The 54,954-nt window shown below is 34.7% G+C and carries 54 protein-coding genes; 29 read left to right on the top strand and 25 right to left on the bottom strand.

What is annotated here, in order from left to right:
• Positions 1-21: 21 nt before the first annotated feature.
• The 10 genes from ESZ50_RS02395 (at position 22) to ESZ50_RS02440 (ending at position 13,822) form a co-directional block, all read left to right on the top strand.
• Entirely contained in the window at positions 22-696 is a 675-nt protein-coding gene (locus ESZ50_RS02395; RefSeq protein WP_148622009.1) for a CPBP family intramembrane glutamic endopeptidase, read from the top strand.
• 3 nt (positions 697-699) lie between these two features.
• On the top strand, positions 700-1,461 hold the full coding sequence (locus ESZ50_RS02400; RefSeq protein ID WP_148622010.1) for a CPBP family intramembrane glutamic endopeptidase: 762 nt from the start codon (positions 700-702) through the stop codon (positions 1,459-1,461).
• A 177-nt stretch (positions 1,462-1,638) separates the two neighbouring features.
• On the top strand, positions 1,639-1,809 hold the full coding sequence (locus tag ESZ50_RS02405) for a type II toxin-antitoxin system RelB/DinJ family antitoxin (RefSeq protein WP_148622011.1): 171 nt from the start codon (positions 1,639-1,641) through the stop codon (positions 1,807-1,809).
• A 916-nt stretch (positions 1,810-2,725) separates the two neighbouring features.
• Positions 2,726-2,875: an LPXTG cell wall anchor domain-containing protein gene (locus tag ESZ50_RS02410; protein WP_148622012.1), complete on the top strand. Its 150-nt coding sequence runs from the start codon at positions 2,726-2,728 to the stop codon at positions 2,873-2,875.
• Between the two features lie 359 nt (positions 2,876-3,234).
• Positions 3,235-4,605, top strand: a complete 1,371-nt coding sequence (locus ESZ50_RS02415; protein ID WP_148622013.1) for a hypothetical protein — start codon at positions 3,235-3,237, stop codon at positions 4,603-4,605.
• A gap of 71 nt (positions 4,606-4,676) precedes the next feature.
• The gene (locus tag ESZ50_RS02420) at positions 4,677-5,711 is read left to right on the top strand and encodes a Cna B-type domain-containing protein (RefSeq protein WP_148622014.1); all 1,035 of its coding nucleotides are present in this window, start codon (positions 4,677-4,679) and stop codon (positions 5,709-5,711) included.
• Positions 5,712-6,012: 301 nt separating this feature from the next.
• The gene (locus ESZ50_RS02425; protein WP_148622015.1) at positions 6,013-8,118 is read left to right on the top strand and encodes a hypothetical protein; all 2,106 of its coding nucleotides are present in this window, start codon (positions 6,013-6,015) and stop codon (positions 8,116-8,118) included.
• 378 nt (positions 8,119-8,496) lie between these two features.
• On the top strand, positions 8,497-10,800 hold the full coding sequence (locus ESZ50_RS02430; RefSeq protein ID WP_148622016.1) for a YobI family P-loop NTPase: 2,304 nt from the start codon (positions 8,497-8,499) through the stop codon (positions 10,798-10,800).
• Between the two features lie 1,347 nt (positions 10,801-12,147).
• The gene (locus ESZ50_RS02435; RefSeq protein WP_148622017.1) at positions 12,148-12,888 is read left to right on the top strand and encodes a hypothetical protein; all 741 of its coding nucleotides are present in this window, start codon (positions 12,148-12,150) and stop codon (positions 12,886-12,888) included.
• 190 nt (positions 12,889-13,078) lie between these two features.
• A complete protein-coding gene (locus ESZ50_RS02440) occupies positions 13,079-13,822 on the top strand; it encodes a helix-turn-helix domain-containing protein (RefSeq protein WP_148622018.1) in 744 nt (247 codons plus the stop codon).
• Between the two features lie 32 nt (positions 13,823-13,854).
• Here the strand turns inward: ESZ50_RS02440 and ESZ50_RS02445 are convergent, their stop codons facing one another.
• The 12 genes from ESZ50_RS02445 to ESZ50_RS02500 all read right to left on the bottom strand — a co-directional run bounded on the left by ESZ50_RS02445 (position 13,855) and on the right by ESZ50_RS02500 (position 23,288).
• Positions 13,855-14,265: a thioredoxin family protein gene (locus ESZ50_RS02445; RefSeq protein ID WP_148622019.1), complete on the bottom strand. Its 411-nt coding sequence runs from the start codon at positions 14,263-14,265 to the stop codon at positions 13,855-13,857.
• Between the two features lie 153 nt (positions 14,266-14,418).
• Entirely contained in the window at positions 14,419-14,745 is a 327-nt protein-coding gene (locus ESZ50_RS02450) for a hypothetical protein (protein WP_148622020.1), read from the bottom strand.
• A gap of 117 nt (positions 14,746-14,862) precedes the next feature.
• Positions 14,863-15,486: a hypothetical protein gene (locus tag ESZ50_RS02455; RefSeq protein WP_148622021.1), complete on the bottom strand. Its 624-nt coding sequence runs from the start codon at positions 15,484-15,486 to the stop codon at positions 14,863-14,865.
• Entirely contained in the window at positions 15,483-15,995 is a 513-nt protein-coding gene (locus ESZ50_RS02460; RefSeq protein ID WP_148622022.1) for a hypothetical protein, read from the bottom strand. The genes ESZ50_RS02455 and ESZ50_RS02460 overlap by 4 nt, the downstream gene beginning before the upstream one ends.
• A gap of 18 nt (positions 15,996-16,013) precedes the next feature.
• Entirely contained in the window at positions 16,014-17,381 is a 1,368-nt protein-coding gene (locus ESZ50_RS02465) for a phage tail tip lysozyme (RefSeq protein ID WP_148622023.1), read from the bottom strand.
• A gap of 108 nt (positions 17,382-17,489) precedes the next feature.
• Positions 17,490-17,927: a hypothetical protein gene (locus ESZ50_RS02470; protein ID WP_148622024.1), complete on the bottom strand. Its 438-nt coding sequence runs from the start codon at positions 17,925-17,927 to the stop codon at positions 17,490-17,492.
• 37 nt (positions 17,928-17,964) lie between these two features.
• The gene (locus ESZ50_RS02475) at positions 17,965-18,330 is read right to left on the bottom strand and encodes a hypothetical protein (RefSeq protein WP_148622025.1); all 366 of its coding nucleotides are present in this window, start codon (positions 18,328-18,330) and stop codon (positions 17,965-17,967) included.
• A 22-nt stretch (positions 18,331-18,352) separates the two neighbouring features.
• Positions 18,353-18,970: a hypothetical protein gene (locus ESZ50_RS02480; RefSeq protein WP_148622026.1), complete on the bottom strand. Its 618-nt coding sequence runs from the start codon at positions 18,968-18,970 to the stop codon at positions 18,353-18,355.
• 132 nt (positions 18,971-19,102) lie between these two features.
• Positions 19,103-20,338: a hypothetical protein gene (locus ESZ50_RS02485; RefSeq protein WP_148622027.1), complete on the bottom strand. Its 1,236-nt coding sequence runs from the start codon at positions 20,336-20,338 to the stop codon at positions 19,103-19,105.
• Positions 20,339-20,350: 12 nt separating this feature from the next.
• Positions 20,351-21,607, bottom strand: a complete 1,257-nt coding sequence (locus ESZ50_RS02490) for a hypothetical protein (protein ID WP_148622028.1) — start codon at positions 21,605-21,607, stop codon at positions 20,351-20,353.
• Positions 21,608-21,619: 12 nt separating this feature from the next.
• The gene (locus ESZ50_RS02495) at positions 21,620-22,435 is read right to left on the bottom strand and encodes a hypothetical protein (protein ID WP_148622029.1); all 816 of its coding nucleotides are present in this window, start codon (positions 22,433-22,435) and stop codon (positions 21,620-21,622) included.
• 130 nt (positions 22,436-22,565) lie between these two features.
• Complete coding sequence (locus ESZ50_RS02500) at positions 22,566-23,288, bottom strand: hypothetical protein (RefSeq protein ID WP_148622030.1); 723 nt, start codon at positions 23,286-23,288, stop codon at positions 22,566-22,568.
• Between the two features lie 330 nt (positions 23,289-23,618).
• Here ESZ50_RS02500 and ESZ50_RS11810 point away from each other — a divergent pair, with 330 nt between their 5' ends.
• The 3 genes from ESZ50_RS11810 to ESZ50_RS02515 all read left to right on the top strand — a co-directional run bounded on the left by ESZ50_RS11810 (position 23,619) and on the right by ESZ50_RS02515 (position 25,965).
• Positions 23,619-24,212, top strand: a complete 594-nt coding sequence (locus ESZ50_RS11810) for a hypothetical protein (RefSeq protein ID WP_222860786.1) — start codon at positions 23,619-23,621, stop codon at positions 24,210-24,212.
• Between the two features lies 1 nt (position 24,213).
• Positions 24,214-25,116: a hypothetical protein gene (locus ESZ50_RS02510; protein WP_148622032.1), complete on the top strand. Its 903-nt coding sequence runs from the start codon at positions 24,214-24,216 to the stop codon at positions 25,114-25,116.
• A gap of 432 nt (positions 25,117-25,548) precedes the next feature.
• Positions 25,549-25,965: a hypothetical protein gene (locus ESZ50_RS02515; RefSeq protein WP_148622033.1), complete on the top strand. Its 417-nt coding sequence runs from the start codon at positions 25,549-25,551 to the stop codon at positions 25,963-25,965.
• A 75-nt stretch (positions 25,966-26,040) separates the two neighbouring features.
• On the opposite strand, the gene ESZ50_RS11615 is transcribed toward ESZ50_RS02515, so the two are convergent.
• The 13 genes from ESZ50_RS11615 to ESZ50_RS02575 all read right to left on the bottom strand — a co-directional run bounded on the left by ESZ50_RS11615 (position 26,041) and on the right by ESZ50_RS02575 (position 42,246).
• Positions 26,041-26,238 carry a hypothetical protein gene (locus ESZ50_RS11615; protein ID WP_187387526.1) on the bottom strand — a complete coding sequence of 66 codons (198 nt, stop codon included), beginning with the start codon at positions 26,236-26,238 and terminating at the stop codon, positions 26,041-26,043.
• Between the two features lie 499 nt (positions 26,239-26,737).
• Positions 26,738-28,111, bottom strand: a complete 1,374-nt coding sequence (locus ESZ50_RS02525; RefSeq protein ID WP_148622035.1) for a bacteriocin secretion accessory protein — start codon at positions 28,109-28,111, stop codon at positions 26,738-26,740.
• A 12-nt stretch (positions 28,112-28,123) separates the two neighbouring features.
• Positions 28,124-30,274 (bottom strand): peptide cleavage/export ABC transporter, encoded by a 2,151-nt coding sequence (locus ESZ50_RS02530; RefSeq protein ID WP_148622036.1) that lies wholly within the window; start codon positions 30,272-30,274, stop codon positions 28,124-28,126.
• 34 nt (positions 30,275-30,308) lie between these two features.
• A complete protein-coding gene (locus tag ESZ50_RS02535) occupies positions 30,309-30,962 on the bottom strand; it encodes a CPBP family intramembrane glutamic endopeptidase (RefSeq protein ID WP_148622037.1) in 654 nt (217 codons plus the stop codon).
• A gap of 74 nt (positions 30,963-31,036) precedes the next feature.
• Positions 31,037-31,198, bottom strand: a complete 162-nt coding sequence (locus ESZ50_RS11620) for a ComC/BlpC family leader-containing pheromone/bacteriocin (RefSeq protein ID WP_187387527.1) — start codon at positions 31,196-31,198, stop codon at positions 31,037-31,039.
• 40 nt (positions 31,199-31,238) lie between these two features.
• The gene (locus tag ESZ50_RS02540; RefSeq protein WP_148622038.1) at positions 31,239-31,403 is read right to left on the bottom strand and encodes a bacteriocin; all 165 of its coding nucleotides are present in this window, start codon (positions 31,401-31,403) and stop codon (positions 31,239-31,241) included.
• 242 nt (positions 31,404-31,645) lie between these two features.
• Entirely contained in the window at positions 31,646-33,175 is a 1,530-nt protein-coding gene (locus ESZ50_RS02545) for a glycosyltransferase (protein WP_148622039.1), read from the bottom strand.
• Positions 33,176-34,702, bottom strand: coding sequence for a glycosyltransferase (locus ESZ50_RS02550; protein ID WP_148622040.1), 1,527 nt, complete (start codon positions 34,700-34,702; stop codon positions 33,176-33,178). It lies immediately after the preceding gene.
• Between the two features lie 18 nt (positions 34,703-34,720).
• A complete protein-coding gene (locus ESZ50_RS02555) occupies positions 34,721-35,020 on the bottom strand; it encodes a hypothetical protein (protein WP_148622041.1) in 300 nt (99 codons plus the stop codon).
• 379 nt (positions 35,021-35,399) lie between these two features.
• Positions 35,400-38,066 (bottom strand): DNA topoisomerase, encoded by a 2,667-nt coding sequence (locus ESZ50_RS02560; protein WP_148622042.1) that lies wholly within the window; start codon positions 38,064-38,066, stop codon positions 35,400-35,402.
• Positions 38,067-38,226: 160 nt separating this feature from the next.
• Complete coding sequence (locus tag ESZ50_RS02565) at positions 38,227-38,640, bottom strand: type II toxin-antitoxin system RelB/DinJ family antitoxin (protein WP_148622043.1); 414 nt, start codon at positions 38,638-38,640, stop codon at positions 38,227-38,229.
• A gap of 226 nt (positions 38,641-38,866) precedes the next feature.
• On the bottom strand, positions 38,867-41,623 hold the full coding sequence (locus tag ESZ50_RS02570; RefSeq protein WP_148622044.1) for a TraM recognition domain-containing protein: 2,757 nt from the start codon (positions 41,621-41,623) through the stop codon (positions 38,867-38,869).
• A gap of 32 nt (positions 41,624-41,655) precedes the next feature.
• Complete coding sequence (locus ESZ50_RS02575) at positions 41,656-42,246, bottom strand: hypothetical protein (RefSeq protein ID WP_148622045.1); 591 nt, start codon at positions 42,244-42,246, stop codon at positions 41,656-41,658.
• A gap of 214 nt (positions 42,247-42,460) precedes the next feature.
• On the opposite strand from ESZ50_RS02575, the gene ESZ50_RS02580 reads away from it, so the two are divergent.
• The 16 genes from ESZ50_RS02580 to ESZ50_RS02655 all read left to right on the top strand — a co-directional run.
• Positions 42,461-43,378 (top strand): DNA/RNA non-specific endonuclease, encoded by a 918-nt coding sequence (locus ESZ50_RS02580; protein ID WP_148622046.1) that lies wholly within the window; start codon positions 42,461-42,463, stop codon positions 43,376-43,378.
• A gap of 667 nt (positions 43,379-44,045) precedes the next feature.
• A complete protein-coding gene (locus tag ESZ50_RS02585) occupies positions 44,046-44,837 on the top strand; it encodes a ParA family protein (RefSeq protein ID WP_187387528.1) in 792 nt (263 codons plus the stop codon).
• Between the two features lie 4 nt (positions 44,838-44,841).
• Positions 44,842-45,165, top strand: coding sequence for a hypothetical protein (locus ESZ50_RS02590; RefSeq protein WP_148622048.1), 324 nt, complete (start codon positions 44,842-44,844; stop codon positions 45,163-45,165).
• Between the two features lie 838 nt (positions 45,166-46,003).
• Positions 46,004-47,392 (top strand): replication initiation protein, encoded by a 1,389-nt coding sequence (locus ESZ50_RS02595; protein WP_187387529.1) that lies wholly within the window; start codon positions 46,004-46,006, stop codon positions 47,390-47,392.
• A 132-nt stretch (positions 47,393-47,524) separates the two neighbouring features.
• Complete coding sequence (locus ESZ50_RS02600) at positions 47,525-47,719, top strand: hypothetical protein (protein WP_148622050.1); 195 nt, start codon at positions 47,525-47,527, stop codon at positions 47,717-47,719.
• Positions 47,703-48,200, top strand: coding sequence for a hypothetical protein (locus ESZ50_RS02605; protein WP_148622051.1), 498 nt, complete (start codon positions 47,703-47,705; stop codon positions 48,198-48,200). Before ESZ50_RS02600 ends, ESZ50_RS02605 begins: the two co-directional genes overlap by 17 nt.
• Before the next feature lie 9 nt (positions 48,201-48,209).
• Positions 48,210-49,331 (top strand): hypothetical protein, encoded by a 1,122-nt coding sequence (locus ESZ50_RS02610; protein ID WP_148622052.1) that lies wholly within the window; start codon positions 48,210-48,212, stop codon positions 49,329-49,331.
• Positions 49,324-50,043 (top strand): hypothetical protein, encoded by a 720-nt coding sequence (locus ESZ50_RS02615; RefSeq protein ID WP_148622053.1) that lies wholly within the window; start codon positions 49,324-49,326, stop codon positions 50,041-50,043. The genes ESZ50_RS02610 and ESZ50_RS02615 overlap by 8 nt, the downstream gene beginning before the upstream one ends.
• A gap of 113 nt (positions 50,044-50,156) precedes the next feature.
• Positions 50,157-50,657: a hypothetical protein gene (locus ESZ50_RS02620; protein WP_148622054.1), complete on the top strand. Its 501-nt coding sequence runs from the start codon at positions 50,157-50,159 to the stop codon at positions 50,655-50,657.
• A gap of 70 nt (positions 50,658-50,727) precedes the next feature.
• Positions 50,728-51,078: a hypothetical protein gene (locus tag ESZ50_RS02625; RefSeq protein WP_148622055.1), complete on the top strand. Its 351-nt coding sequence runs from the start codon at positions 50,728-50,730 to the stop codon at positions 51,076-51,078.
• Positions 51,079-51,091: 13 nt separating this feature from the next.
• The gene (locus tag ESZ50_RS02630; RefSeq protein WP_148622056.1) at positions 51,092-51,364 is read left to right on the top strand and encodes a hypothetical protein; all 273 of its coding nucleotides are present in this window, start codon (positions 51,092-51,094) and stop codon (positions 51,362-51,364) included.
• Between the two features lie 16 nt (positions 51,365-51,380).
• Positions 51,381-52,460, top strand: coding sequence for a hypothetical protein (locus ESZ50_RS02635; protein ID WP_148622057.1), 1,080 nt, complete (start codon positions 51,381-51,383; stop codon positions 52,458-52,460).
• 119 nt (positions 52,461-52,579) lie between these two features.
• Positions 52,580-53,608 (top strand): hypothetical protein, encoded by a 1,029-nt coding sequence (locus ESZ50_RS02640; protein WP_148622058.1) that lies wholly within the window; start codon positions 52,580-52,582, stop codon positions 53,606-53,608.
• 10 nt (positions 53,609-53,618) lie between these two features.
• On the top strand, positions 53,619-53,954 hold the full coding sequence (locus tag ESZ50_RS02645) for a hypothetical protein (RefSeq protein WP_148622059.1): 336 nt from the start codon (positions 53,619-53,621) through the stop codon (positions 53,952-53,954).
• 14 nt (positions 53,955-53,968) lie between these two features.
• Positions 53,969-54,238 (top strand): type II toxin-antitoxin system RelE/ParE family toxin, encoded by a 270-nt coding sequence (locus tag ESZ50_RS02650; protein WP_148622060.1) that lies wholly within the window; start codon positions 53,969-53,971, stop codon positions 54,236-54,238.
• Positions 54,239-54,252: 14 nt separating this feature from the next.
• Positions 54,253-54,954, top strand: a 702-nt coding sequence (locus ESZ50_RS02655) for a LysM peptidoglycan-binding domain-containing protein (RefSeq protein WP_148622061.1), incomplete at its 3' end; no start/stop codon positions are given.

Below are 54,954 nucleotides of genomic sequence, written 5' to 3' on the forward strand. Positions count from 1 at the left end.
TAAAAGAATGAGGATCAGATTATGAATGAAAAAGGTTGGAGTAGAGAAGATTACTTATTAGTAGTGTTATTTCCGATATTTATTTTTGCAGGAATTGTTGCGAAAAAATTTATTACAAATAGCCCATTATTATTGAGTTCAGTTGGCTTTATTTTGAGTAGCTTAATATTTGGACTAGTAATATATTTTCGGAGAAATTTGTTAAGAGAAGATTGGGGAAAATTTAAAGAACATAGGCTTAGAAATTGGGGGTATATCGTCTTAGCTGTTATTGTATTCGAAATCATGCAGACAATAACAAGTAAGGTACCCAATGTCGCATCAATTCAAGTACTACCGATTACTTCGTCAAATACTTTAGGCATCTTAATGGGGGCGGTTGGTTCTATAATGGCGCCTTTCTCTGAGGAAGTTATATTCCGTCATGAATTGGTTTACAAATTTAGGAATAGTAATATTTTGACTTTGATTGGTATGATTGTATTTTCGGCTTTATTTTTCGGACTGGGCCACTTTATTTCCGGTGATAGGTTGAATTCGCTTCTAGCCTTATCACTAACTGGTTTAGTACTTTCTTTAATTTACCTGCACGTTAAAAATATTTGGGTAACAATTTTTGCCCATTTTATCTGGAACTTCTTTCTCTCAGCTACAGTATTAGCTGTGTATATCTTGCAAGTGCCAGCGGGTAGATAGATTATGGAAAGTGTCAAAAAAGGATCATGGAGTAGATTATTAATATTTTTTATTTTTTATCTAATGCTCTATTTAATTGTAGGCTCAGTAATTGCTCAATTATTTGGTGTTCCTCATAATCTATTAACGATAACTACCCAAACGTTAGTGATTGGTTATGGTTTAATCTTTGGACATGTAATTATTAACAGAAAAATTTCATTCATACCGAATAAATCTCAGGTTTTACGGAGTTTTCCTCTGTTTTTATTTACCTTGGTACCTATGGTAACGGATCTTTTGTTCAGCAGTCAAAACAGAATGAATTTTCCAGAATTCTCGAAAGCATTACCAAGTGCAATTTTTGCAGGTGTTTCTGAAGAATTAATTTTAAGAGGCATTATATTAGTTGCTCTAATCAACTTATTCAGAGATCGTCGTTATTCTAATCTGATTAGCATAAATTTAAGTAGTATGGTATTTGCACTCTTGCATTTACTAAATCTCTTTTCTTCATCATCTAGTTTTACAATGACTGTAGGGCAGGTTATTTATGCGTATATGTTGGGAGTATTTTTAAGTGTATTGTTCATTTCTAGTGGATCTCTATTAATGCCTATAATTAGTCATATTTTGATTGATTCTACAGCGTTTTTAGAACATGATTTGCCCATGAGCAATTTAGTCCTCTTTATACTTATGTATGGTCTTATCCCGATGGTAGCCGCATTAATTTTAAAAAAAGAAGAACTTTTACAGAACTTTAACCAGAAAAATCAACCTTAGTAATTTTAAATGGCAATATCGAAAGCCTACACAATGTTCTGAGAAAGCTTTTAACACATAGATTAATATGAAAATATCTAAAAAAAATTTTGTGCAATTCACGGAGCTTAAATATTGCATTTATATAAAAATTAGAATATAATAGTATATGTAATAAAATTAAAGGGAGTTAACAAAATGGCAGAAAAATTGATTCAATTACGTATTGATGAGGATATTAAAAACAAATCAGATGAAATATTCGCAAAACAAGGTTTAACTACACAAGGAGCAATTAAAGTGTTCTTAACACAGGTAGGAAACACTGGTTATTCGCCATTTGATAATCTATTCCGCCCAAAAAATTAATATACACTGTAATTGGGTTCACGGAATAGTATTATTCATAATCTTACTAGGTTGATATACACTTAAAGACAGCTTCATGTCGAAATTTATGGTTGATATTGAAAAAAATTTCATCAAAAAGCATCTTAGTTAGATTGGAAATTCGAATATAGTCAAATAGGGTAATATAAAAACACTAACAAGGCCAGGTGAAATAGATCACCTGGCCTTTTGTTTAGTAAGTGTGGACGTCCCAAGTGAAATTAGTTAGTCGTTTTGTGAATCACAAAATATAATACTGGAAATTTGTGATCCAAGTATTATACCTTAAAAACTCTGAAATTCTGCCATATTAACAAAACGTATTTATAATACCGCAAGCTAAACGTTAAAATATAAATATTTAAGATATTTGATGAAGATAATCAAGCAATAAAGCCCGATCAAAAGATGAATTCTTGGTTGTTGCTACAGGGAAATAAATTTATAGGCAACGTTCTAGCTAAGAGTTATACATTAGGTTCTATGCAAAATAACTTTACAGTTCCTGACAAGAAGTTTTCTACTAATTTATAACTTCAAGAGTGAGTGGTAACATTGCGGAGCAAGTACTTGGATTAACGATCGCTATGTAGATGCGTTTGCCCAAATGCAATTAATGTTAATTTATTTGTCAATGGTATTCCGCAGACACCTTTGGGCGTAAATCTAGTAATACCCGGGCATATTTTTTCGTCGAATTACCAAAGTATGACAGTAAGGGAACAGCCATCAAAGATAACGTTAGCGAGGATATCGTGAACAGGTTATAAAAAGCACTAAGAATGGCTATAATTTCACTAATACGCTAATTCCAAGTAGTCTTACACCAAATACCCCGAGTGAACCAAAGAAGCCTGATGTACCGTCTGTATTTGAAAATAAACCAAAGCAAAATATGGCAAAAAATCCATTTACATACAATACGCAATGGCATACTACTCATGGTAATGAACTACCTAAGACCGGCATGAATGGTGAATTATGGTTGTCATTAATTGGTGTAATATTAACGACTGGGATAATAATATATAGTCGCCGTTATTAAAGTATTTATAACATAAATTTAAAAAGGGTCGCACAATAGTGCGGCTTTTTTTATTATCCATTTAACACAATGATAAGAATAGATTCATACTCGTGTGTTGATATTTAGATAGATGTATCTAGTTACTTATTGATAATGTATTACAATTACTCAAAGAAAAACTTAATTAACTAAGTTTTGATTCAGATTTTTACCTATATTTATGATATACAAACGGTTATAATCAATATAGATCTTTAGCTTACTGAAAATTTAAAGACTTATTCTAAGAATTTATTAGAATAAATAATAGAACAATAATTAAATATTTGTGTGAGTATTAGCTTTGACGTAAATGCAACTATTGAAGGAGGGTTAAAATGAAATTGTTTAAATTAGGCATCATTGGAATTCTTTTTTGTACCGCTATGTTTGGAAACTCAAAAGTAAGTGCTGCTGAGTCTACATCTGAACAGACTCAGCAGGCACAAGATGTAGTTGCTCAAGATAGAAGATTAGTTAGTGAAAATTTTGGAGGAATGACCGTTTATCGTTCAAAACTAGAATCATCTGATCCAACGGATACTTCTTTCGATATACAACAAGCCACAGATGACTACCAAATTAAACCGAAATATTTACGCTCCATCCCAGCAGACAAATATCCGAATGCGCTGATATTTGGGTCAGTAGTGAAGCTGGACATGACTGGCTTCTATGAATTTTTTTCTACGGGCAGCGATGTTAAAACACTTAAAGCCTACACAGCAGAGTTTGATGCAAAGGGAAATTTATTGAAAGTAACTCCTAATGAAGAAGGTAAAACAGTCTTATTGTCGGGCTTACGCAGTTCTGATTCTGTCGCGAGAGCAAAAAATGTCATTGAAAAGTATTGTACCCTCCATAATCTTTCTTTAGCTGAATACTATGACAAAAATAAAGAAACAAACCCAATGATCCAAGAAATCGTTGAATCTGGTGCATCTGAAGTCACTGTGCGGGCCAATGAAGATACGAATAATTATACTTTTAAATTGAATTATGTTGATGTTGCAAAAGGAGGGGATCTTTCGTTTGATCTCCATTCTGCTCAAATGAATCAGTATACTAATTCTTTGAATAGAAAATACGCGAAAGTATCCGTCAATGAGAAATATCTATCAGACGGGAGGATCCATTCAAATGAGTATGTTATCATCTCAGGACGAACAGTGAATGATCTAGTCAATTTATTTAGTGATGTATGGGTTGATTACTTACAGGCTAATCAGAATGCAACACTCACTGGTACTAATATACCAGTTGAAACGAGTCAAACAACAGAAATATTGCCCCAAGAGCTTCAGCCAGGAACACTTCTTTCAAACGGAACAAATGGCACCTTTCTAAACGAATTAGGAGCCGCAAAAAAATATATTAGCGGAAATACAAAAGCTGCACAGTTTGGATTAGCGGACGGGACTGATTGGGATACCCTTGGCAAAGCTGGTACCACCTTTCAAAAAATTACCAATTCAACTGGAACGACAGATTCTGCTGGAATAGCCGTATCGCCTACCCAAAAAGGGTACGCAGGATTAACAACTTACAATGCACTAATCTTCGATCCAGCAATGGGAGCAAAGCGAGCTTCTGAAAAGACTTACTTCAGCGGCATACCGAAATTATCAGTAGATGCTTATCATTACGATTTTAGTGTAGAGTATCCAGCGGGCAATATTGTTGACCCTAGGCCGCCGGCTAACCAGTGAATAATAAGCGAAATTAGACTGTAAGCAATCTTTAACTAAGTCTATAATTCATAAAGAAAGTTGGAGATAGAATGAAAAGAAAAATAGCTTCTGGTGTATTCCTGATGTTTTTCGCCTTCATCGGGTTGATATTCAGCACGCAAAGAGCTTTTGCAAGTACAGACTTAGATCAAGCAGTCGCGGCTTACAATAAAGGCGAAGGAACCTATCAAGAGCGTCTAGATACCTATGATAAAATTGCAGGTATGCTGAAATTTGAAATACAAGTTGATAGAGACAGGTTGCAACAGGGTATCAGTAACTTGACTGTTTCAGGCGATTTAACAGAAGATGATCCTGTAATTAATACATTGAACGGTGATCTGGACAAAGACCTGAACAAGCTCTATGGCTCCTATAAAGGGAGCTCACTAGAAGTAATCGATGGATTATCTAGTCAAAAGAAAATCGATTTTTATAATGATTTTGTGAACCTATATAACCAATTTTTGCAAAATAGTTTGACCAGTAAGTATGACCAACTAGTGGATTATGCAAAGGCAGTAAAAAGATTAAATACTGCCACTTATCCATTTCAAGATAACAAATCACAACAATATCTCAATCAATGGGACACACCGCTTTTTGCTACGAAAGATATTCCTGATTTACCCTCAACTATTACACCGATAGCACTAACACCACCAGAGCAAGACAATAAAGTGACCATTAATGTTCTAAAAAAATGGCAGGATAACAATGATAATAATCGGCCGAAGGAAATTGTGGTTGTACTAACTTTGCCAGGTAAAGAAAAGCCAATTGCATCAATAACGCTATCTAAAAAAAATGAGTGGAAAGGTAATTTTAAGGACATACCAGTCAATGATAAGTACCAAGTAAAAGAAGAAAAAGTTTCGGGTTATAATGTTTCTTATTCGGATCTAAAAAAAGTCGATGATCAGAATTATGAGGTAACCATTACGAATACTGCTGTAACACCGCCTAGTCCTGATAGAGATGATAGCTTACCTAAAACTGGTTATAGGCTAACTTTGTTGCTTTCAATTGTTGGAATAATTTCAATTATCACTGCAATAAGTCTTAAAAGGAATAAAGGAAATTAACAATTATTCAAAATAGTAACGGTTATACTTCCTAAGAGCTTGAAGAGCTACCACAAAAAAGGTGGAGACTATTCGATAGTTATCTAAATAATAAATTTATCAAAGTCAGCGTTTTGTAGATTCACTATATCAGACCACACAGCCGTGTGGTCTTTTTATTTAGTTCAATTTTTTATAGTGCGTAAAGTTTCACAATGATTATGTGAATCACTTTAGTTAGGTTAATATATGAATATACAGTTATCAAAAATTTTGGGTGAATTTCCGATAACAATAAATTGGGAGTAAGGGAAATTAAATAATGAGTAGAGTATGGCGTATTTTAGGGGCAGTGGGATTATTCTCTATTTTTACTTTGGGGATGCTTTGGTTTTTTAATGGCCGTCAAGTACACACAAGTGATAGTAATACAAAAACAATAACCATGACTGCAGTTAATTACAATACAAAAGTCGTGAATTTGAGTGGTGGCCAAAAGAACGAAAATATAGACACTGATAAAAATGGTGTTTTCGTACTAACTGACCTGGTGATTGATAAAGAGTATACAGTTAAGGGATCGAGCTTTGAAGCAAAATTCAAAATCAACAAAAAAGGTGCAGTAAAAATATTCGAAGGTTCATTAATTGCAGGAGCTTCTGTTGCTGTAAATGGCGTAAACTACTTAACACAGCCAAACGTCATAGATATCAGATCGCTCAAAGACAATGTGGAGTTAGTCGATGATAATGTAATATCAGTTAAGAATTATGATCATAAAATTAAAAATGGCGAAGTACTAATGCTACCCAAAATACCTGGACAGCCAAAAAATATCGTTGGTAAAGTAACACATGTACACGGCCAAAAGACACAAAAAGTTTCCCTGGAACCTGTATCACTATCTGATGTTTATCAGACGATTTCAACAAATGAAGCAGAGAATGTCACTATGGATAATGCCCAAGCTAGAAGTTGGGATGGCTCGAGTACAGGGGATGCAAGTACTGTCTACGCTGCACAGCAACCAACAGTCACCTTGTCTACAAAAAATGGTAATACAAAATTAGCAGTTCATGTAGATCTCGATAAAACTAACAAGGATGATTCGCTATCCAAAGACGAAAATAAAGGGTATGTTAAGAATTCAGGACAACTAGATGAAGAATTAGATTTAAGAATGGAAAAATTTAAGTTCAATGTCAAACATCCACAAAATACAATACTCGATATCTCAAGTGAATACACTTCGGATCTCAAGTATGACCTGTCGATTGGTGGACAAATCATTAAAAAAGATCGATTGATAGCAATGATTGACGTTCCAATAGAAGAAATTCCAGCATTAGAAGTGCAAGTGCCTTTGTATTTGCATTATGAAGCAGATGGTACTATAAAACTTCAATTAGATTATAAAAATAGTTTGATGGTTACGGCTGGCGTAAAGGATTCTAAAGCATACGCATCTATTACACCAACACAGTCATCAAACGTCGACGCTGATGCTACTCTTAGTGGTACCGTAGGCTTGCACGTTGCACCGACATTGAGATTGGCTTTCATTAGCCCCAAAATTTCTTATAAATATGGAGGTTTCGCCGAATATAAACAAGACAAGGGAATAAATAATCTTCTGCGTCTAGATGGATCAGCGAACTTAAAGTATAGTCAGTCGAATTCGAATGACCATAAGAATAATTCAAAGGAATTAATTTCAGGGTATTTGTATACAATCTTGACTTCTCCAACCGTAAATTGGTTTATGGGAAATGAAACTAACATAGATATTGGGCCATTTGAATTTTATGAAGGTGAGTCAAATAAAAACATAGATGATCCAAAAAATAATGGAGAATCAGATTTTTCAAAACTTCTATCGAAAATTGGTAATAAAATTTACAATTTCTCCTATGGTATAGGTGGTTGGTCAACACAGATGCTAATTAATCAAGATGGTACATTTTATGGCGAGTACTTTGATTCAGATATGGGCGATACAAGTACCGACTATCCAAATGGCACCACTCAACTCTCTACCTTTAACGGTAAGTTTTCAGAATTCAAAAAAGAATCCGATACACAGTACTCAATGATAGTTGAAGATTTAAAGTATCCAGAAATAGGTAAGGAAGCAGTTGATAATGGCACTAAATATGTTTCTGCTAATCCTTATGGCCTAGCAAAGGGAGATAAATTTATAGTTTATTTACCTGGAGAAAGCACATCCAATAAACCTGAAGAGTTATATGATTGGATTAGACACACGAGCCAGGATTTTAATTCAGAAACAGATAGTTTCTCACAACGTTTCACTAATGTTGTTTTATATGATGAAAACCAGCAATTTGGATGGTCTGCAACAGGTCAGATGGATATGACGTTAATTGGTTCGTTCAGTCAAGATGGCAATTTCACTCCAATAAAATAGTAATGCTAAAAAGATTTTTAAAAGATCAAAAAAATATAAATAATAATTTTTTTCAATAAATTTGAATCGAAGTCTTTGCCAAAAACATTTGAAATAAAAAGGCTATGACAACATAGCCTTTTTATTTGCTTCCGACATTTTAATCATGAATATAATTTCACAATTAATATGATAATATTGGTAGGTTGGGTTGATATATTATCATGTACCAAAAGAATTCTTTGAATGCGACTAAATTAATGCCATAGAAATCGGAGAACAATGTATAGAGTATATTATTAGATTAACGCCAAGCCAACAGCATCTTTAAGAGTGAACATCAGCTATTAGATATAATGATAGGATTTTACAAGTTACAAGTTAATTATAGGAGTGAAAATGATTCGCAATTCTCATACTATGGAGTCTTTGGCTCCTAGATCAGTTGATACTGACACACTTAACCGATATAAAGATATTATGAACGACGCACTCGAAAATGACTCAATTGATAATATTGCAATTTCAGGTAGTTACGGGAGTGGAAAGTCATCAATCGTAAACTCTTTTTTTGAACAATCTGCGTATTCAAAAGAAATACTTAGGGTGAGTTTAGCAACTTTTAACGAAAAAGATGGATTGAACAATGAAAATAAATATATTGATACTGTCAAAAAAAATGACAATGACGATCAGGTTATAGAAGCCAAGAATGTTTTTGCAAGTATGATCAATCAAATTATCTATCAAATTGATCCTAATAGAATTCCTTTAACAAGATTCAAGGTTAAAAAAGGGCTAAATAAATCTACTAAACTTGAAATTTTGACACTAGCTCTTTTGGTTGGTAGTTTATTTCTCAATTTAACGCCATATTATGGCAATGCCAAAGTAATTGCTGGTCGGCTAAGTTTTAGTGCAGAGACTTTGAGGACGTTTTTTAGTGTTTTAGAATTCCTTAGAAATATCGCAATAGTCGTCATTCCCTTGATGTTATTATGGAACATATTAGCAAACATTGAATTTAGTAAAATTAGTTTACTATCAAAATATGTCAAAGCAGAACTTTCGCTGGCAGGTGATGATCTCTTTGAAAAGTACGCAGACGAAATGCGTTATATTTTTGAGAGATCTAAGAAACGAATACTTGTCATTGAAGATTTAGATCGTTTCGAAGATTTATCAATCTTCACCAAACTAAGGGAATTAAATATAAAGCTCAATGCTAAAAGAGTTTCTGGCCAAAAAAGTATGCATTGGCAATTTGTTTACTTAATAAGGGACACTATGTTCACAGACCCACTAGAAAGGGTAAAGTTTTTTGATTTAATAATTCCAGTTGTGCCTTACATTTCAACTGGAAATTCGTATGAAAAAATTAGAACAATGTTTCCTAAGGTATCATTTAGATTAGCAACTATACTTGGCGAATATATATCTGACTACAGGCTACTACAAAATATAAAGAACGAGTTCGAATTCTATTATAACTTTTCAGAATTTGATAAATATGAAGAACTGCTGTCACTAATTAGTTTTAAAAACCTATTTCCCGCTGAATTTGATGTTTTACAGAATGGTAAAGGAATCCTAGCGGAAATAGTTAAAGGTGCCAAACGGGATGCAACAGACACCATAATACAATTGCAGCATGACAAACAAGAGATTACTTTGAAAAACTGGGATATAAATAATAATGGTAACTTAACCGACAAGGAACTCGAAAATCTGGCTAATCGTGTTAAAACAATTGATTTAAAAATAAATGAAACTCGCCAAAAAAGATTATCTGCGTTCGATTTTGAAAACTTTGAAAGTAAAGGATTTAAAATCAATGTGCTATTGAAAACTTTAGTCCAATATGATTTCATCACATTCGATTACTTAAAGATAATAAACAATTATTATGGCAAAAAAGATCACATCGCATTTTTACAGAATCTGAATACTGAAGGCTCTCTAAACTTAGACACTGCCGAAATGACAGATCTTCCAGGCCTTAGTAAAGAGTTGAGACCAAGAGATTATGGGTTAAAGCAGATATTAAATTTAGATTACGCGATTTGGCTTGCGAAAAATCAAGATGATGATGAAGATACCAATAATTTTAAAGTTTTGATCAACACTGCGCTTTCTGAGAGCACTGACTTTGTAGAAAATATGATAAATAAAGACAATTCTATCTATTCTAAAATTATTGCTACAAGATTAACTTTTAACTTTGATTTGAGTATACTCAATTTCGAGACATTGCCAATTAATGTAAAACTTGAAATTTTACATAAAAAACAGATTGATATCCATAAAGCCGAAAGTATATCAACAATTGCAAAATGGTTATTGAATACTCGACAGTTACGTTTAAAGGACCTTGTTGGCTTACTCAATGATCCTGATTTCAGGGTTGATTGGAAGCATTTATTACTTCAAAATTCAGAAGTAAAGAGACGATTGGACTTGGATTTAATTGATGACAAAAATTTGTGGCCGAACATGCTGGACTTTAACAATGCGAAACCATATCTGGAAACTGTAAAAACTTACTCTAATAGGTTCGGTTTTGATAACAGTTTAGTAAAATTTATCATTTATAACAACATCAATCTTAGCGACCAAATGAAAGATGAATTGAAAACAGATAATATTGACCTTGCAAATTTGGACCCTCATATCCGAAATCAATTATTGACCAAACTCAAATAAGAATAATGAGTTTATATAGATTAAAGCCCATCTAGTTAATTCTTAAAACTAGATGGGCTTTAAAGTCTAAGTTTAAGTAACCTAGCGTTAAAGATAGTCCTTTAACGCTAAGTTACTTTTAATTAATATTAGATCTATGGCCTACTCCGAGTATTTGTCCTAATACTAACATTTTATCCTTTCATCTATCTTTTATGATAATTTCGGATAACCCCTTTTGGCTACTGTCTTAGTACCCAGTAGTTTGCTTTTACGTAACGCACATGATAGGATGTATGCGCAGAAGCCGACAAGAGGTGCGAACTCTTACCGGCGGACAAGTTTCGGAATATGTGTGTTGGGCTGGTAAGTTAATTCTTATCAGCTTTTTCTTTATCGCATAGGCAGTTGCAATTTGAATTACAAATTTTCCTAATGCGGTTAGAATGATTGAGGTTGCCGTGGCAACTAGAACAATCAATATACACATAATCCCTTCCTATCCGGATCATTTCAGGACCGTCATTATTCCAGAATGTTTGTGAGATTCGAATACATATTCATCGACTCCCATCGTTTCATTGGACTATGTAAGATTAATTTATATTTGACGAACGGTCATAGTTTTAATAGGTGTTTCACCTAATTTACTTGCGTGTATCATGAACGCAATGTATAATATACATATACAAAGAAACCGGTAAGAGTTGCAGCTCCTACCGGCGGACAAGTCTTAGAGTATCTTGGTTAGTCGATTATTTGTTCTTAGTGAACTGATAATCGGCTTTTTTCTTTGTGTAATAAGCTTTTGACAAATTGATTGCCAAGATACCTATTGCACCAAGAATGATAGACGTTGCAATTGCGAACGCGACCAAACCATAAACCTCTCATATTTAGTATCATCTCTTCACCACCAGTCTTAGAGAATTTGGTGAGTAGTGTGAGTGCATACTCCATATAACTTGCCATAGCCTCCAGGTAATTACTCCTTTGGCTACAGCTTTAATTATAGCTTATTAGAGTTCATTTTAGAAATTTCAAAAAAATTTATTTATTTTTTCTTTCTTTAGTCTATGTTATTATACCTGTTGTAAAGAAGTTGGTAAGAGCTGCAACTCTCACCGGCGGACAAGTTTCAGAATATGTGTGTTTGGGCTGATAAGCTGATAAGTTAATTCTTATCAGCTTTTTTCTTTGTTTTATTTTTTCTGTCTTTGTATAATTAATTCACAATTGAAGTTATAAACTTGCCAAATTCTGCATTATCAAATAATATTGTAATAATTAGATACTATTCACATATTTTATTGAGTCAAATCAACATGTTACATTAGATACAATTCATTTAATACCGCAGGGGATGAAATGGCGAAAACTTACAGAAAACTGAATGAAGAAGATATTAAATCTCATCAAAGCATTCAGTTATTATTACAAGCCTTTGATATGTTTGTTGCTTACGTAAAATTTCAAACAAAAGTTGAAAGCTACTACTCATTAGAAAAGATCACAGGCATATCAAAATTAGCTTTAGCAACCCTCTCATCAAAAACCACACCACGTCCAAGCTGGAATACCTTCAAGAAGGCGATTATCTACGTAGCGGAAGCTGATGAGCATTTTGCTAAAGTAAAAATGTATGTAGAACAAATCGAACAAATAATACCAAAATTGTTTGAATTACAACTCTCTCAAGATCAAATTACTACCTACGCGAAAGATCTACGAACCATATTGGATGTAAACTGGGTTGTTACTTATGAAGCTCTAAATAGAAAATACCAAACCGCGGTAACACCAGGTCATATTTTCGATCGTTTAGATGCGAATAAACCTTTAGCGTTGTTTATGTATATCACGGACCATGAATTATTAGACGTAATTCCAGACAAAACAGAAGATCAAAAGTCTTCAAATAAAGAACGCTCATTATTAATGATGGCCAATTATTTCCTGGAATTTTACCCAAAAGATCATGTAATTGACCAATCATTGTTTAAACAATTGTCTGCAATCAAAATGCTGAATATGCCCATTACAAAAAAAGAACTAGGTTTAAAAAACACTCAGCTAGTTACAAATTTCTACAATTCTCAAATTGACTAAATCACTTAAAAACATCTATTTTGATTAGTGTTATTTCTATGATAAGATCCAACCTGCCTTATGAGTATTTCTAATGTCAAAGACAGCAGGTATTTGCTTTATCCCTTGCAGACCGGGTTGTATAGAGTCTATTTCATATATACTCGAGAAATACTATAATTAATTAGACTAGTGAATTAAGGAGGATAACATGGCGATAAATTTTAATCAGAACTTAGAGACTTCAATTTCAAACTTCGCTATTGAAGATCGCCTAAAATCACAATTTAATCTATTTAGAGAATGGCTAATACATGAACACCAGGCATCTTCTTTTGCGGAGATAGCAGACTTAACTAATCTACCTATATCAACCCTGTATCGACTCGAAAAAGCCAAAGTTAAAAAGCCTACGTGGGCACTGTACTCAAAAGTTATCAGATTTATGGGAAATATATCGGATGAGAAGAAAACGTCTAAAGACTTGATCCTAATAACAAAACAAGTCGTTGATTTTATTAACTCTCCTCTTCCAACTTTTTTAAAAAGCAACAAAATAGGAACTTACACATTCAAACTTTGGGATAAAACGATCCATAATGCACAGTCGCGAATTTCAGAATTTGGGCCAACTTCACAAATCCTTTGGAGTATTCCCGCTCACAAAGTTATTGACCTATATTTAACATTAATCAACAATAATGAAATCAATAGAATTTTACAGTGTAGTAAATCCATTTCTGAAAACGAAGCTAAAGATACAAATTACATATTTGATTTGTTGTCTACCTTTTTAGCAAGGACTGCCAGACTATCACCAAAAGAAATTTTTGATGACTTTGGTGTTGACCGTTCCATGTTGATACGTTGGAAGAACATTGTCGAATATAAAGATATATCGGGCGCTAAGAATATTAGTTTCGCAGGTAAATTACTCCTATTTCAAAACAAATAAAAAGGAATGGTATTTTTTTTACCATTCCTTTTTTATTTGACCAACCTGTCCACCAATTGACGATCAACTTTAACATTATTTGGTGATCCTGATGTCACACTATATAATTTAGTCGGCTCCGAACTCAAAATCATTGTTGGCACTGTTTTTATCTTATATTTTACAGCTAAACTTTTCCCTGGCTGGTTATTTGTTGAAACTCTGATTATCTTTTGTGCGCTAGTTTTGTGCTCTAATTCATCAATGTAAGGCATAAGTGCAGAACAATATGGACAATCATCTCGATAAAATAATATAGTGACTTTCTCTTCCTTGCTTTCTAAGGCGTAATCAGCCAATCTAGCTGTTTTAACGTGTGTAGCATTAACATGCCAAACCGTAAATAAAACGCTCGCACAGGCCATTAAAATCAGTCCTAGCACAAGTAAAAGTCTTTTATTCAATGTTTTACTCCCTTTGTACTCACAAAATGCTCGTAACCAGTTCAATTGAAGCAATGATCGCCAGACAAATAGCAAATACTACACTAATCATCAAAAGATCCATTGCGTTTTCTATTCCTTGATTGTGTGACTTAGTCATAATCTACTCCAATATTACAAAGCAAAAAGTGGTATACCCATCATCTCCAAAAATGAAACGTCATTAGTATTTTCAACGCTGATATAGTGAATGTTTTCACCGGTACGTTCATCCGTAACACTCAAATACCTGGTGTCTTTTAACAAATCACTTTCAACAATCAAAACATATATTCCAAGTTCTATTTCTGAGAATCTATCTATCCAATTGATTTGTTGAACACTTTCGATACCAATTGTCAAAATATCACTCAAATGACTTTCAAATGATTTTCTGTCTGTATAATCTTGGCTGTTAATTTCATGCTCTGGGATATTGCTTAAACCACTTACGTTACTCATTACTAATCTCCTAATGGGGTTAATTAATATATACATTAAATAAAACTATGATTATTTCATAATTGAAAGTTTACTCCATTATTCAAATATTTTAAAGCTATTCTTAAGATTGACTACTCAATTCACTTTACCTTTGTTAAGTACTTCTCTAAATCCTTGTACTCTTTCTACACTTTCTACCATTTTTTCCTTGCTATTTATTTCAAATTTATACTCGGTACTTTTTGTTAAGGTTGATTTTGAAAGTGCGTTGACACTGGTTGGAGTTGTAGCTAAGTACGATATCACTACACCATATTCTTTTTTATTTTTACTATCATTACTTTCAGGCAACTTATAAATAAATACATTAGTGACTTTTGAACGCAAATTTAAATTATTTATCATTGATTGTCCCGCTGTATCTTCGTCACTAGGCATTAGCTCATTTAAATCATCTGAACTATTCAATATTTTTTGGATTTTCTGTTTGTTTTCCAGGTACTCTCGCTGATTATGCCAACTATAGGCTTCTTTTGCTACTAAGTTTATTAGTTCTACAGGCTTTCTGTCCGTAGTATCTGGAACTTCCATAAGTAAATTGAGTTTTTTACTGGAATCTTTGTTTGAATTTTTTAGCATTTGATACTCTTTTGTTTCATTAGTCAGCTCATTTTTAATCCGAAACTCATCTAAACAAAAGATTAATGACAAGATAAGCAATAAACCAGTAATTATGTTCGTCCATGTTTTATTGTTCATGATGTTGCCTGAACTTTCTCGAATCCTATAATCTTATTCGTTACAGTATTATATTTAACCTTCACGCTTGTGTTGTTATCCAAGTTGCTTTTAACCCAGATCCATAAATATTTTCCACGTGATAATCGATAATAATAAGTCCAGTCTGATTCGTTGCCTCCTATTAATGGTTGTTGAATTTGAGTTGGTTGAAAATATAAATCTTGTGACATGAAATTATTTATTTTATTAACTTGATCGATTGTTGATGGGTTTGAAGATGAATCTGAGGTGAATTTCAGCAGCTCTTTTGTCGCAGTTCTTGCTTGTATTAATCCTTTGTCAGGATCATTGTTAATACTTTCAATTTCTTCTTTTATGCTAATCTGCTTTTTATTTTGTGTACTAACTTTATTTTTCATGTTTCTAACCGAATTATGAAGTACCCCGTCTGAAATTCCGGCAATTAAAAAAATACCAAGTGAAATTACAAATAAAACCATTGTTGAATTTTTTCTTCTACTATTCACAAATACATCCCCTTTTATTTATTTCTTTTCTGCATCTGACGACTTTAATTTATCCCAAGTCCATGTTGTCTGTCCCGACACAGATGTCAGCCCATCTTTCAAACCAAATATTGCCGAACCCGGATCATTTGATTGAGCTGTAGCGCCCCAATGTGCAACATTTCCATTTGCTCCTGTTGCCGTTGGTTTATATGATGAAATGTGCAAGTGATTACCCATAGAAATTGCAATTACACCACCCGATGCAGAATGAAGGGTCACGTATGGATTCCCATCTTTGGCCATTGAACCCATCGACCCCACTTGAGCTCCTGCTTCAATGTTTGATCCCACTTGTATATTTGAAGGTACACTCGATATCTTGAATTCTTGATATTGCACAATCATATCGTTATTTTTAACTGTGACGTATGGCATCTGTGAGACCCCATCCCCTTCACTCATTCCAATAACTTGTCCACTAGTAACTGAATAGATTCCTTGTCCTACTGGATCGCTGGGATGGGCAATTGGGTTGATATCCCAACCGTCATGTTGGCCACCATGATTCGGATCATTGATACCAGCAGTCAAAATTATGCCTTTTTCGTCTTTATCAAATACATATGGGGATGTTTGCCCGTTTCCAGAAACTGCTGAACAACCCGAATTAGTTGCTGCTTGATTACTACTTGCGTTTATATCAGCACCGGCTTCTGCATCACCTAGGGCGCCTGTTGCTGGAGTGGAACTTGCAAATTTTTTATACGCAGCTTCCGCTGCTGAAACACGTGTCGTTCCATGCCCGTTTCCACCTTGCCAGGTATTTGACATAAAATTTTGTTGGTAATCATATAAAGATGGAACGCTATCAGAATTACCTATCTCAACGTCAGACCACCACATAAATGCACCACCGTTTTCCCCTGATATTTCTTTGGTTGATCTCAATAACTTCAACAATTTTGATTTATTTGATACACCATATCCGCCACTACCCGAACCTTCATACATGAACTCACTTTGTAGCATTACATCTGTTGCTGACTTACCTTTTTTAGCGGCAAATGCTTTTATCTTACTTTCAGGTGCTTGATAGATTCCCCAGTATTGACCATTCGACGCAGAACTATCTAACTGTGATTCTTGTGTTACATTACCCACGACACTCGCTGCTGCAGCAGGAGTAAATTTTTGTGCTATCCAAAAATTATAAACATCCTTAGCATTATCTCCCGTGGCATTAACTAAAGTGGCATCTCCACCACTTGTCGAGCTTGTATCACAGGACTGATTGTTTCCTAATATAATCCATACTATGATAACCGTTAGAACAACAATAAGTACTGTTATGGTGATCGCTACAGCCGAAGCAATATAGGATTTTTTCTTCTTCTTTATCTTCACTTCGATGCTCCCTTGACTTTTAATAGGTTGTACTTTATATTATAACAAGTTATCCATTGGTTATATTGTGATATAAAAAAGACAACATCATAATTTGATGTTGTCTTTTTATACGTGCAATCTTGTAGTCCTTTGCCAAACGCCTTCGTAATTTAGCAAATCATTCTTAAAATAATTCACAAGTTGTTCCAATTCTTGCTCACTGGATAATTCAGAAATCTGAATCTCGTTAAGAATTATTTGTTTAATGATGGATGATAAATTATCAATTGTGAACTCACTTACCTCGTAATATAATTCATTTTCAAATGGATCAATATTTTTTAAATCTTCTGTTTGGAATACTGGGTGCACCAGTCCATCATTTTTTTCATCTACATACTCTTCAAAATATTTTTGGTTATATTCGTCGATCATACTGTAAGTTTTCTCTGCGCGATCTCCAAAAGTTGAATCAACATTATTCGGGATTACAAACATAGGTTGATGGTGGTTAGCATGTTTTTCAAGATACTGCAAAATTAATTCTTCGTTCAATTGATTCATAATGCCTTCTCTTTCTTAAATGTTTTAGGCTTCAGTATTAACGCCCAATCTCCAAATTTACTACATCGGCTCTTGTTAATCCCCAACTCTCTAGTTCCATATCAGTCATATCACTTCTTGGCGCGAATTTCTGAATTGTTGCTTTATTTACTTCCGGAAGTATCATATCAGCTTCTACAGTAATGAAATCTGGTAGCTTATTGACTTCTTCCAACAATGTTGAGGCAAATTCTATTTCTTTTTTCGCTCTCTCTGCATCTAATTTCCTGTTGTTCTCATCAATTCTCATCTGCACATAGTCTGTAATTGAGATTGTTTGCTTAGTTTTATTGGTCTTTTGCGCCGAATATTTTTCGAATTCTTCATCAGTTAATTGAAATACTTTAGAGATTTCATTTGTCATTTTATTACCTTCTTTTTTTTAACTAGAGTCTTTCGTTTATTGAACTAATTCTGGATAATGTCAGCGAGGAGTCGTTTGGCTCTTCTTTTATACTTTTAACTAGTTTACCTGCCGTTACGCGACTAACGTCTAATCTATTAGAAAGTTCAGATGAACTATATTCAGAAACTTTCACTCTAGCGGTTTCATACTGTGAAATTGTAAATTTCAACGGTGTTTCAGCTATTTCAATTTTGCGCTGTAGCTCAGCGTTAGTTTCAAAAAGTTTTCTCTTTTTTGCCATAAGATGCTGTAACAACTCCTCTGATCGATTTGCCTCTAACGTGTTAGGAAAACTTTCGAAATAATTCTGCTTCAGCGCCTTAGTGTTTGTTTCATATTCTAACTTCCACGAAATGTACTTTAATAAACCTTCATCGTTCATATTGTCAAAAATTCTATTCAACATAATTATCTTATACAAATTCTTAATACGAATTTTTGGGGATATACCAGTTAGGTAAGTCTCTAATGTATCGGCACTAATGCCGAGTACGGCTGGTAAAGAATTATCATCTACTTTCATGGACCTCATTTTTTTTAGAACATTTTGCAACATTTGATCGAGTTGTTCTATGTTCACATCAATCATTACCTTCATGTGTAAAATCCACCTTTCGAGAACCGAGATTATATTATCATTATAATTACACCACACACGATTTGTAAACACTATTATTTAAAATAATGTTTACAAAATAAAAAGTTCCAATTATTTCTAATTGGAACTTTCTTATACAGCCTGGGACTCAAGAGAATTTACAGCTGACTCTGCAGTCGGAATTGTCGCATATTGATTTGTTTGTATTGTCTGTACTGATTGATCAATTTTATGTGCCGCCTCATAGGATGCATTAACAGAGTCAGTTATACTCTTTGCTATGTCCACATTACCTTGAGAACTATTGGGCTGGCTGTTTGTCTTACCTGCACCAGTAATTGAATTTACATAGGAGTTTGCCCATTCTGACATGGCCGCTTCACTCTTAGCGATCTCCGCAGACTTTTGTTGACTCTCCGTAATTGAAGCAGCGTTTGACGACGCTATTGAATTTGCTACTGACTGGCTATCTGCAATACTTTGAGCTATGCTATTCGCTTGTGATTGGGCAGCAGAGTCGGCCGATGTACCATTGCTTGTCTGTGACCCATGATTTTTGTCATCACCCGCAGAAGTTGATGGTTTACCTTGTTCATTTTCTTCACCAGTTCCTCCGCCAATTCCACCACCCGTTACTATTCCACTACTATTGCCTCCTTTAGCTCCCTCCCCGTCAGCATTAGACATTGATTGACCATCGCTACCAGGGATTGGTTTGCTGATTGATAGTTGATCGCCTTTAGAACTAACATTATCATTGTTTTGCAATTCTTTAACAACTCCCAAAGAATCAGTTTTATTTGGTTGTCCATTTGTAGCAAGTTGTTCGGAGTTATTCTCTGGCTTTTTATCTGAGTCAGACTTATTACCTAATACGTCCTTCACAACATCAGATAATGTCTTTGGTGAACTATCTCCTTCAAAATTTGAACCAATTGCTTTCTTTTGTTTGGTAGGATCCAAAAGATTTTTCAAATCGTCATTAGTTGATTCACCATTTAAGACTGATGCTAACTTGTTATTATCTTTCTTAACCTTCTTAGTTTTTCCATCAGACTTCGTTATTTTACTAATTGAGTGAGATTCCGATATTCCTAAATCTTGGTTCTTACCTGTTTTCTCTGTCCTATTGTCACTACCCTGATGCATGGCGAATGTTCCGGTGCCAATCAACAAAATAGCTGCAAGTCCTGCACCACTTACTGCGACTTTTTTCGTAGGCTTTACGAGCTTTCGCTTTGATTTATCAATTCTTTTATTTGGTATCTTTCGATCTACATTTTTTGAATTTTTTGGAACTTCAACCTTTGAAGACTTTTTCGTACTTGCCTTCCTTGGCCCTTTTCTATTCAAATCTTTCAATGGCATATCTACTTCTCCTTATTGTTTTGCTAAAGCATCTTGAATCTTACCTTTGTAATCTTCTAATACTTTTCTTTGTTCATCTGATGGACTACCGTTCAGCCCCTGTTCTATTTTATTCAACTGAGTGTAAGCATTTTGCCTGTCCTTGATCATTTCCTTTAACTTAGAATTATTCAACTTTTCAGCATACAACTCAGCCTTGGCCAAGTTTGATTTTTTCATATATGAATATCCGATATATTGCAATCTAGTATTACCAGCATCATCAAGGTTCATTTTCGGAACCAAGGCAATCACTTTATCGTAGTCTTGGTTTAGAAATGCAAGATCCAAATTATAGTATTTGCTTTCATTTAATCTTTTATTCTGTAACAAAATCTGTCGCTTATTATTTTTACTACTATCTTGCATTACCAAGTCTTCGATCTTATTAGCATCATGATAATAGCCAATTGCTTCGTCGTACCTACCCTGATTGATTAGTGTTTGTTCTGAAGGTTTCCTGTTAATTAGTAGCAAGGCAATAATAAGAATAGCAACTAACCCAATAACCCAAGTAAACAGCCTTTTTGAAAGAAAAAATTGCTGTTTGACTACCGTTGGCTGCAATTTCTTGATACGTGGTGATCTCTTTTTTGAAGGTTCTTTTGAGGGTTCTTTTTTAGGTGCTAATTCTATTGGGTTCTTTTGTTTTACTGTTTCATTCTTTGTAAGTTCGCTATTTTCCGGAGAACTTGCAGACGGTGCCCTTGACGATTCAATTTCAGCTTTAAGCAAATTTTCTGAGCTCTTTGTTTCGAGCAATTTTTTAGGCTCATCTTTCTTGTCTACATATCTTTTTTTCAAAATATCAAGAACCGCACTCTTATTTTGATTTGCTACCGGTTTATTTAACTGATTCAATATCTTTTCAAATTGAATACCTTGGTCCGTCACTATAAACACATCGGTGACGAGTGATGAAAAATCAACTAAATTATCACCAAAGGACTCTAATTTTTCAACGTCTGAAATAATAGCTAATCTATCAGATTTAGATCGAATTTTGTCAAAAGAAATCAGAATATCATCTCTTAAATCCGATACTTCAAATAAATTTACCAACACAACGGTATTATCGTTTGTTTCAACATCCATGCTCACATAGCTACTTAGTGATGTAATGTTTTGTACCATCATAAACATCCCAGAATAAGGCATCTTATTGACCTTATTACTAAAATATTCAGCTGATTCGTAGGACATGATAGTCTGCAATATTCTCTTTCCCATGTTCCCCCCGCATCATATTTTTCTTACTTCAAAATATTCACTATCCGTATCTAGCAAATTTGCGTATTGAGCAACTAAAAATTTTAGATCAATTTCATCTAATGGACCGCCGTTTATAATTTCCATCAAATACTGTGATTTATTGTCCATCTGATTAAGAAAGTCATCTTTAATAATTGTCTTGTTCACCACATTGATAGAGAAAAGTGAATCTCCGTTTTCTAGCGAAGATAAAGCATTGGCATAAGCATCATCCCTAACAACGGTATCAGTTGAATATACACGTCCTATGCTCATAGTTGGAATTAACGAATCAAGACCTATAATTTGCTCAGAGAAGCATACATGTCTGTAAAATTGATATCCAGAAATCACACCCAAATTAAAAATACCAATAACATAGTGCGTAAATTCCGAATAGTCACTGTATCTTCCTGAGGTACTCTCTAAGTTGTTCATAACGTTATCAGTCAACGCCATAATAATTGTCTGGTTATTAGCTTTTAAAGTTTTCTTCTCAAAAATTGAGAAAAAACCGAGACTGGAGATTGCGCTGTTCTTCTCAGAGAATTCGTATGAAGTTCCAAATCTTGCTAACGTCTCAATGGCTCTTTTCCCACCTTCCACAAAAACGTTAGAGATCATTCTGTTAATAGACAGAACACTTTCTTTCGAATACGAATTAGAATTTTTTACAAGAATGGATTCCAATTTCTGTCGATAATACTCAACATTTACACGAAAAACAGGTAATACTTCTTCAACAACTCTATTATCGTACTGCTGAATCAAATCATTCGCTTCTAAAACATTTAAATTTTTTATCATATTACAATCTTTCAATAACCTTTTAAAAACAATTATATAACACTATGGTGATTAATCACATTAAAAAAAGCCCTTTGTCAGGGCTATTCATTAGCAGACAAAATTCGTACTTTTGTCACTCCTTTGAGATTTATATAATTGTATACATTTGCAATTCTGAATTCTTTTCGCTTTTGAGAAATTTTGGGAGAAATGAACCATAGGATATGAAGTACATTTTGCCAGGCATAGAATAATTAAAATCAACTTTAGCGAGAGGCATTTTGTCATTTATTAATTTTTTTGATAGCGGAATTGCCACATTTAATGTTGGCTCATTACGAACTGAAAGTTGCTCGTTCAACGAGCTAATTGCGCGAGTTGTCTCTAATAACATTGTTTCAAAATCTTCAAATGATAATTTTGAAAACAATATATTCGCTGGAAATATATCAAAAAGTATCCAATTACGTTCGTCATTTTGAACAGGATAATCAGTTACAGAAAAAACTTTTATTCCTGAAAAATTTTCATTGGTCTGCTTAATATATTTGTTCAATAAGACCACGTTAGATCGTTCAATTTGTCGCTGATTCCTGCCACCAAATGTAATGAAAATAATTACTAAAGGGATAAGAGAATTGACAAGTAACACAAAGTTAATTGGCAAAATTCCAATGAGTAACAATATAAACATTATGGCAAATATGAGTACTAAAAATAATGCGGCTACTTTCGAATTTCTATATGAACTGTACTTTTTGTATGTCGTAAAATTTCTAAAAGTACCAAACATATTTTTGATCTTTGAAACTTGTTTTGTATTTTTCAGTTCTGCTTCAGTCGTTAGATTTTTCTCGTTATTTTTGTCCACTTCAATTACCCCTATCCTGATCATTGTTAAATCCGTATACAAATTCTTATCGACTTATGATAACATACATTTTATTAATCATTAACGTTATTTTCATAAACCTTTTTAGATAGAGTCAATAACAGCAATGATTTGTTCCTATAAATTTTCCTAAGCTATTTTGATACATTCAGACTGTTCGACTAGTCATTACACTACTCATTTATGATAGTTTCATTGAATATAGTGCAATACTAACGAATTGTGTCAAAAGCACTGTTCATAGTACTTACGGCTGACTACAAAACTGTAACTATTACACCAAAATAATAAGAAAGGCGTGATTCAACAATGACAAATTCTAATTCCATTAGAGTTCACAGAGATTATTCTTTAAACAGACTTTTATGGCTTATGCAAATAATCCCTAATTCTCCCTTCTACGAACTTGAAAATCTGTTCCCCTCTATCTCGAATAACACACCTTTAAGGCAAAGAAAATTAAATAATCTAAGTGAAAAAAAGATTGTACTTAAACAAGCTGCCTCTGAATTTAATGGGGTCATACCTTCGGGCGTTGCGATATGGAATATTGGCCCAAATGGACGAAGTTATCTCATTGAAAACTCAATGGATATGTATATGCCTGACGAAACGATTAGTGTTCATTCTGTTGGTATTCATGCGATGGCTTATCGAACATTTGAAGTTCTAGCGTATATATCACCTGAGCTTTTCGAACAATTTGAAATCACTAGATCAGTAAATTTTGGAGATAAGTTTTTCCCAGATAGAACTTTTAATTTGGTGTTCGCCCATACTCAGGATACAGCGCTTAATTCTAATTGGTATAGTTTTGTCGAATTACTTAGTCAACAAAATTCGCTTCTTCCTGACACTAAGAATACTGATCAGAATGACGACGAAGAGGAGGTCCCTTATTAATATGAAGTATGGTCAATTATATTTTGAGTACGACAGATCAACAGAACAAATAGAAACAATCTTATCAAAAATAAATCGATACATGGACCACCTTATTCAAAAGAGCGAAACCGCAATATTAACGTTGGCTGTACAAGATGGATCTGCATCAATGAAGAGATACAGGGGATTTGATTTAACCTATGATTCTTACCCTGCAAAAAGACTTGCAAACATCATTTCCAGCATTGCTAGCGAAAATGAGATATTATCGAATTACATACAACTATATTCATCTGGGCAATTCAAGATTTTAATAAGTGGCCTCCGTGAAGCTGGCTACTTCTCTGCATTATCCGTTAATTCATTTAACTATGGTCAAGATAATTTAACGCTATTCAGTTCTGCTCTGCAGGAACTTTTGAATGTTTTTAACCAACACAAGCAATCGACGGAAGCCATAATGATTTACCCCGTGTCAAACGATTCACATTCAGATATTCTGGCATTATTCGGTGTATTCGATTTAACTACTCGATACCTGACCCTAATTCCAATAATTGGTGACGATCCTTTTGAACTATGGCACAGCACACGACGTGGCAAGCTTTCTGCACAGTTATTTGATACCGAGGCAATAATTAGCAATTGGCAGTCATTTAATTCATTAATTCCAAGTAACATTAAAATTGCGGACTATCCTTTGTGGCTAGAACCTCAATCTAATTATCAATACATCGGAAATGCCAGTACTAATTTTGCTGAGCCAACTGTGCCGAATACATTACCTTTATTACAAACTCACGAAACCAATCTAACTAAACTTGTCGGGAGCATTCCGACTTATGCTTCTCTCAACGGGCTAAAGATACAAGTAAAAGCTTTCGATAAATACAAACCAAACCAACGAGCAGTTCTTTTCTAGGAGACTACCCGTTCACCCAATCTGCAAGCAGATTGACTTCACTACAACGCTACGCTGCTTAAAAACCGCCAAGCGGCTTTTTAAGCACTCCGCTTAGAGATACGGCCCTTAAAACGATACTGCGTATCGTTGGGCCTTTTTAGCCCTCACGGGCTTGCAAGGTAATCAAATGCTTATTAGAACCTCCTCCAGCGACAGAGTGAGCGCCTTTCATGCAATTGCCTAACTAGTCTGTACTTTCATGCAAAACAGCACAGGACATCGCTTAAATGAGATCCTGTGCTGTCTTTTTTGGGGATGTCTCCCAGATTAATCATGCTTTTATAAACTGGCCGTCTATCCAAATAGATAATATCCACACTCACTATTGTATAATCAAACTTAGCTGGTTATCAGCATTAAACACTACTATCAAATTTGGAAGTATCTGAGATGAAAACATTAGGTCTTTATACAGAAATAGCAAATAATTACAACAAAATAAGTACTGCCCCTTTTCGCATTCCAAGCTCATTAGGCAATGATGATAGGCATCTTTTAATAGATGATTATGGATTAAAACTATACATGACGATTATGGCCAGTAAAGTCACAAAAATAGAGTTCTTTATAGACGATATGGACAACCCAATTTATCCTGGTATTTTCCAGAGTTTTGAGTTTGGCATGAAGTGGTCTGGCACTCCCAGTTTTATATCGAGCCTGATAAATGCAAAGAACAACATTGGGCACACATTCCAATCAGTCGGGGATGTATGCTACCAAGCAACTGTAGACCAGAAAAATCTAAAGTTATTCATTACACTAACACCCGTCATTAAAGAATTTACTCAAATACAGAATTCTTAAACCAAAAAAAGAGTCAACTCTTTATAAAGTTGGCTCTTTTTCTCTTCATGTATGAACAATATATTCCGTAAATTATTACTTTGTAACAGACTTCTCACGCAAATCTGATTTGAACATCCCCCACTCATCCTCATTTAGTAACCAATCACGTTTAAATATGAAAAGGCCCACTTTTTTACCATGAGACACAAAGACCAACATGTACCGTCTTGAACTGACACTTCTCTTGATATCACTCAGTGAGACCTCAGCCTGATACAGATTTGTTTTCATGGAAATAGACTCATTATCTACAGAAGCCTCAATATGCCTTAAAGGATACTTTTTATAACCCACTTCTGCATGTAACGCGAGGGCTAAGTATAATGCCGCTGGATACATTATCAGCACAGCAAATAAAATCAAAAGTACAAACTCAAATGATGGAAAATACGTAATTTTAGCGGGGTAAGCAATTGCAATTCCCACAAGAATCAAGAGTCCGAGCATTTTCCTTTAGTTATGTAGTGTTTCAACAATCTCGATATTAATTGCATCTTGTCTTTCATATTCTCCGTTAAATTTGTAATTCATAATCAGTTTTGTACTCACATTTCAATTTATTAATAGCAAGATATTTCAGTCAGAAATCATATTTATACTCTTAATCATAATATATCCAAGGTTGCAATAACACCATAAATTCTATTATCAAAAGCATTTATAGAAGTGATGACTAGCTAAATAAAATCGATTATCTAACATCCTGACATTAGCATGCTATGGAGCGTTTTTACTTGTCTAGAACTTTATCCTTAATATAATTAAACCAGGTTTTTTCCCCGGTGATTATTGCTACTTTCCCTTGAGTGCCATATCTTATGTGCTCAATGTCTTGACTCTTAATTTTTGGAATTTCAGCAACCACTTTGTAGTAACTACCTTTACCTACTTGAGTTGTTGCATTATCTATTTGTGTAACAATGCCGTTGATGACCATTGGTCTTGGAACGTCCTGAACTATAGAATATCGGATTTTTTGTCCATTTTTTATATTGCTAATTTCACTGCTTGTTATATAGAATACAACCGTCAATTTAGTTTCCTTTGTCAACATTGGATAAATCGAAGCGACATTACTACCACCAGGAATATAATTCGTCTTTGTCAGGTTTGTATTTAAATGGATAATCCCAGCTTGTTGTGCCTTAACAGTTAGAGTTTTTGCAACATCTGCGGTTTCAGACTTTTTCTCAATAATAGTATTAATAGAATTTTGAGTGGTTTCTTCTTGGTTTTTTATATCTGCAAGTGTTTTACTCTTTAATTCTTGTATTTGTAGAAGTGTTTGATCGGGTGAAATTATATTTGTTGTGTTCACAGCATCTGCTTGTTCTCTGAGTCCTGTTGCAGAGGATGATAATGAGTCAATCTGCTTATTCAATTCTGCGATCGTGTCTTGCCTTAATTTATCCTTGTCAGACTGCAGGGATAGCCCACTCAATTGTGAGTTGAAACTATCATACAAATATTTATACGAGTTCGTCGTATCAATACTTGTACCATTTTGAACAGCTGAAATAATTTGATTATATTGGCTAATTAGGTCTTTTACTTTATTCTGGTCGTTTGTAAAGTTTCTTTTTTGTGTCTCAGCTTGATTATTACTATTGGTTCTATCGTCGTTTGCCTGTTTGAGTGAGGCATTTAGTTCTGAAATTTGTTCTTGATAATTATTAAAAAGATTTGAATAGCCAAAAGTATCGGCCTGTTGAAAAATTGATTTCCCACTAGAGACACTACTCTCATAATCATTTAACGCCTTTAATCGTGCTTTCTCATTAGATAGTTGAATTGCCAATAATTTTTTACTGGCTTGAGTATCTGAATTCTCATAAGTAATTAACGTTTCCCCTTTTTGCACTGTTTGGTTTTCATGAAGGTTTAATTTTTGTATTTTTTGATTACTTGTAGATTGCACGGTTGATAAGATACTTTTCGGTGCAATTTCACCAACACTCTTTACCGTTAGTTCCTTATTCGTGAATAGAGCAAATATGACCAATATAATCAACCCAATTGTTATTGGAATAATTATAATTGTTGAATAAGTCGTATACCTTCTACGATAAAATTCAGTACTTGCAAGTTGTTGTTCATCAAACATAATGTTTGTCCTTTAACTATTGAATAATGTAGAGTAATGGCCCTCTTGAGCTATTAGATCTTTATGTGACCCCTCCTCGGCAATTTGCCCACTCTTCATTACAATTATTTTGGAAACTCGTTGCGCAATTGTTAATCTATGCGCAACAAAAATAATCGTAGTGTCCTTTAAAGCTAACAAGTTATCAATGACTTTTTTCTCTGTCAGAACATCTAAGCTGCTCGTAGATTCATCAAGTATAAGAATGCTACTCTTTGCCAAAAGCGCTCGAGCTAAAGCAATTCGTTGTTTTTGACCACCAGACAATCCACTACCTTCTGATATCTCAGTTTCAAGGCCTTGTGGCATTTGTTCAATATCATCAGCAATATGCGCCATTTCTACAGCCCAGAATACATCCTCCATAGTGGTGTCATCTTTTGCGCCAAGCATAAGGTTATCAATAATTTTCCCAGTAAAAATATACGGTTCTTGAGGTAAATAGGTCACCATCTTCCTTAATGCCTGCTTATCAATTGTCTGAATATCTATCCCGCCAATTAATATTTTTGAATCTGATGACGACGGTTCAAAAAAATTAACGATCAGTTTAGCCAATGTGGATTTACCAGACCCACTAACTCCTACGAGGGCTATTTTTTCATTCTGTTTAATCGTAATATTAATATCTTTCAGCACTAGATTATCAAAACTATAACTAAAATCCAGATGTTGAATGGTAATTGTTTTGTCAGTCGGAATTCTGCGTGAAATAGTTTCATTAACGTTAAATTCTGTCGGTACTAGATAGACTTCATTTAGTCGATTACTGGCGACTCTTGCAGACTGAAGTTTGCTCTGTAAATTCAAAATATTTTGCAGTGGGTTTGTAAAATAATTCAACAGTGCATTAAATGTTATTAGTTGTCCTATGCTTAAACTATTATTAATTACAAGTATTGCACCGTACCAAAGTACGGCCACATTGAAGATTAGCTTAAGAAGGTCCTTAATGGTTGACTGAACTTGTACAGTTCTCTGTAAATTGAAAGATTTTTGTAGTATATCCAGATATTCTTTGTCTATTTTCGAGTAACTGACACTTTCACTTGATAACGCCTTAATAGTTTCAATTCCAGTCAAGCTCTCAATGATACTCGAATTAAGCATAGACCCCGATTGCATTAATTCATGATTCATCTTTTCAAATGGTTTCGTGAATATCCAAACCACTAAAAAATAAAACGGAATTGCACTCAATGAAATAAGAAAAAGTTTCTCATTTTGAACAGCTAACGTTATTCCTACAATAATCAGAATTCCTAAGTCTAGAAAAATTGAAATTATAGTATTTGAAATGGCGTCAATAATTGTATTAGCGTCATTAAATCTCGACGTGATCTCGCCAATCCGGCGTGTTCCAAAAAAAGACATTGGTAACTCAAATAGATGCTTGATGTAAGATAAAATAACATCAATCGAGAGTCGTTGACCAAGAACTATTAGTAGATAATTTTTCGCATAATTTAATATTTGCTGAATAATATAAGAAATTATAAGTCCGATTGAGATGATCCCGAGGGTATTTTTCATTCCATTCGGAATGAATGTATCAATTAAACCTTCAAAGTAATATGACCCAACAATGCTGATGATCGTGACCAATAATGAAGCCAATACAATATTTAAGATTAATGATTTCTGTCTGAATATGACTGGTAAGTAGGAGTTAAATGTTTCTTTATCACCTTTTGAGGGTTTAAATTCTGGCTTTGGGGCTATAAATATCGCAGTACCAGACCATTCAGACTCGAACTGTTTATAAGACATACGCGTCTTTCCAACCCTATTGTCAGGATCAGCTATTTGTAAATAATTCTTTTTGACACCATATACTACATAATAGTGAAGTAAATTTCCGCCCTTTTTAACGTGAGCAATAAATGGCAAGGGTAAGTCACGTATATCGAACAAAGTCATATCCGCCTTAATAGCCTTTGTTTCAAAATTCAATGTACCTGCTGCTTTAACAATCCCAAGTGCCGTTGTTCCTTCTAGACTTGTCTTTGCTAAATCTCGGAGACTTGCCAAAGAATTTTCCTGACCATAGTTACGTAATAACATTGATAGAGCAGCTACCCCACAGTCACGTTCATCTATCTGTGCAACATAATGTATCTTCATTTGAGTAATTCCTTATTGTGCTTCCCGTGCCTAACTAAACTAACATCGTCAATATATTATTTAATATATGTAATCCGATAGGCACTGAAATCTTCTTGGTTTTTAAATACGACAAAGATAGAATTAATCCACCTACAAAATAATTTACGGAATTTAAATCAAAAGTTCCATTATGTAAAAATGCAAATAATAGTCCGTTAAAAATAATGACCAGTAAATACCGCCAACTTGATCCAATTTCCATTATCGTACTATCCCGAAACTCCTTAATAAATGTTAAATAGTACACTCCACGAAACAATAATTCTTCCAAAATTGGCGCAATCATTGCAAAATATATTGTCAGCACTATTTTATGACTTTGTACTAAATTAAATACACCTACATTATTATTATTTGCAGGGAGTAAATTATTGTTGTTCAATATAATAAAAAATATTTGATTTAGCAACATCAATACTGCAAAAAAGACGAAATTTAGAGTATCTGATTTGCCAATTGAAAAGTCTTTCAAAGTATATTTACTAAACTTGAAAACCGTAAGAACAAACCCACATTGTGCTAGAAAAGAAACAGCAATAATTATAAATAAGGTAACAAAATTCTTTGTTGTCCCAATTAAAGCAACTGGAATGGACGCAATTAGTTCAAAGAATAATAAAAAGCCAAGAAAACGTAAAAATTTCATTTATATAGTCCTTTTGATAAATAATTAAATTAAAAATAGGAGGTAAAAATCTTTGATTTTCGCCTCCTATTTTGCTATTTATGAATACCAGCTTTAAAACCTTTCTTGAAGTCATCAAATTCTCCAAGTAGGCCATAGGCTATACTGGCCCAACCGACTCCCTTGCCGCCAACAGTCGCAGCTAATTCTTGATGATCAAGTGCATCAAAACTATCTAATGAATTTAATTTACTCATAATATGCTCTCCTATTAACTGAAATTATTAGAAAATTATCTTAATTGTTTATCGCAGAAACATGATGCCCAGGAAGCGATCCCCAAGCAACACCTCCACGACCGACAACGTAACCAGCGAGGTATCCCAATATTGTGCCACCTTCAACTTCTGACATTTCTGTCTCTGTCAATGACTCAAATTTATTTAACTTATCTAGTCCCATAATTAAACCTCCATAAGAATACATTGAAAACAAAAGATATTCATCAAGAATAATGACTATCTCATCTACAAAATTAATTATACGACCTATTAAAATAAAGTAAATAGTTTATTATATTTCTCTCATAAACAGGAGGATTTAAGAATGAATTAAGGTCTTCTGATCTTAGCTTATCTAGGAATAATTACCCAAAAATTCATACTTCATATTCATTTTCCTCTCTACATTCAACAACTGTGCAATTATTGCTCTATATACACCATCCGGCCAGCATTCAACTGATTCTTCCATCGCAATGCTGCATCACCGTACAGCAATCCACTTCTGTTTAGGTCCATTGTATTTCGATCTGATGCGCCTAGAATATGCTCTACAATGACATTCACCATTCCTTGGTAATCATCTTCATTAATAATTGAACCAATGTTAGCCGTTTTTAAGTGCTTTGTACCATAACCCATGTCCATATACACTGGGAATGTGCCGTATTCGAGCGACTCAACAATGGCTAACGGAAAGGAATCATCATCACTTGCTTTTACAATGATGTTTGCTTGCTTATAAGCCTCAACCAATTTGTCATTTGTCACATACCCTTTTATGTGGACATCTTGCTCTAAATTAAGCCTTTTAATTTCGGCAGATAACCTAGTTGAAATTGGGCCATAACCGTATATATCAAATGTAGCTGCAGCAATACTAGTCTTAATCTGAGTAAACATCCCAAGTAGTTCAATCAGATGGTTAGATTTTGACAAACTGCCGACAAATATTATCTTATATTGGTCTTTACCTGACAAATACTTGTCGGACTGGTCCATAGTGATACCAGCGTATGGAGCAACCATGATATTAGTTGTCAAGTTTTGTATTCCGCCAGACCAAGCGATGAGATCACGTTGTTGTTCAGGTGTTGCTACTATAATCCCGTTTAGCTTTTCTGCTTTAAGTTTGACTGGATCGTTATACCACCCAATCAAATTTGAATTCACCTGGTCTTTCTTGTCAGTTGCGTGCACTTTTGGGATGGTCACAAACCGATCTACCGGTTCTGCCATTTCCAATACACTCTGATACGCTACACCTGGTCGATCCGCTACGAACACGGCATGTTTGTCTTTGGCATTCAATTCATTCAGGAAGAACACGAACATATCATCATAGTTGTTAAAATATAACTCATGATTTTCATAATCTACGAGATGTATCAAGGATAGTGTAGCTTGATCGCTCTCAGTCCTAGAAAAGAACTCTTCAACTACTACGTTGCCATTAATATCGTAAGATACTTGATGTAGTAGTCTACTATCTTTATCGAAATACAATGTTCTTGATTTGAAGCCTCGAAAATCAAACAAGTCGGAAGACACTAAACGATCATATTTATCAAAATAATCAATTTGCTTGATTCTCCCGAATGTACCAGGGACAATAATAATTTCCATCACAGTTCGTGAACCTTCAAATACTACGTGCTTGTTTGCTCCTGTTTTGATATTATAGTCAGCTGGTAAATTGAGGTCTTCTAAAGTTAGAAAATCATCCCCGGGATCAAGAACGTCTGTGACTCCTTGGAAATAATCAAACATGTTTAATATCGAGCCAACGGGTAGACCATACCGTATACGTTTTTGCTCGTGCAGATTATCATAGTTTCTTGTGACAATAGCAGTTTTTTCGCCAATAGAATCAAACATCCGAACTCGATGGAATTCTGCATGTTCAATACCAGAATTAAACTCTAACAGGTATTCATTTACGAAGTATTTCAATTACTTAGCCCCTTTCTTGATTATCTCTTTCCAAGATTGGAAAGTAGTTTCTTGAGAATAACGATTTGCATTCTTATACGAATTATCACTGTACCGTTGCAACACAGTTGGATTTTGTAGCAAGTTCACAATTGATACAGCCAATGATTCCACATCGTTAAGTTCTACTAATGCACCGTCCACCTGATCGTTGATGATATCATTGGGTCCATAATTTACTCTGTACGCAACATTAGGAACTCCATGAGACTGAGCTTCCATCAAAACTAACGCAAACCCTTCAGCAGATGAAGTCAGTAAATGTAGAACAGAATTGTCAAAGACTGTAGAAACATCTTCCGTATAATTCTGAAACGATATTACCTTCTCCAGCTTCTTATCTCGGACTAACCCCTTTAGACGGTTCTCTTCATCGCCGTTAGAGTATCCCCAAAAGGTAAGCGTGACATCGGGTAATAAGTTATGCACTATCTCAAAAGCGTTTATAGCTTGCTCTTGTTGTTTCTCAGGCGATAATCTCGCTACCATAGTTACATTTCCATGCGTGCGTTCAGCAATCGGAATACGTGGCGAATTCATAACTGATTCAGGTACACTTCCAACTGGTATAGCGTATATTGGTGTTTTCTGTCCCCACCGCGCAATTAAATCATCTTTTTGCTTCTCAGTAGGTGTAATAACACCATCCCATTTTTCAATATTGTTCAATGCGTATGTGTAATTGAAATTCAATGACGAATTCAAAATGTCATTCGGTTTATTTAGATGGTTTGAATGAATGTGCATATACTTATGTGCCTCACTACGCATATTCAGTACGGACCAGGCCAACTCAAAAGTCCGGTCAACCACAAAAATATTATTTCCTAAATTCTTTGAATTCAACTCATCAAGAAAGAACCTTGTTAAGTCAGCTTGGCCATTAAAAGTGTAATTTCTACCTTTGTAGCCAATTAGCATATATAAAGTGTTATCGACTTCATTGTGTGCGGCTTCTCCATGAAAAGTTTGGTAGACAAGAGAACCAGTCGGACTATAAACTTTCTCAACAACAATAGAGCCCGCTGCATTGTATATTTGCTCCAAGGACATAAATCCTCTGGTATCGTAATGTTGAGTTTTGCTTATATTTTGATAAGCATCATACGTAGTAATACTTTCAACTTCATCATATTCAGGGCTACGCATTTTAATTCGTTGAATGATACGTTCGCTGTTGCGCACCATATATCCATTTTCATCTTGATCATTAATCAGTAACTCTAGACCAAGCCCAAAGTGTAAGTCTTCAATCCCTACGTGGTTTTGCATGAAACTAGTTGAACCTTGAAAATAGTCAAACAAATTAATTACTTGATCATCATCTACTCCAACCGACCTCATAACCTTATGAAGATCCAAGGAAAAGTTTTGAGTGACGATTTTAGCTTCAGTATTAAATCGGTTGAATAATGCAAGACGTTTTAGCTGTGCATGTTCAACCCCAGACATCCCCTTCGCAAAACCAGTATTTACAAAATAAAACATTTATTCATCTTCCTTTCGCTAATGATTGTTTTTATACCTACCAAGGTACCGTTCTCCGTTGATTGTTGACTCTGAAATACCAATCTTATTCGCAATGCTTTTTAGTGAAAGTCCAGTCGTGTATAGATACTCAAATGTCCTATAACGTTCTGTATACTGTTCATGATTCCTTTTTTTATCAAGATTGTTCAATCCCTGAGCAAACGCCGGTGATTGTTTAATTGAGATTGTTTGGGTTGCTGCCTTTTCAACCGTGACTCCATTGAAAGAAGCATTCTTTTCAAAGTTATAATTTCCAACAGTCCCTACATCGTTCATCGTTACTCTCCATCATGTATTTGTTTAAAATTTAATATATGTTATTCTTATTTTGTCGAAAGACATTGTAAATAATACTGGGTGGCACCTGTATTCTTTCAACGTTTATTGGATTGATCTATCTGTCAATTTTTTAAACACTCTACATCGTTCAACATGCATAGTCGCACCTTGTGTGCTGTACAGCTTGCTGGTTGATGTTAAAAAGCGTCGTTTGTTTACTTATTTATAAGTATTCAACGACGCTTTTTTTAGTTCCATCCCTCTATTCCTAACAATTATCCAAATATTGCTTCAATATTATTATCGACATTGTTTAAACAATGTTCCAGCATTATCAGGAGTATTGTTAAGAAAATTGATACAGCTTATATCTAAATTAGAATATAAACTCCTCTTGATAGACTTCAAGGAGGGTCACACCATTAATCACCCTTTCCTCCAACAAAGCAGTGACACCTTGTAATTGGACACTTTTTTGATTGATTAGTTCTTTCATTTCATTCACTGATATTTCTTGTATTTCCTTTATGGACCAGATATACTTTCTGCCCTCATATTGCAACTTGCCATCTGTTACTTGCAAATTATTGTTACCATAAGTCTCGCTATCCATTTGTACTGCACTAAGGTGTTCAGTACGCGACGTCGACGTAGAAATATCATTAATGGCACTTTCCTTGAAGGGTACTTGCGGATCAGATGATTCAACATTTTCTAATTCCACACTTTTTAAAACCGGCCTTACAGTAGGTGTTAATTCTGAAACAGATTGTTTTACATCCGGCATTGGTGGCTGTTTATTGTCACTTGAATGTTCAGATTGAATGTCCACATCTTGTTTTCTTGTATGCTCTTCCTTATGGGCAACTTTCGGTTCAGGGTCCGAATCGTGCGTAGGCGCTTCCCCTGGTATCACATCATACCCACTAATTATCTTGGCAATGAAATCGTCTGTCGTCATTTCATCGTTATTCACTGGGGTGCTGTTTGTTTCAAATTTCTCAGTATTGTCGGTATATTTCGGCAATCCATCATGGATTTCTACATCTGCAGAGGACTTAGTTTCTACCTGATTATCAGATTTAACTAGTTGCTCTGTTTTTGGCCGTTCTACAAGTTCATTTCGTTCAACATTTAAAGGTGCGATCCCTAGTTCTGAATTATTCGCTAATTCAGTTTGAGTACGAATATTTGTATCAGCAGATTGAGTCGTTTGTTTACCAAATGAATCGTCTTTATTTGGTACGGCACTCAAATCATTGTCATTTTTGGATAAAGTATTAGATTTCATGATGGGGATGTCATTTTTCAACATTTCCTTCACTTGCCTAAGAACCTGATCTTCGGAGATAACACCTTGTCCATAATCGTCTATTTGCTTATGCAAGAATTTGGTCGTATCCTCAGAGGCTAGCATTGTACCTTGCATGATTCTGGCTCCATACATACCTTTCTCTGAGTTCGTTAGTATTCCCCCACGTTCTTCGATAACCATTTTCTCGTCTACAAGTTTTGCAAGAGTTTGCACTCGCGTAGCCCCAGTTCCTATCTGTTGCCTGAATAGAAAGTCCATCAAAGTCTTTTGAGTCATCAGAGGTGGCCTACTAGTTACTGCTTCATCTACTATTGGAAATGCGACCTTATTAAAGCCTTCCCAGACACTAAAGAAGTTCTTTGTTGGCTCTATGATCAAATACCAGTTTGGTTCTACAATTATGCTTTTAGATGCGGTCATTTTTGGATATTCAGATAAATGAGCGCTATACGTTGCAATCGTTGCATCCTTCGAGAATAAAGCCAAAAATCTTCTTGCTAGATATAAATAAATTGCCTGGGCGAATTCACCAAACTCATCCAACTCCTGTAATGAGTCTGGAACTCTTGTACCAGGCCTATTTGCCCCATGACTTCCCCCATCTTCAATAAAACGTTTTGCTAAAAGAGTAGATGGTTTCCGGAAATCGAGTACGGACTTATCGGCTTCAATTACATTGGCGATGCTCTCAGACACCGGTCTTAATTCTTCAAACTGTTCATTAGTTATCTTTCGGTCCTGAGTACGCGGATAGGACACGTAACCTTTTTCATACATTTTTTGGTAGGTCTCCAAGACAACTTTTGACGTAGCTCCCAATTTCGCCATCTGACCTGATAATGTAGATAAGTCGGGCAAAATTGGAATTGCTCTTTTAGAATATTTCACGTCTTCTTCTATAACAGTTGCCGCTTCAACCATTGAAGCAATGCTATTATTTGCCTCAATTGGGCTATCGAATACATGTTCTTCATCTCTATCAGAAAACTTATGCGAATTTTCCCCGGGCTCATCATTGTCTACATATTTAACTTTGTAAGTGGTAGTTGGCATAAATGAGCGATTTAGTTCAAATTGATTGTAAATTTTTGATAGTATTATCGTTTTCAGTCTACCTTCATTGATGACTTCACGCTTTTCTAACGAAGACTGAGTTAGAGTGGATGCGATACGAACATACTGCTGGGTTAGAAAATCAAACCTTTGCCTAATTTCTGCCTTGCGAACTGGGATATTTAAATTAGTATCTACTGGTCTCAAGTTCCTAAAAGCCCTAAGTATAGAATTACGTGACTCATCACTAAAATCTAACCTGAGAACATTTCTATTGTTATGTAGAAAATCAAGTACCTCCCAAACTAATAAGTCCCCTTCTCCTGATGGATCATTATCTGTTGCTATTACAATGTTTTTTGTTCTAGGTAGAAAGGAACGTAAGTTTTCAAGCACCTTCTCCTTACCCGGTAACATTTCTTTTTTCCAACTAAATATTCTGTGATCCCATATATCACTCACAGTTTCAGGAATACCCCAGCGTTTAATTTTTTCTTCAAGTACTGGACTAACCATTTGATGTGGTTCTAAGAGTCGCATTATATGACCTTGAAGTGACACCAATTGATAATTACCACCATTTTCCAATTGCCCCCGGTCTCCACCTAGAGCTTTACTAAAGTTTTGCATGGCAGATGGTTTTTCCGTTATTACTAAATAATCAATAAATTCCATTTTTTCTTCTTTTCTGTTGATAGCGTTATTTATCTATATTTACAATAATAACAGAACTTTATAACCTTTAAACAACCTTTTGATAATCTTTTGAAACGAATTGTATGATTACAAGAGCAAAAAAAAGATACCAATGTTTGCACATCAGTATCTTTGATTATTAAAATGTCATTTGGAAAGGCGAACGTCCATTCGCAATAGTTCGATAAATTGCAAAAGTCATAAGTGCCTGAATGGTGAACCCTTCTTCTTCCAAAATCTTGTTGGCTCTGTCCTTCTGTTCACGAGTAAAACGCACCTGGATAGGAGTACGTTCGCCATGAGCCTCCGGTGTGTTTTGTGGACCATTACTAGGGACATTATCAAACTGATCCTGTTTACTATCAGCATTAAAGAAATCTAAGTGCATTGGCGACTTACCATTTTTTATCATTTGTAATACAACAAATCGTAGTAGATCTTGTACCTGCATTCCGTCCTTAGCTAAAATGCTGTTAGCCTTATTTTTAATATCTTCAAAAATTCTGACCTGTAGAACTACTTGTTCTTCATTGGCATCTTGTTTGGTTGTCATTTTATAACCTCTGATAAACTTAATTTAATGGTTTTATTATATCAGAGATAAACTTCTAATAAAATGAATTTTTTTTGAACTCTATTGTCTTAATCTATTTACAAGTTGTAAGAGGAAACACCGCAAAGCCTATTATGCTGGGATTTTTCCATTTAATACTATTAAAATCCTGAAATTCATTTTAAATAGATATTTATGTTTTAGTTAAGGCCAAACGGACCAATTATTAGATAATACCAGACTCTACTTGCTCTGCATTTCCCTTAGCATCAGTCTTATCAGTTACCAGATATTCCTCCTCCCCTTTTGTCTCAAATTCTTTAATGAGAGCTACAACGTCACCATTTAGATCCGACTGATTGTTTTGTCTTGAATAACCAAACTGCAGCTGTGCTTCGTAATTGTTAATATCAAATGCGTTAAGGTCCTTCTCGTATTGTGCCTTATACTCTTCGGGCGTCATCTTTACATTCGCCTCTTGAGGTTTAGCATTCTCAATTTCTGTTGCAGCTGCAGCAACCTTATCAGCCACAATATCTTCATCGAGGCCAGAAATAACATCAATTAATTCAAGTTCAATTTTGGAATATTCATGTTCAATTCTACTATTAGCTGCGTCATTCCAGATCTCTTCAAGAGCTTTCATATCATTTGACCCCTCTGAACTATCAAACTTCTCACTCTCAGGCAGATTTTCAATTTCAGCCCAAATGTTTCTGAGTTCGTTGTCTGGTCTTGGGTTTGATACTACATCCATCTTCTGTTTATTATCTTGCATGTACGCATATGCAATTGTGAATTCTTCTAGCCCTTTAATCTCTTCTGGTGTCATTACCTGACTTTCAACTGGTTTAAAGGTATTACGCATACCCAGCTCAAAATGTTTATAAGTCCCCATAATTTTCGACATCACTTCAGCATCCTGTATGCTACCACCACCAAACACACCAATTGTTCGAGCATTACTTATTAGTGTTTCATAAAATTGTGCTCCAAATTGTCTTGAAAGTTGTGCAGAACCTGCTTGAACAGCCATAGTATACGGAGAATTGTATTTTCGAGCTTCAGCTAAAACTTGTGGGAACCCTTCATAAATATACCCTGCGACCTCATCCATTATTGAAGGAATCACAACTTCCCCATTTGCTGATCTATTCAAAACTGCGTTGTTATGGATAATGAATTCTAATCTAGCAATTGTAGATGATACCAAAGTTGTATTCTCTTGAGATTGAGCTCCTGTTTCATATAGATTAATGCCACCGTACTTAAATATATCTTCCGGATTAATGGGGTCATTTTCAGTAAACAACAATCTATATACCGATGGGTTTGTATGAAGCTCAGAAAAACGATTGTAAAGGTTCTTAACATATTGTTGTTGTGTATCTACCAACATACCTTTATCCGATTCAAAAAAGGTACTTGCAAGAACTTTAAATACTCCATTAGCAATATTGTGTTGCATTTCAACTTCTCGAAATTTTGTCTCCAGGGCTTTCATTTCGGTCTCGTAATCATAATCAGTACTGTCTATATCTAAGGCACTCATCTCACTAATGATTTTACCCTCTAGTGTTTCATACCCAGCAAGTAACTCACCCCTATATTTTTTTAAGTCTTCAAATGTACTTTCTGGATCAGTTACATATAAAAATACTTTTTCTAACGACGGATTGATTACCTTTCGCTCTCTATTATGACTCTTAGCTTCTTTGTTTTCGTGTGCTTGTTCAAGTAACGTTACATATTTTTGAAGATAGACTCTCAATCTTAAATAGTCACGTTCAGACTGAACAAAGAAATCATTGCCACCCTTTTCCGGAGTTAAAACTTCAAGTAATAATCCTTGAACCTTTATAACTGGGCCATGCATTATCATTAAGCTCCTTGTGTTTTCATCGTATGGCTTAATATGATTGATCACTTTTTCAGGAAGCCCCATTGCCAAGGCCATGCTATGTGCTTTTTCTGCAAAATCAGCTGGATCTATTGAGACAAATCCACCAACATAATTCGCCCCACCCTTTTGAGATATAAGCAAATTTTTTTCTTTTAATTCATGATATGCCCTAATAAAATAAATGTATTTCTGAATTATTTGTTGTGCGTCTCTTAAAAAAACAACGGAGGTTTTACCAGTTCCTACAACTCCTTCGATCAACTTGTTTAACTTAGTATCGTGAACAGGAACCACAACCTCCTCTTTCGTTTTGACGCTACGTCCTAGTATCATATTACCTTGATTTTTGTCATACTTTGGAAGATATAACTTTTGTAAATCCTCATCATAAAATTCGTACTCTTTCAGCATTTCGTCTTGGTATTGATCGTAACGAATCATTTTACCCATCCAGCGAGCATAGAGTTGCGCAGCAATCGCATAGGCAGCTGACATAAGAACCAAATGATTGAATATCGGCCAACCAGTCAACATATTGACAGTTCCCTGAGATATCCAGGAAACGTGATGAATGGTCATGTAATTCAATATTGGAATTAGCCAAAAGACAATTGGTAACTCAATTAGCAAAGCCACTCCCCATTTTAGTGTGGTTAGCATTCTTTCTAACAGTCCATATTTCAGCTGCTTTCTTTTTTCTAAGGCTGTATCATCGTCGTTACCCTCGAACCATGTATTGAGATAAGACACATTTATGTAACTCACAAAACCAAATAAATACTGGTCTACAATGTAAACCATACAAACGGCAATGATCGCTACCGCAAATATTATTGGTAAGAATACTGCCGTTCTAAATGTAAAACCGATCAATCCCAGGACAAAAGTGCCCCAAAAACTAATTATTATCCCTTGCCTTAGTCTCACAGCAATATCAGAAAGTTTATCAAATGCTATTTCTAAGTCGTATTGTTCACCGCCTAAAGATAGAATCCATTTTTTTATTATTTTTCTTCCTGACACCAGGTATTTTATTGGAAAGCTTTCTTTCTCGAATTTATCACTTCGTAATTTATCCATAATAGGTCCTTTGTTTCTTTACTACTATCTCTCTATAAAATTTTATGAATGAACATAATAATATGAAATACGACCACTGCGAATGTAAAAATCATTGCTATGGTCACCATTGTTGGCAGCGTTCTGTACTCCCTTTCACCATCTTGCGTTAGCCTTGGATCTCTGTATAACGACCCCACAAAGAAATTAATCAGGTTATCTATCATAATCAAAGGAGTTCTATATAGGAATGTTATTATCATAACCACTATCGCTAACAAACTAGCTATTGACGTAAATCCTAAGTTCCAGACACCGAACACTAAGACCAAAAATACAGTCATACCAATCACAACAAAATACAAACCAGTGATTAATACCTTCACAACACCTAATCTTCCGTTGTGAGTATCATCTTGATCAACAGGATCTCGAGCAACGGCTGAAAGAATAAAGAGCAAAATAATGACAAAATATATTACAAACCAGACCCAAAAACTAATATTTCCAAATTCTATGCCATTTTTTAACAATTTCATCACTGGCATATTTTGAGTAGCTGTCCCCTTCCCATTGTCATTATCAAAATTTAAGTAACCGTTGGTAGCTTTCAAAAGTAATAATGAAAACAACTTTATATTCATTGTCATACTCCCTTCGACATAATCACGTTTAACATTAGTTACCACATTACTAGGACATTATCCCAACAATGTCTCTTACATTGTTCCAATATTATCGAAACATTATTGTGTAAATAATCAATATCCGTCCACGTGCTGATATAATTATAACAGTTTAGAATTTACGAAAGGTTATTAAATGGTTTAATTATGGTTATACATTTAATTAGCAGCGATGAAAAATAAGTTATTATCAGTAAAGCCAACAGTTCGACAATTAATTGTTATTCTTGTATTTGCCGGCTTAATTATTGTCCAATTCTTTTCCTCACCACTTTGGGTTAATCCTGGCAGAACATCAATTGCTAAGCCCAAATCACAAATTAATGAAACTATCACCAGTTCTTCTACTTCTCAAAAAAATGAGACAAGAAGGATTACCCATCAGACTATAGGCAACCCTCCGACCAAAAAACTTGCTGAAAGCATTCTAAGTGGCAATATGTTGAGCCAAGTATATAGTGAAGACCATGTTGATTCTGAAACTATAAAGTGGAACGGGTTCGGTGCTTTTGAGATTAACAACAACAAGTCTAATCTCAAGACCGACAAAAATGCTGGAACCTATGTATCCTTTGGGCAACAAACAAATACGGGCCAGAATACAAAATCTGTAGCGCAGGTTGATAAATCTAGTTATCAGCCGAATAAACGTGAGGAAACTGGTAATGGAAGAAGTGATTTCAAACCAGTAGGATTTCATCAAATGAAAATCGGTGGTCCATACAATTATTTGTATAATCGAGGACATGCTCTAGGTTATGCTATCATTGGCAATATTAGTGGTGTCGACGCGTCGGAATCAAATAAGAACAATATTACGACTCAAACTGCCTGGTCCAATCAAGCATCAGAAAATGATAATCATAATACCGGTCAAAATTATTATGAAGGAATAGTACGAGCAGCTGAAACAGAAGGCAAATTTATTATTTATTCCGTATCTCCAATTTATCAAACAAAAGATGATCTATTGCCAGTAGCTAACCATCTAGAAGCTAGTTCATCGGATGGGACAGTAAACTTCAATGTATTAATTCCTAACGTACAACCCGGTTACCAAATAAATTACGCAACGGGATATGCAAATTAAAAAAGATGATAGTGAGTTCACTATCATCTTTTTTCGTTTTTATAAATTTATGTTCCATATTGCACCACTATTATCCTTAGTATTATTACTACACTGTCTCAGCATTAGATGTATGTTATCGCGCACAATGTTTATTATAATGCACCTCCATTGCCACAACATTATAGACAACATTGTTTAATGTATTACCTATGTAATTTAAAAAATATGTCTGATTGGTACAGAAAAATGCTTACGTATCGCCTTTTAGAATAAGTAAAACGTACTATTGCTATAACATTATTCGCTATATTGTTTTAAAAATGTCGAAACATTATCTTGATATTATCCATAACATTTCTTATAATATTGTTTGTACATTGTTGAAACAATGCTCGAGATATTGTTATAACATTTCATTACTAATGTTTAGACAATTTAGAGATGTTGTTTCTAATATTGTTTAAAATAATATCAAGATGTTGTAAGGATAATACCAACCATCTTGTAAAGGAATTATACTTAACATTATGGCAACATTGTTCTGAACAATGCTTTAGAATTAAAATATACATTGTCCAAACAATACTTAGATAATGTCGATACATTATACTGGATAATGCCACACACATTATCAAAGTACGGATATTATTCAAGTTCGTTTCAATCATTAGAACGGGAGATGCAAATGAGCACACAAGTAATTACTATCGGTGCCGCAAAAGGGGGAGTAGGTAAAACTACAATTACTTTTAATACAGCAGGTTTTTTAAATAAAATAGGAAAGTCTGTTTTACTAATGGACGGTGACTACCAAGGTTCGCTTTCTAGTATTTATGGGAAATTTGATAAGTCAATTGACGGTACAATGTATTCAATCTTTGACCCTCATGACGGACCGGTTAAAATCAGAAAAATTACTGACAAACTATCAATAATTCCAGCAAGTAAAGATCTAGAACGAGTGGATATCATTACTTCGAACAGGCCAAATCAGTACTTTATCCTATACGAATGGATAAGCAACAATATGGACATTGTTGGGGAATTTGATTACGTCTTAATCGATACTCATCCACAATTCCTAACAATGGAAAAAAATGCAGCAGTAATATCTGATTATTTAATTCAACCTCTTGGACCTGGGCGTTTTGATTTTAATAATGCTATTGTTGATTATACTGAGAGGTTTAACGAGTTCAAAAAACAATTAGTTGATGTTAAAACAGGAGAGAGCTATGTTGACGCTCAACTCTTGTACTTGGGCAATAGAGCTAAAACAAATACGACTAGTAGTCATGAATTCGATGAAAGTTTAAAGGAAATTCCTGATGTTATAGATCTAATGCACGAACGTGAGCCAATGAACCAGAGCATTTTATTAGGAAAATCAGTTTTTGAAATGGATGATTTACCTAATACTGCGATGGCAGAATTTGAAAGAGTTTTTTCAAACATTGTAAGTAAGGTGGAGGAGTAAGAACATGGCTTTACAAGAAAAAAAGAAATTTTTTGATGGTAACCCACTACAAGGAATTGAATCCGATAACAGTGCACAAAATAGTGACCAAACAATCACTACTACGCAGCAAACGGCTACTTACGATAGCAATCAGCCAAAATTTGAATTACCTAAAGCTGTAGATGCGAAAGAGAAAACTGTTACTGTATCAATGACAATGGCGCCTTCTCTTAAACAAGCTATGATTGATAAGGCAAAAGAACTTGGCTATCTAAATAATAAGGGTGAGGGTAGTCTTAGTGAAATCACTACTAAATTGTTTAAGGCATATTTGAATATTGATTAAGAAAGAACCAGGGTTTTAAAAACTCTGGTTCTTTTTCCCTAATTTGTATCATAGAGAGTATTTATGAGTGATTTTAGGGTACTTGTTTGGAGGAGCTTATTGATATACATATATTTAGAATTAAAGAATAGAAAAATTGATAAATTGACCATAAGGTATTTCCCTTAATGTCGGCGTTCGCCGAGGTTGTTTATGATATAAATAAGGGCCTATTATGATCTATAACGGGGGGTGAGATGATTAAAAAAGGGGTTATTTATGATAGGAATAGGGAAATGGCATGAGAAATAATAGGTATGAGTAATTTCATTTATGATATAAAACAGGGTCCGCTATCATAAATGGAGAATTTATCCCTATTATTTATCATAAATTCTAAAAAAACACCATTTTACAGCACAAACCCCTAAAATTGATCATATACAAATATCATAATTCATGATTAAAGGTAATAACATCATAAAATACCTTAATCGGAAGAGGATATTAGGAATTATGATAAGAAATAGGGATTATTGCTGCGTTTACCTTCTTTTGCTGATATATAGGCAAATGGGAGGTTTGCTGATTCTATCAATTTTGGATATATGATAAGAAATAGGGCTAAATGAAGTAATTTTTTCGACTGATTATGATTATGCCTATTGATGTTCTCATAATTTATGCCAAAATTGACTGTAAGAAATGATTTTATCGATCTTTATTTAATATATGAGAAATGTAGTGATTTATAGATGATGTTCCGTTGATATAAAAAAAATTTTAAAAAGGTTGTTTAATATAACTTGAATTGCGTTTTATGAGTGCGATTAGGGAAAGATGCAGAATTGGTGTTGGTATGGATAAGAATGAAACAAATATGAGTGCTCTTGAAATATTGCAGGGACTTGGTCTTGAAGAGCCAGACGGTGTAGTAGATTCTAAAGCTGAACAGAAGGATGAGGAAGGTTTTTTTGTTCCTGAAGAAATAAATACAGACCATGCATATGCAAAGGAGCACACATATAATAGTGTACTTGGACAAAATGAGGAGTACATCAAAAATACTGCGTCAGTATCACGGGAATTGATGTCGGCTAATGTTGTCACAAGTTCTCCGAGGGCATTGAAATTGTTTGGGTTAGGACTGAATGTACTTAATAATCAGTATGATGAAGGTAAATTTGATGAAAATGCTCCTCTAGAAGTTGAAATTTCTAAAAATGAACTTTATAAGTATTACAAGCTTGAAAACACGAAAGATCGTTTTAAAATTTTAGCATCGGATCTGAAAATGGCGGTTACTGAATCTGTGTTCTTTCTTGATGATAAAATCTGGTCGCTATATTCTAATATAGACATAAAACCTTCGCGAGATAGCATAATCGTCAGATATAATCAGGATTTAAAGGAACATGTAACCAGCTTAGCTACTAGAAACATTCCATTTATGCAATATTCAATTTATGGTGAAATAGAATTAAAGGCGATTCCAACTATTAGGTTGTATGAGTTATTTGACTCTTTAATCCGCCAGTATTGGTATTATAAGACTGGTCAAGGTAAAATACGTCAAACTGACCATCAGTTAGATTTAATGATTCATCCTACTTTTACTTATGAGGACCATAGGAATTATGTCGGCATAGATGATGATGGAAAAGTTACAAGAAAAAAGAAAAAGCTCTATCCACAAGCTAGTATTTACACTAGAGACGTGGTTAAAAAATCGGCCGAACAAATTACCGAGAAAACACATATCAATGTTGAATTTGAGACACTAAAAGATGGTCGTAAAACTTCCGGATATAAGTATTCAATTTCGTATAAGAAAGACTATTTGGATGAGTTACTCTCTACAAAGGGGTGGTTGAGTACAATTGATGCACCTTATAAGTCCTACGAAGAAATGAGCCAAGGAATATCTAGAATGCCTAGAGCAGAGCAAGAAAGTTTAGTTGGTAAGGCAATGTTTTCAAGCTATACTACAACGTTAAAAAGATTGAATATTTTATCAGAATCCGATGCTTCAAACCCTAAAATTTTGGCAAGCCTGGCAGCTTATGTGTACAAACAATATGATGAGCTGGCTAAGATGAAAGGTACCTCATTAGTTGAACGGCATCTAAAGAGGATAGCCACATATAGAGAAGGCACGACAGAAGAAAAGTCCAATATTGTTGGCTATCTAAGCGTGTCAATTGATAATTATTTAGCACAATTAAAAGCGGAAGATACTCTAAATTAATAATAAAAAAAACTTCGACTTAATTTTCGAAGTTTTTTTTATTGCTATAGAGATAAATAACGCTATAATTAATTTAATATGGTTATTAAAAGATTGTAGAAAGGTTGTTAATTGCATTTTAAAAAAGATGTCATGAAAGCAAAAAATGAGGCTCAGAAGGATTATCAAAAGAGACTGACGACAGCTCAACTATCAAAACAACGAGCTAAATCTTACATTCGAAATTATGCCGGATATGAAGAAATTCTGGAACTGTTAGAAATATTTAATATGATCCACCATCGAAATTTAAAAATAAGCGAGAGTCAATATGAAGAAAGTGAATAAGTCAAATAAGGTTAAAAACTTGTATTTGGTTGTAGATAGTCCAATCGCAAATTTCGATCTTACGCAGGAGGAAATTGATACTACAAGAAGAAATCTTGTAACACACCATAATTATGGACAAATAATTTTTAAATTTGTGTCGGTAGTGTTCGTACTGCTTTGTGTCACAGGTTTAGTCTTGAATTTCTTGACGGAACAAACAAATCATACGAATGCGTCGTCACCATCTAAGTCGATTAATTATCACGGAATTGAAGATGTGATTAATCAGACTAAAATGCCAATGAATCTAAAACCTGTAAAAGAAAATTCAGGGAGTGTAAACACAATAGATTTTAAAAAGCAATTTGCTAACGAACAAGAAGCTATCAAATACATGCAAACGGCTAAGGTATCAAACGCTTTAGCAGAGCAAAAATACAAGAATTATCGCATGAAGAAATTGGAAAACGGTAAATATTTAGTTTTGTACGAGAAATAGGAGATAAAAATGAATGAATTTAGTGCGTCAGCAGTAGTGAATTTTATTGATGGAAATCAGAAGTTTACAGCCATTGCAAAAGGAATTAAGGATGGAAAACCTGATTTTTCAGAGGTGACTTTGACAGAATCAATTATTCGAGCGCTTGCTGAACATGGCTTAACTAAAGAAGATCTACCAAACCTAAAAGCTACTGAGTCAGCTAATTCTGCTTTTAGAGCATTCACATATGATTTAACGGATATTCGTAGGGAAGAAGAAGCGAAAGTAGATTCAAACCCAGAACGCCAGCCAGTATTGAACGAAAATGTTGAGCAGCCATTAACCACAAATGGAAATGATGTGATTGATGATACAGAAGAAGTCGTTCCAGACATTCATATTGACTTAATAAATATCAGTAAACAAGGTAAAAATGGAGTTAAGCATTTATCCTTCGCGGGCGATACGGCGGGAACTAAGTTATATGAAGAAATTAAAAATAATCAGCTTTCGCAAAGTGACGTTTTGCTGACCCCTAAAGGAACTATTGTTGCTATACCCAGGGTCGTTTATTACTTGAAGGATTCAGTGCTAAGTACGGTGTTGGATGAAAATGAGTATAAGGAAAGTCAGAACGTTCAAATTATTGCTAATCCATCAACGACCCAAGAACAAGATCATAAGATATTGAAATTAAATAATGATCTAGAGTCAATTAAAAGTGAATTGAAACGAGCAAAAGCAGAAAATGAATCACTAAAATTAGAATTAACTGACAGAAACTCACAAGATACACGCATGAACGGACAAGTAGACGGCTACTATAAAGAGAGATATACCAAAGCTCGTGATGAAATAAATCATTTAAAAAATCGATTAGAGGACGCGAGTGTTTGGGAGGATAAATTCCAAGAGGTAAAGATTTCTGAGCAAGTTAACGAACGTATGTTGGTGAAAGAACAAGAAAAGACTCGTATTTTGTCTATGCAAAATGAAGAACTGGCTCAAAAATATGAGGTGGGCCAAAGACAAGTTAGAAGTGTCTTTGATGCGATGCGCGTAGCTAGTGAATTTTTGACTACTCAAGTGCCAGGAGTAGGTGAAAATACAGACATGCTTGAAGCCAATGTAGGAGGACATATTGAATAGTAGAATTGGAAAACGTAAATGGATGCCAGCTGTTTTCGGTGCATCTAAATCTGATATAAGCGGGGAAATCGAGGTCAAGAAGAACTCATTTGAAAATTCCCGTGATGTTCTAGGGTATGAATCGAAGAATAAGATACTTGAGGAATCTTTGCCCAAGAAACCATTCTTTAAGAAAAGAGTGCCACTACAAATAATTGTCAGGGATCGTAATCGTAAGGTGATCACTAAAAAACAAGGGATAGCTTATCGAAAAAAACAAGGTGGCCAAACTGAATTACATATTGAAGCGCAACAATATGTTCCAGAGGGCTATGAGATTTTAAAAGACCAGACACCGGTTACCTTAAATCGTGATGGAGAATTACTAGCACAGATATATGTTGACCAGATACCGGGAGCAATGACTACCGAGCGAGAAACTCAACAAGATTATGCAACAATAATAATCTTGAGACAAAAAAATATGAATTATCCTGGGATGCGAACTCAGAAAATTACAGTGGCCAATGATAACTTAGACAAATTAAGTTTCCAATCACTTGCAAAGAATATATTGCAGCCAGGGGAAATGTTTGTAAAGGATGCTCACACTATCTCTAATTACTTAGAGATGTTAGATGTTGATGCTGAGCCATTACTTTTGGAAGTCACGACTTTAGAGGATATTCAAAATACGCTAAAAAATTTCGGTTACAATGTAAATTTCGATTGATTTGTAAAATTATATATAGATTATAAATTGGTTTACAAAAGAATATTAATAGATTGCTAAATATGTTAATATTTTAGTGAAGTCCAGTTTTTTTAAAGAAAGAGGTATATGTAATGGACGCAAAAATTTCTAAGAGTAAGGTTGAAGAACTTGTTTTCAACCTTCGTTATGCGCAAGTTGGGTCAGAATTATCGTGGAAGCAAATCTTCAATCTTAATTTTTTGAAGCATGCGACTCACAAAGATGTCGAAAGCGTGATGGTGAAGTTGGCTAAGCTTCAAATTGGTCTTTTGGCTATGTTTGCAGGTAGTACAGCTTTTGCTGCGCCAAGTTCTGATTCATTTCAATCTGGGTTCACAGGTCAAGCTGGAACAGTTGATGGCGATATTATTCAAAAATTCCAATGGTTAATTGCTCTGGTAGTAGGGTTCGCAGGAATTATTGAAGTATTATTGATCGCTTGGTGGGGTGTAAAGTTGGTATCTGCTGGTGTATTAGGAAACCCTCAATCACGTTCAGATGCTTTGACAGGGGCACCATATATTATGCTAGGTATTTTCCTTTCTGCGTTTGCTCCAGCGGTCCTAGTTATGATCGTTAAGAAGATGGGATAAGTTCAATTTGGCAAGTAATGATGTGGATACGCGGTACTTAAATGCACCAATTCCTCCATATAAAGGCCCAATGCAGAAAGTAGCATTGGGCCTTCTTACTAAGACACAAACGTATGTACTATTTGCAATGGCTGGAGTAGCTATGGTACTAACGATTGTTGGAATGTATGCAATAACTGCGGGTTTTCCTGTATGGATTGTTGTAGTGGTAGTGTTTCTTTACGTTATTTGTGCAATCGTACTATTCTTAACGCGTTATTGGCCAGCAATCACTGATAATGATGGAAACGTTATTTATTATAAGGATAGGCACTATCAGTTAACAAAAAATTTTAATGTTGGTAATGAGAGTGGAACTTATAGAAATGTGATTGTTGGTGAAGAAATTGTACATGACAAGGTATATCAGGATCAACAATAAAGGAGATAGAAAAATGGCAAGAAGAAATCCCAGGTCGGGACAAAAGAATGTTTTAAAAAGTTCGGCATTGAATTCGCAGAAGGGATTATATTTTGTAGAAATTGCGTTAGTCATTATTGGGGCTGCATATATAATTTTTATGCCAAGTGGTAAGGTATTTGGAATTCCAACGAATTGGATGTTAGGTAGTATCCAAATTATTGGTGCGATTGTTCTTGATGTTACTGTTCGTAGGGGAAAAGATAATTCAAAGAAGAAGTTACAAGGTCGTGGACCACGAAGATAAGAACGGGAGAAGGTAAATGGTCAAAGCTGATGTTAATGTGAACGATACTTTATATAGTGATCTGGTCGATTTTATTAATACTGAGGAAGCTGTTAATAGAAGCAGACAGTTACAAAATGGATATCGAAAAGACAAAAGAAATCAGGTTGGCCACGACGTTCTGTATTCGAAATATGTACTCTATGGCGAAATTGTAGCTGGTTTCCAGGAATTCTATATTGTGCGGACAAATGGACCGAAATCTGAGGATCAGGGAATATATGTTTTAGTACGTCAAGCTGGTGTATTAGCTCCTAAGGATCTATCAACTGTGACTGGGAACGTTGCGTTAGTCGTCACAGATGTTGTTCCTGTACCGTATACAAAAGCTGATGGTTCAGAAGGTAAATTACTACTTACGCTTGGGACAAAGCAAGAAGCTGATGAACTCATTGGGTACTATATACAAAGTCAGCTACAAAGGAATGAAGCAAATCCAATCCAGGTCTCAGGTGTTGTGAAGAGTTTACAAAATCGTGAAGATATTACAACAGCAATAGTCGTTGCAAGAACCAATACAAACATTCCTTTTGAAGTCATGGTAAATGCTCGATATTTAGTAGACTATCAAACATACGGTCCTGTGCAACTTGAAGATGTTCTGAAAAAAAGAAGCATTGTTTCATTCGGTATAGTGAACGTGAAAATGAAGCCTTTTGTTCCTGCTGATGACAAGCCTTGGCAACAAGGACGCAATGGACTGGTGGCAATGTACCAGACCAGTCGATTACCGGACCGTCAACTAGAAGTAAGGCGAGAAAAACTAGATCGTTGGATGAGAAGTAAAATGCGCAAGCAGTTTGTTGTAGCAAAAGTCGAAAGTTCTAGACAAGAGCCATTAGTAGCAGTTTTCCCTGATGTATTCTTCTTGACCTCACGTGAAACTAGAAATGGGGATGTTGCCAAAGCAACCTTCATTAAAGGTGATGAGGGAATTACTAAGGTATGGGGCTATATTGAAGATTACAGGGTAGAAAAATCGGGTAATCGAGAACTAATTAAAGGTCGAGTTAAAATTACGGGACTAGTAAATGGAACTGCCTTTGAGCGTTCATAATTTATATATATAAAAAGAAAACGCATCTTTTTAAAAAAGTTGCGTTTTCTTTGTTGAAGATGTATACTTTGTTTGTTGGTAAGTATTGTATTGTCGATACGTGAATATATGAGAGGTGAATGTCATTGAAAACATTTATTAAAGAAGATGGTTCCGTGCCCTTCTTACCAAGTGAGTATTATGCAGAAACAACATCTGAAAAAGATGTAAATATAAAGCTTGCCTCTGAAAAAATCACAGATAGGCACTTTTACACAAAAACTGACGACTATGAGCGTGTTATCAGAAATCAATTGCCTGCCTTACATAGGGAGGTTGATAGACTTTTGAGTGACAGTGGGTTTGAAATTCTTAAATTTATAGCTACGTTTGAATTTGTACAGTTCATTCAAATTAAACGTCAGGTTCAAATGTTTCCGATGATATTTGGAAAAGACAGTAAATCTGGTAAAAAGGCAAATTGGCAAAAGGATTTGGACGCACTGCAACGTCTAGGATTAATCGAGCAATACACTGTTATGGTAGCAGGAAGAAACCTTATTACAGCATTTGCATTGACAACAGACGGATTTAACTATGTTAAACGGTATGGTGACAGAAGTGCAGTGTCTAGGTATAGGAGTCCAGCTTCGTTGTTACGGTATAGGGATGTCGAATATTGGAGATTATTTGCTATCGTAGATATTTATCAGACGTTGGTTAATGAAGGATGGTATCGCAGTAGTCGCACGAATGTCAGTGGACTTGGATATGTGAACAATCGATTATGGCATAAATTACCCGCGTTACTGGAAATGAATACGAATGATGATCGTTCGATACTATTTTATTCAGTTAGCCACCAAGATACGTTTAATCGTATTGGATCATTGTTAATGGAATTTCAAAAAGTTCGAAGTGGAAATTTCGAATATTCAAATTTTAATAACGTTAAAAACAGCAACGTTGAAATAGCAATAGTTTTTCAAAATGTTCAAATGCTTAAAAATTTCTATCAGAGTTTCAGCCGATTGGTTGCGGATGATAAGAAGTTAGAATCTTTACTTACCAGTGTTAAATTTATTGATTTGAGTATGTGGACTAAACCTGGCGGAGCAGGAAGGATAATTGTTCCAAAAGGAACCAAATTAACAACGAGTCACTTTTAACGGGGGACGTATGAAGAAACTTTGGATATGGAATGAAGGCGAAGAATATTTCGATGAAATACCGAATACTTTGAAGGTTATTGGAAAAAGAGAAAAAACTCAAATATTTTTTGGAGAATATCTTGATTTGAGCGAGTTAGGGATACCAGCACAAACAATTGTTACAGAGGCTAAAACAGAAGATTTTATAAAAGATAACGGAGATATAGATAAGTCCAGAGTGGGTAAGGCATTACAAAATCTTGGAGCAGTCACCATTGAAGATTTACGTTTATATCAACGTACGCTACCGGGTACCAATGTGTACGAATCTGCATCGAATATTTTGAACGCAGTAGAGGGTTAACAAGGGAGAAAAATATGGAATTAATTTGGAGCAAGCAGGCCCAAAAAGAGATGAAAGCTCAAAAGAATGGTTCAGCTGGGAAAAAAATAGAAACCATTCTGAGTGAAATAATGGACAATCCTTTTTTTCAGGCTGAAAAATTGAGATTTCAGAAAAGAAAAGGGGGAGCAATCTATTCGAGAAAAATTAATTGGACGGATAGACTTACATATACGTTTGATAAGTCAGCACAAACAATTACGTTGTTAGCGGTAAGTGGGCATTATAGTTCAGTCAAAAATTAAGGAGCTTTGGGATTATGCAAAAGTTTAAGTTAGTCAAAATGGGTCGTAAGCTAGTCAATATTTCAATGGGATTGATTGGAATGAGTGGAACATTAGTAGCAGGTACTGGTTTAGCGATGGCTAATGGTGAAAAAAATACTACTGATGATTATACCGATCAAAATAAGGAAACTGCCTGGAAGGCAAATTCTATTGAGCAAATTACACAACAAGTAAAGATGCAACTCGCTAAGAGCGGAATGAAGTCAGGCAATGTTCAATTACGGGACTACGTGGTTCAACCCGGTGATACTCTTGTTAATATTGCTGCAGTGTTTGACACTACAGTCAATGCCATCGCAGTTCAATATGGATTTGATAATCCAAATCTAATCATTGCTGGATATACTATTGGAAACAATCCTACAGGAAATCACAATTATGGTTCTTACTTAGTAGCTCATCCTGACGTAACGGTTTATGGTCAAGCTCAGAAGAGTGTTGAGGGAACTCAATATGAAGTAAATGACGATAAAGCCCAAGCTACCGCAATTCTTGAAAATGGTATGAATGTTGCGAAGAACGAAGTTCGTGATGGAGCAAATACTGGAGTTGTTATCGCAAAACAACAATCAGATGAAACAGCATCAAGTAACAACATTCAAGCAAGTACCTCTGACAAGACCACAAGTGAAGTTGGTGTAAGCACTGGTACCAGCACAAGCGGAAGCGAAGCC

Origin of the sequence: Weissella muntiaci (assembly GCF_008107635.1) — a bacterium.
Lineage (GTDB): Bacteria > Bacillota > Bacilli > Lactobacillales > Lactobacillaceae > Weissella > Weissella muntiaci.

Coding starts and splice junctions, on each gene's coding strand:
- ESZ50_RS02395 (WP_148622009.1), top strand. CDS start 22: ATGAATGAAAAAGGTTGGAGTAGAGAAGATTACTTATTAGTAGTGTTA.
- ESZ50_RS02400 (WP_148622010.1), top strand. CDS start 700: ATGGAAAGTGTCAAAAAAGGATCATGGAGTAGATTATTAATATTTTTT.
- ESZ50_RS02405 (WP_148622011.1), top strand. CDS start 1,639: ATGGCAGAAAAATTGATTCAATTACGTATTGATGAGGATATTAAAAAC.
- ESZ50_RS02410 (WP_148622012.1), top strand. CDS start 2,726: ATGGCAAAAAATCCATTTACATACAATACGCAATGGCATACTACTCAT.
- ESZ50_RS02415 (WP_148622013.1), top strand. CDS start 3,235: ATGAAATTGTTTAAATTAGGCATCATTGGAATTCTTTTTTGTACCGCT.
- ESZ50_RS02420 (WP_148622014.1), top strand. CDS start 4,677: ATGAAAAGAAAAATAGCTTCTGGTGTATTCCTGATGTTTTTCGCCTTC.
- ESZ50_RS02425 (WP_148622015.1), top strand. CDS start 6,013: ATGAGTAGAGTATGGCGTATTTTAGGGGCAGTGGGATTATTCTCTATT.
- ESZ50_RS02430 (WP_148622016.1), top strand. CDS start 8,497: ATGATTCGCAATTCTCATACTATGGAGTCTTTGGCTCCTAGATCAGTT.
- ESZ50_RS02435 (WP_148622017.1), top strand. CDS start 12,148: ATGGCGAAAACTTACAGAAAACTGAATGAAGAAGATATTAAATCTCAT.
- ESZ50_RS02440 (WP_148622018.1), top strand. CDS start 13,079: ATGGCGATAAATTTTAATCAGAACTTAGAGACTTCAATTTCAAACTTC.
- ESZ50_RS02450 (WP_148622020.1), bottom strand. CDS start 14,745: ATGAGTAACGTAAGTGGTTTAAGCAATATCCCAGAGCATGAAATTAAC.
- ESZ50_RS02455 (WP_148622021.1), bottom strand. CDS start 15,486: ATGAACAATAAAACATGGACGAACATAATTACTGGTTTATTGCTTATC.
- ESZ50_RS02470 (WP_148622024.1), bottom strand. CDS start 17,927: ATGAATCAATTGAACGAAGAATTAATTTTGCAGTATCTTGAAAAACAT.
- ESZ50_RS02475 (WP_148622025.1), bottom strand. CDS start 18,330: ATGACAAATGAAATCTCTAAAGTATTTCAATTAACTGATGAAGAATTC.
- ESZ50_RS02480 (WP_148622026.1), bottom strand. CDS start 18,970: ATGAAGGTAATGATTGATGTGAACATAGAACAACTCGATCAAATGTTG.
- ESZ50_RS02485 (WP_148622027.1), bottom strand. CDS start 20,338: ATGCCATTGAAAGATTTGAATAGAAAAGGGCCAAGGAAGGCAAGTACG.
- ESZ50_RS02490 (WP_148622028.1), bottom strand. CDS start 21,607: ATGGGAAAGAGAATATTGCAGACTATCATGTCCTACGAATCAGCTGAA.
- ESZ50_RS02495 (WP_148622029.1), bottom strand. CDS start 22,435: ATGATAAAAAATTTAAATGTTTTAGAAGCGAATGATTTGATTCAGCAG.
- ESZ50_RS11810 (WP_222860786.1), top strand. CDS start 23,619: ATGACAAATTCTAATTCCATTAGAGTTCACAGAGATTATTCTTTAAAC.
- ESZ50_RS02510 (WP_148622032.1), top strand. CDS start 24,214: ATGAAGTATGGTCAATTATATTTTGAGTACGACAGATCAACAGAACAA.
- ESZ50_RS02515 (WP_148622033.1), top strand. CDS start 25,549: ATGAAAACATTAGGTCTTTATACAGAAATAGCAAATAATTACAACAAA.
- ESZ50_RS11615 (WP_187387526.1), bottom strand. CDS start 26,238: ATGAAAACAAATCTGTATCAGGCTGAGGTCTCACTGAGTGATATCAAG.
- ESZ50_RS02525 (WP_148622035.1), bottom strand. CDS start 28,111: ATGTTTGATGAACAACAACTTGCAAGTACTGAATTTTATCGTAGAAGG.
- ESZ50_RS02530 (WP_148622036.1), bottom strand. CDS start 30,274: ATGAAGATACATTATGTTGCACAGATAGATGAACGTGACTGTGGGGTA.
- ESZ50_RS02535 (WP_148622037.1), bottom strand. CDS start 30,962: ATGAAATTTTTACGTTTTCTTGGCTTTTTATTATTCTTTGAACTAATT.
- ESZ50_RS11620 (WP_187387527.1), bottom strand. CDS start 31,198: ATGAGTAAATTAAATTCATTAGATAGTTTTGATGCACTTGATCATCAA.
- ESZ50_RS02540 (WP_148622038.1), bottom strand. CDS start 31,403: ATGGGACTAGATAAGTTAAATAAATTTGAGTCATTGACAGAGACAGAA.
- ESZ50_RS02550 (WP_148622040.1), bottom strand. CDS start 34,702: ATGTTTTATTTTGTAAATACTGGTTTTGCGAAGGGGATGTCTGGGGTT.
- ESZ50_RS02555 (WP_148622041.1), bottom strand. CDS start 35,020: ATGAACGATGTAGGGACTGTTGGAAATTATAACTTTGAAAAGAATGCT.
- ESZ50_RS02560 (WP_148622042.1), bottom strand. CDS start 38,066: ATGGAATTTATTGATTATTTAGTAATAACGGAAAAACCATCTGCCATG.
- ESZ50_RS02565 (WP_148622043.1), bottom strand. CDS start 38,640: ATGACAACCAAACAAGATGCCAATGAAGAACAAGTAGTTCTACAGGTC.
- ESZ50_RS02570 (WP_148622044.1), bottom strand. CDS start 41,623: ATGGATAAATTACGAAGTGATAAATTCGAGAAAGAAAGCTTTCCAATA.
- ESZ50_RS02575 (WP_148622045.1), bottom strand. CDS start 42,246: ATGAATATAAAGTTGTTTTCATTATTACTTTTGAAAGCTACCAACGGT.
- ESZ50_RS02580 (WP_148622046.1), top strand. CDS start 42,461: ATGAAAAATAAGTTATTATCAGTAAAGCCAACAGTTCGACAATTAATT.
- ESZ50_RS02585 (WP_187387528.1), top strand. CDS start 44,046: ATGAGCACACAAGTAATTACTATCGGTGCCGCAAAAGGGGGAGTAGGT.
- ESZ50_RS02590 (WP_148622048.1), top strand. CDS start 44,842: ATGGCTTTACAAGAAAAAAAGAAATTTTTTGATGGTAACCCACTACAA.
- ESZ50_RS02595 (WP_187387529.1), top strand. CDS start 46,004: ATGGATAAGAATGAAACAAATATGAGTGCTCTTGAAATATTGCAGGGA.
- ESZ50_RS02600 (WP_148622050.1), top strand. CDS start 47,525: ATGAAAGCAAAAAATGAGGCTCAGAAGGATTATCAAAAGAGACTGACG.
- ESZ50_RS02605 (WP_148622051.1), top strand. CDS start 47,703: ATGAAGAAAGTGAATAAGTCAAATAAGGTTAAAAACTTGTATTTGGTT.
- ESZ50_RS02610 (WP_148622052.1), top strand. CDS start 48,210: ATGAATGAATTTAGTGCGTCAGCAGTAGTGAATTTTATTGATGGAAAT.
- ESZ50_RS02620 (WP_148622054.1), top strand. CDS start 50,157: ATGGACGCAAAAATTTCTAAGAGTAAGGTTGAAGAACTTGTTTTCAAC.
- ESZ50_RS02625 (WP_148622055.1), top strand. CDS start 50,728: ATGCAGAAAGTAGCATTGGGCCTTCTTACTAAGACACAAACGTATGTA.
- ESZ50_RS02630 (WP_148622056.1), top strand. CDS start 51,092: ATGGCAAGAAGAAATCCCAGGTCGGGACAAAAGAATGTTTTAAAAAGT.
- ESZ50_RS02635 (WP_148622057.1), top strand. CDS start 51,381: ATGGTCAAAGCTGATGTTAATGTGAACGATACTTTATATAGTGATCTG.
- ESZ50_RS02640 (WP_148622058.1), top strand. CDS start 52,580: ATGTCATTGAAAACATTTATTAAAGAAGATGGTTCCGTGCCCTTCTTA.
- ESZ50_RS02645 (WP_148622059.1), top strand. CDS start 53,619: ATGAAGAAACTTTGGATATGGAATGAAGGCGAAGAATATTTCGATGAA.
- ESZ50_RS02650 (WP_148622060.1), top strand. CDS start 53,969: ATGGAATTAATTTGGAGCAAGCAGGCCCAAAAAGAGATGAAAGCTCAA.